Here is a 57,671-nt window from a genome sequence, read left to right as displayed (position 1 = left end):
AAGGCGATCGAGGCGTTCGGCGACGCACGGTGGACCGAGCCGGCCTGTGTGCTGCCGGCCGACCATCTTCTTGCGGTGGGCTTCAAGACGGTCCGCCCGCACCCCACCCATCCCCGGCTGAGACTGGAGCTGCGCACGACGCTCTCCTGGAAGGAAGATGTGGAGCTTGCCCTTGACCGGCTTCTGGGCGCGGTACAGAAGGAGCCCGCTCTCCGGCCGTTGTAAGGGTTCCGGAGCGTGGTGAGGCAGAGAAGCCGAATGGGGCCAACCCGCGAGGGTTGGCCCCATTCGTGTTTCACGTGAAACCTGGAGCGTCAGGACTTGGCGACCTCGTCGCTGAGGAAGGCGTCGAGCTCACGGACGAGCATGGCCTTCGGCTTGGCGCCGACGATGGTCTGGGCGACCTCGCCGTTCTGGTAGACGTTCAGCGTCGGGATGGACATGACGCCGTACTTCGCGGCCGTGGCCGGGTTCTCGTCGATGTTGAGCTTGACGACCTCGAGCTTCTCGCCGTGCTCGGCGGCGATGGCCTCCAGAGAAGGGGCGATCTGGCGGCACGGACCGCACCACTCGGCCCAGAAGTCGACCAGCACAGGCTTGTCGCTCTTGAGGACTTCCTCTTCGAAGGTCGCATCGGTCACGGTCTTGAGGGCCACGGTGGACTCCTTAACGTACGGGTTGGGGTGGAGAGGCGAGATGAGGTCAGACGGCCGCTGCTGCGGACTTCTCCTCATCCGCGAGGGCGGCGAGGAAGCGCTCGGCGTCCAGGGCGGCGGAGCATCCGGTGCCGGCAGCGGTGATGGCCTGCCGGTATGTGTGGTCGACGACATCACCGGCACCGAAGACGCCGGCGAGGCTGGTGCGCGTCGACGGAGCGTCCACCTTCAGGTAGCCCTCCTCGTCCAGCTCCAGCTGGCCCTTGAACAGCTCGGTGCGCGGGTCGTGGCCGACGGCGATGAACAGTCCGGTGACGGCCAGCTCGCTGCTCTCGCAGGTCTTGGTGTTTCGCAGGGTCAGGCCGGTGAGCTTCTGGTCCCCGTGGATCGCGGCGACCTCGCTGTCCCATGCGAACTTGATCTTCGGGTCGGCGAAGGCGCGCTCCTGCATGGCCTTGGAGGCACGGAGGCTGTCGCGGCGATGGACGACGGTGACGGACCTGGCGAAGCGGGAGAGGAAGGTGGCTTCCTCCATGGCGGTGTCACCGCCGCCGACGACCGCGATGTCCTGGTCCTTGAAGAAGAAGCCGTCACAGGTGGCGCACCACGAGACGCCGCGCCCCGAGAGGGTGTCCTCGTTCGGCAGACCGAGCTTCCGGTGCTGCGAGCCGGTGGCGACGATGATCGCCTTGGCGCGGTGCACTGTGCCCGCCGTGTCCGTGACCGTCTTGATCTCTCCGGCCAGATCGACGGCGACGACATCGTCCGGGACCAGTTCGGCGCCGAACCGCTCCGCCTGCGCCCGCATATTGTCCATGAGATCCGGGCCCATGATCCCGTCGCGGAAGCCGGGGAAGTTCTCCACGTCGGTGGTGTTCATCAGGGCGCCACCAGCGGTGACGGCGCCCTCGAACACCAGCGGGTTCAGCGACGCGCGCGCGGTGTACAGCGCGGCCGTGTAGCCGGCCGGCCCGGAGCCGATGATGATCACGTTACGGACGTCGCTCACGGGTTTCTTCCTCGTCTCTGCAGACTGCCTACTGCCTCATGGGGCCGGTCAACGACTCTCACCCCACCCAACGGATCCTACGGGGCATGCATTCCCGCAGTCGCGGAGCGGCACGGAGGCTGTTCTCAGGAGCGAGGGTAGGCATGGGTGAGCAGTAGCTCCCCCTTGCCCGCGGGTGCTGTGTCCACGCATGCCGCCGCTACGACGTAGGCCTGCACCCGGGAGTCGTCCTCGGCGTGCGGCAGCACCACCAGAAAGGCCTGGTTGCCCTCGAACGTGCCCTGATCGACGGCGATCGCCGCCTCGGTGCGGCCTGTGCTCCTCTGGATGCAGGCAGGCACCGTGACGGCCGCTGAGCGCAGGGGTGTGGCTTCCGCGCCGACGGAGCTGTTCTTCTCCACTCGAGGGCCGGTCACCGTCCAGCTCCCGGAGTCTTTCGGCGTCCTCTCGGAGGTCAGAAGCGAGTTCACCCGTGCCTGCAGCGTGGCCGCCGTGATCTCATGGCCGCCTGTCGGAGCGCTTGCGGCAGTGTCCGTCTTCATCTCGGATGTGTCGCCGCTTGTGCCCGCCGAGGTCTGCAGAAGCAGCACGGTGACGCCTGCGGCGGCAGCGCCGAACGCGGCTGTCACGACGGTGACGCGTCGCCGCCGACGGGCCGAAGAGAGGCGGCCCGGTCCGGTGGTCGCGGCAGCGTGCCCTGGGGGGCGACCGGAGGGGGAGGACTCCGCCCGCCGGGCGATGACCGATGTTTCACGTGAAACATCGGCCGGTGCGCTGTCGGGCGCGGTGGCGTCGAGCAGTGCCTCGGCAGCCAGAGCCGCATCGATGCGGCCGACGATGTCGGCGGGCATGCGCTGGGGGCCGGGCAGGGTGCCGAGCAGGCCGCGGATCTCATCCAGTGAGGCGCGAACGTCGGAGCACAGCTCGCAGCCCTCGAGATGCTTCCTCACGGCCGCCTGGCGGGTCGGTGGGAGGAGGCCTTCGGTGAGGTCGGCGATCTCGGACACGTCCGGGTGCTGAGCCGTGCCGGTCGTGGAGGTCACGTGCGTCCACCTCCGCCCTTCACAGCAGCAGGACCATTCGGCCCTGGGTCCCTTTCTCCGGTCGCCGGTGGGACGGATCCCCCAGGCGTCCGGTTCCTTCCCCCTGCGGGGTCGCGCTTATCCCTCGTTTCACGGCGGAGATGCGTCAGCAGAGGAACCAGGCGGGCCCGGCCGCGTGCGCACCTGCTCTTCACGGTTCCGGTCGGGATGTCCAGCACACGAGCCGCCTCAGCGACCGGGTAGCCCTGCATGTCGACGAGCACCAGAGCCGCTCTCTGGTCGACCGGCAGCGTCGCGAGCGCAGCCAGGAGCTCACGGTGGAGGTCCTGGCGCTCTGCGGGAGCCTCGGCGGACTCATGGGGCTCGAGGAGCTGCTCCAGCCGCTCGGTGTCGTCCACCGGCGAGGTCCTGCGGGACGCGGCCTTGCGGGCTCGGTCGAGACAGGCATTGACGGTGATGCGGTGGAGCCAGGTCGTCACGGCGGACTGCCCCCTGAACGTGTGGGCGGCACGGAAAGCGGAGACGAAGGCGTCCTGCACCGCGTCCGCGGCTTCCTCCCGGTCACCCAGCGTGCGCAGGGCCACTGCCCAGAGCCGGTCACGGTGGCGGCGCACCAGCTCACCGAAGGCGTCCGGATTCCCGGCGACGTGCCGATCCAGGAGTTCCTGGTCGCTCGCGTCGCCGAGCGTGGCGTTGTCCAACCGTGAGCCCCCTCCCCCTCGTGGCGCTGGTGTCAGCCGGTGAACTTCACATCGGTGATCGCCTGCTTGTAGCCGGCGCTGCTGAAGTTGTTGTCCGGCGCGTAGGGCATCGCGGTCATCCACAGGAGCACATAGCGGCTCCTGACCGGTTCCGTCGCCGTGAGCGTGAGCGAGGTGGCACTGGACTGACCATCCGCGATCTTCTTCATGGAGTCGACCGAGCCTGAGGGCGACAGGGAGTCCGTCGCATACAGGGCGATCTTGGTGTAGTCGCCCCCGTAGCGGAGCGCTATGGCCGCCGATGTCACGTCCTGCTCCGTGCCGAGGTCGTAGACGATTCCCACGCCCTTCTTGACCTTGGGATGCAGGTCGGGACCGTCTCGGAAGCTATTGGTGCGCCAGAAGGAGCCGGCGTCGTCGTCGTGGGTGTTGCCGGCGTCCTCTGCGTTCTGAGCGGTGCCGTCGGGCGCGAACTCCCTGGCGTTCTGGATGGCCAGCGGCACCGGCTTCTTCGGCTTGTCGTTCCGCTCCTCGTCCGTGGTCCGGCTGTTCCCGGGTTCGTCGGTCGGCCGGCCACGGTCCAGGAGCTTGTCGGCGATCTGCCAGCTGCCGAGTCCCAGAGCGGCGATGAGCAGGGCGGACACCGTCCACTTCAGAAGCTTGCCGGTGCGGCTCTCCAGGGGCGCCGGCGGCATCGTCACCGGCTGGGTGGGGCGGCCGGGGTGTGCCGACGCGCGGCCGTAGGTGCCCTGCTGATAGGTGGTGCGCTGGTACTCCGGAGGGGCGGTGAAGGCGGGTTCCGGGGGACGGACGCGGGGCATGGCCGCCACCGCTTTGGCGAGCTCGTCCGGGGTGGTGAGGGGAAGCTCCTGACGCGAGGCAGTGGCCCCGTCGTTGACCAGCGCCCGCATGGCGAGCTCGGACAGCCCCCGATGGACGCCGGCACGCACCTGGTCGGGGGCGAGCAGCCCGACGCCCTTGGGGAGTCCCGAGAGACCGTAGGCGTCGCTCTCGTAGGGCCAGCGCTGGGTCAGCGCCGCATACAGCAGGGCGCCGATGGCCTCCGTGTCCGTGCGCTGGGGGCGGTCGGCGCTGATGCCCCGCAGCGCGGCGTTCACGGCGAGGCCGCGGATCCGGTACTGCCCCGTGGAGCTGCGGAGTACGGCCCCGGGAGTGAGCCTCAGATGGGCGAGGCCCTCCCGATGGGCCGCGGCCATGGCCTGGGACAGCTGGCTGACCAACTGGTAGGCGTCATGGGCCTCCAGCGGCCCTTCGGCGAGCAGGGCGGTGAGCTCGGTGGCGTCGGGCAGCCACTCGTGGACGACGTACACGAGGTCGTCCTCCTCGACGGCGTCCAGCACCTGCACGAAACGCGGGTCGCCCAGCAGGGCCGCGGACCGGGCCGCGGCCAGCACGGATCGCGTCCGGGGATGGTCCGCGGGCAGGATGTGCACCCCGACGGCGCGGCGCAGCTTCTCGTCGACAGCACGCCAACTGCTGAATCCGTCCAGACGGGTGACGCACTCCTCAAGCCGGTAGCGTCTGGCGAGGGTGTGGCCGCTGTGCAGTTCGAGCGTGGTGCCTGTGGGCCGCTCACGGTTCTTCCGTTCGCCGCCCCTGTCGTGAGCGTCCTGCTCCGCCGCCTCGTCGGCGTGCGCCTCCCCGTCGGTCGCGGCCTTGTCCGCCTGGGCGGCCAGCGGGTCGTCACCGCTGTTGTCGGCCACGTCGACGGCAGCCGTGCTACGTTCCGCCACCGTCGTTCCCTGCCTCCCCATCCGTTGAGCCATATCCAACAGCCATGCCAATTGTGCCCACAGTCCGCTGCTATGCACGACACGCGGTGGCGGACGATGGTTGTGCTGGGGCCGCGGTCGCTATCGGCCGAGCCGGCCGCGGACCATCCCGACCAGGGTGTTGAGCTCCTGGATCCTCATTCTCCGTGCCGCGGTGAAGAAGACTCCGAGGAGCATGGCACCGCCCGCGACGAGTGCGACGAGCGATCCGAGCGCGTTCTCGCCCAGGGCCTTCAGCACGAAGTAGGCCACGGCACCGGCCGCTGCGGCCGCCGGCAGGGAGGCCAGGCACAGCCGCGCGTAGGTGCGCACCACGTTCGCACCGTCGAGGTCGCCGCCCAGCCTGTTCCGCAGCCGTCGCCATGCGACCCCGACACCGACGGCGTACGCGAGGCCGTAGGAGCCGGCCATCCCCACCACGGCCCATTCGGGCCGGAGGAGGAAGTAGCAGGCGGCCGAGGCGGCGGCGTTGACCGCGGCCACGATGACGGTGTTGTAGAAGGGCGTGCGGGTGTCCTCGTAGGCGTAGAAGCCGCGGAGGACGACGTACTGCACCGAGTAGGGGATCAGACCGAGACCGAAGGCCATCAGGATGAAGCCCATGGAGCGGGCCGCCTCGTTACCCGCGGACGCGTAGAGCAGGGTGCACATCGGGACGCCCAGCGCCAGGAAGGAGAAGGCGACGGGCACGATGGCGACCGCCGAGTTGCGAAGTCCCTGGGAGATGTCGTCGCGGACCGCGCCGGCGTCGTCGTCGTGAGCGGCCCGCGAGATCCTCGGCAGCAGAGCGGCCATCACCGACACCGTGATGATCGCCTGGGGCATTCCCCAGATCAGCTGGGCGTTCGAGTACGCGAGGAAACCCGCCCCGTCCTTGTCGGAGGCCGCACCTGCGGCGGTGGAGAGCTGGGTGACCACGAGTACACCCGCCTGGTTGGCGAGGACGAACAGCACGGTCCACTTGGCGAGCTTGAAGGTCTTCCCGAGGCCCTGGCCCTTCCAATCGAACCGTGGGCGGAAGCGGAAGCCCGTCTCGCGGAGGTACGGGATCATCGCGAGCGCCTGGACGACCAGGCCCAGCAGCGTGCCGACCGCAAGCAGTCGTACGCCCTCCGGGGGAATCGTCTGCACGCTCATTCGGGATTCGGAGAAGCTGCCGTAGACCCAGATGAAGAGCCCGAAGGTGAAGATGATGACGATGTTGTTGAGGACCGGTGTCCACATCATCGCGCCGAACCTGCCACGGGCGTTCAGGATCTGCCCCATGACCACGTGCACACCCATGAAGAAGATGGTGGGCAGGCAGAAGCGGGCGAAGGTGACGGCGACGCTGTTGGCGGGCGGCTCGCCGGCGATCGTCGGCGAGAGAGCCTGGATCAGCATCGGGGCCGCGAACACGGCGATCAGGACGATCACGCCGAGAGCCACCATGACGAGGGTCAGCAGCCGGTTGGCGTATGCCTCGCCGCCGTCCTCGTCGTTCTTCATCGCGCGGACGAGCTGCGGGACGAAGACCGAGTTCAGCCCCCCGCCCACCGTGAGGATGTAGATCATCGTCGGCAGGGTCAGGGCGATCGTGTAGGCGTCACCGAGCACCGCGGCGCCGAGTGCGGCAGTGATCACCAGGCTCCGGACGAAGCCGGTGAGGCGGGACACCATGGTTCCGGCGGCCATCACGGCGCTCGACTTCAGCAGCCCCGACGCTCGTCCGCCGCTTCCCTTGCCGGGAGCGGGAGTGGGAGCAGGGGCTGGCTCCGGTTCCGGTTCCGCCGCCGCCACGGGGCGCCCACCGGCCTGCTGGTCCCGGTAGAGGTGGGCGAACGCGTCGTGCTCCGTCTTGTCCTCGCCGGCCCTGGTCACCAGGTCGTCGACGCCGGTGAACTGCACGGACCGGGCATCGTCCCCGTAGGGCAGACGGCGCGACGGGCCATCCGGTTCGGGTGGCGGGGTCTGGGCCCAGATCCGGGGGTCCGGAGCGGGCTGCTGAGCTGGGGGCTGCTGGTACAGCGGCTGCTGCTGCTGGAAGCTGCCCGGAGGCGGTGGGGGATGCGCGGCGCGGTCGTAGAGCGCCTCCGACACGGGGTCCTGGGCCGAGAGGTCCCGGGAACGGTAAGGATCGTGGTCGTACGCATCCTGGATGTACGGGTCGTCGGCCGCTTCGCCCGCCTGCGGCGGTACCTGGGCCGCCGGTGGCTGCTCCGCCTGCTGCGGGCCGTGCGAGGGGTACGGAGCGCCCGAGGGGGGCGCGGTGCCGTCCGCGCCCTGCCCGCGGTCACCGTCGTACGGCGCGTTCATGGTTACCCCACCTCATCGTCCGGCCGCCGGCCATGACATCGCTCAACGGTCCACCTTCTCACCCGCACCCGACGGGTCGGCGCTTTCCGGGGCGGTGTCCGGTGTCGGGTCACTCGGCTGCTCCGAGGCGCCGGGCACCGCACGCTCGCGGCTCTCATCACCCGCCTCGCCCGCGGCGGCGGCATCGCGGGCCGCCGCCCGCTTGCGTTGGGTGTACATCCTGACGCCTGCCAGGACGAGCAGGAGCACACCCCCGGCGATGACGAGCATCACGGTCGGAGTGATCTCGGAAGCCTTGACCGTGAAGGTCATCGGCCCGCCGTAGAGCTTGCCGTCCTCCGTGTACAGCTGGGCTGTGACCTGCACCGGACCGTTGGCGTTGGCGTCCGCCGCGAATTTCACCGACTGGCTGTGCCCGCCGTCGATCTTGATGGGCTGTTCGGCGACCACGCTGCCGTCATCGAGTTTCAGCCGGGTCGGATTGGAGGACTTCAGCCGGAGGACCAGGTTGTCGACGCCCTGAACCAGCTTGTTCTGCACCGTCACGGGGATGGTGGCGCTGCGGCCGGACAGGGTCAGGGCCGACTTCTGGATCAGTCGCACCTCGGTGGTGAGGTCCTTCAGATAGCTCTGCACACCATTGCGGTACTGGGCGGCCACCCCCGCCTTGCCGCGCCAGGACGTGGACATCTCGCGGTTGATCGCGTTGCCGAACGGTGTCACGACCCGGTCGGGGGACGTGAGGATGACCTTGAAGTTGTCCAGGGTCTCCTGCGTGCTCTTGATGTCCTGGAAGGTCTGGACGGGCAGCTCGCGGGCCCTGAGGTTCTTCGGGTACTGGGATGCGGCCGGCACCCGGGTCGTGGCGTCCGGGTCGGGCCTGGCCTCCGAGGCCCCGATCAGGTCCAGCGGCTGGGTCCAGCGCTGGTCGGCCAGCCCCTGGATCGCTTTCGCCATGGTCTGTGCCTGGCCTGCCGTGGGCATCCGCTGAGGGGCGACCACGATGCTGCGCTGGGCGTTCGGCGCCTGATGAGTGAGAGCCAGCGACTGGGCCAGGAACTGCTGAATCGCGCGGGTGGAGGCACCGGCCTTGCTGAGGTCGCCGTAGAAGGCCTTGGAGAGCCGTGCGTCCGCGACCACGGCCGTCGTGCCGCCGCCGATGGGCCGGGCGGCCGACGGCGTGTAGGAGACCGATCCGGTCTCCTTGAGGCTGTCGCTGCGGGCGATGATGTTGTGGGCGCCGGCCGAGGTGGCGACATCGACGATCGACGGATCGATGGCGCCCTCAACGGGCCAGGCGAAGTCCGTCGACGGCTTCACATGGAGGATGGTCTCCACCGTCGTTTCGGCAACCGCTGTCGCCGGCTGCAGGTGGCTGAGCGAGCCGGAGACGTCCTTGCCGCGGTGGGCGAGGGACGCCAGGTCCGGGTCAGCGAACGGAAGGGCGACGACCGGGCGGTCTTGGACCGCCTTCTCGAGGGAGCTCAGCCATCGCTTGGCCACGGCCTGGTTGCGGCCCGGGACCGTGTCACCCGTCTCCGTTCTGACCTCGTAGCTCCGGGTCATCGCATCGACGGTGGCGAGCAGATCCGGGTCGATGACCCAGGTGATGGGGAGCCGGCTGCCGAGGGACACCAACTGCTCCAGGCGGCCCCCGGCCGCGAGCTCCGCCGCCAGTGCGTCGTTCTCGAAGACCGGGGTCTGCTGCTCGTCCGAGCCGGTCTCCGCCGACAGGTGGGTGGTGGAGATCAGTGGCCAGAGGAAGGTGAGCTGGGTCCTCTTGCCCGCGGGCTCGGGCTGCCAGGGGAGGAAGGTGCGCTCGATGCCGAGTACCTGGTCGTAGGTGTCGCCGGCAGTCCGGCCGGTGAGGGACACGCCGAGCTGGTAGACCCCTGCGCTGTCCAGATCGAGCTTGTCGACCGGGACGGTCAGGGTGAAGTCCTCGCTGATCCCGGTGGCCAGCCGGTCGATCGTGACGCGGTAGGGGCTGCCGAGCGCCTTGGCGTCGGAGCCCGGGGTGTAGCCGGTGGCTTTCGCTGCCTCGTCGATGCCCGGACGGCCCGGCAGGCGCGGTCCGACGCGCAGCTCGACCTCGGCGTCCGTGACGGCGTCCTTGCCCTTGTTGGTGACGGTGCCCGAGATGGTGAGCGTGTCGTCCTTCACAGGGGCGCTGGGAGAGAGGCTGTTCAGTGCGACATCGACGGTGTCGGCGCCGCTCGCGGCCGCCGCGACGGGGGCCGCCGGCAGAGACAGCAGACCCGCGAGCAAGGGGGTTCCCGCCAGGAGTGCGGCTGCGCGCCGCAACCGCCGGCGGGCAGGAGAAATACCCGTCCCCCGGAATTGTGCCGCCTTGGCCACGCGCTCGTCCGTCCCTCGTCGTCTCTTGCCGTTCGCTGGGTGCGTCCCCGCATGGTAACGAGGTGCGCTGTGACCGAGTGCTCGGGACTGCTCCACATGATCGGAAGGGTGCCGGCATGCGATGTCGGCATGCGGGAAACGGGGGAGCCGCGGGCCGCACGGTGCACGTACCCTTTTCTGTTGTGCCGAACGCCAACGAAGACAACCTCACCGAACTGAGCCAGGCGCAGCGCCGTGCCGTGAGCGAGCTGCTGCGCGTGTCCCCGGTTGCCGATGATCTCGCCCGTCGATTCCAGGATGCCGGATTCCGTCTGGCGCTGGTCGGCGGCTCCGTGCGGGACGCGTTGCTCGGGCGGCTCGGCAATGACCTCGACTTCACGACCGATGCCCGCCCAGAGGACGTTCTGAAGATCGTCCGCCCCTGGGCGGACTCCGTGTGGGAAGTGGGAATCGCGTTCGGTACGGTCGGCTGCCAGAAGGACGGCCGGGTCGGGGACGGCGTTCAGCGCTTCCAGATCGAAATCACGACCTACCGTTCCGAGGCATACGACCGGACCTCGCGGAAGCCGGAGGTCTCCTACGGTGACTCGATCGAGGAAGACCTGGTCCGTCGCGACTTCACCGTGAACGCGATGGCCGTCGCCCTCCCGGAGAAGGAGTTCATCGACCCTCACGGAGGGTTGCAGCACCTTGCCTCGCGGGTGCTGCGCACCCCGGGGGCCCCGGAGGATTCGTTCTCCGATGATCCCTTGCGCATGCTGCGGGCGGCGCGGTTCGCCGCGCAGCTCGACTTCGAGGTCGCACCCGAGGTCGTCACCGCGATGACGGAGATGGCCGATCGCATCGACATCGTTTCGGCCGAGCGGGTCCGTGACGAGTTCAGCAAGCTGATCCTCGCTCCGAACCCCCGCAAGGGCCTGGCGCTGCTCGTCGATACGGGGCTCGCCGGTCGCTTCCTCCCGGAACTTCCGGCGCTGCGGCTGGAGAGTGACGAGCACCACCGGCACAAGGACGTGTACGAGCATTCACTGATCGTGCTGGAGCAGGCCATCGCCCTGGAGGAGGAGGGGCCGGACCTCGTCCTGCGCCTCGCAGCGCTCCTCCATGACATCGGCAAGCCGAGGACCCGGCGCTTCGAGCTGGACGGCCGTGTATCTTTCCACCACCACGAAGTGGTGGGCGCCAAGATGACCAAGAAGCGGCTTACGGCGCTCAAGTACTCAAACGACACGGTCAAGGACGTCGCCCGGCTTGTAGAGCTGCATTTGCGCTTCCATGGGTACGGCAGCGGCGAGTGGACCGACTCGGCGGTGCGCCGCTATGTGAGGGACGCCGGGCCGCTACTCGGGCGCCTGCACAAGCTGACCCGCTCCGATTGCACCACGCGCAACAAGAAGAAGGCGAGCGCCCTGTCCCGTACCTACGACGAGCTGGAGCAGCGAATCGCCCAGCTCCAGGAGCGGGAGCAGCTGGACGCCATCCGGCCGGACCTGGACGGCAACCAGATCATGGAGATCCTGGGGGTCGGTCCGGGACCTGTGATCGGCAAGGCGTATGCGTTCCTGCTCGATCTGCGGCTCGAGAACGGGCCGATGGAGCACGCCGACGCGGTGGCGGCTCTGAAGGAGTGGTGGGCGGCTCAGGGCTGACCCTGAAGCGGAGCATGTTTCACGTGAAACATGCTCCGCTTCACGAGGTGACGGGTGATGTTTCACGTGAAACATCACCCGTGCCTTTCTCCTGGCTCTCCTTCGGTGCGGCGCCAGCGTAGAAGCGCCGCGGCGCTCAGGCCGTAGATCGCGGCCAGCATGGCGATCAAGGGGACGGATCGCCCGTCCGGCGGGAGCATCACGGCAGTCACCCCGGCGGCGCCCACGAAGGAGGCGTTGAAGAGCATGTCGTAGAGGGAGAAGACACGGCCGCGGAACCCGTCGTCGATGGCGGTCTGCACGACCGTATCTGTCACGATCTTGGACCCTTGGGTGACCAGCCCGAGGGTGAATGCGGCAATGAGGATCGGAACCGGAGCGAAGGTGAGCCCCAGGGCCGGTTCCAGGAGGCTCGCGGCGCCTGCGAGGATCGCCATCCATCCGTACGGGCCGACCTGGCCGACTCCCCAGGGCGTGACGGCCGCGGCCGCGAAGAACCCGGCACCGGAGAGGGCCACGGCCAGGGCGAGAAGCCTCAGGCCCTCGGACTCCGTCTCGGACCAGGTGTACCGGGAGAGCATGAGGACCATCACGGTCAATGCGCCGTAGCAGAAGCGCAGCATGGTCATCGCGGCCAGTGCGCGGGCAGCGGAGCGCCGCTCCGCCAGATGGCGCAGTCCACTGACGAGGCCGCGGGCGGTCGAGGCCAGGGCGGCGGCGAGGTGCGGCTGGAGCAGCTCACGATCAGGGCCGAGGAGTTCACGGCTCATACGAAGCGACGCCAGAGCCGCGCAGAGATAGAGGGCTGCGCCCAGCAGCACGACGACCACGTCCGAGTCGGAAGCGGTGATGCGTACGGCGAACGCAAGGCCACCACCGGCAGTGGCCGCGATGGTGCCCGCGGTCGGTGAGAGGGAGTTGGCCATGACGAGCCGCTGCTCGTCCACGACCCGCGGAAGCGCCGCTGAGAGTCCCGCCAGCACAAAGCGGTTGACCGCTGTGACACAGAGCGCGGAAGCGTAGAACAGCCAGTCGGGGACGGCTGCGAGCATCAGCACGGCCGTACAGCAGGCGAGTGCGGCTCGCAGGAGGTTTCCGTAGAGGAAGACCTGCCGGCGCGGCCATCGGTCCAGGAGCACGCCGGCGAACGGACCGATGAGGGAGTACGGCAGAAGCAGCACCGCCATCGCGGCCGCGATGGCGCCGGCAGTGGCCTGTCTCTCCGGGGAGAAGACGACGTACGTGGCGAGCGCCACCTGGTACACACCGTCGGCCGACTGCGACAGCAGCCGTACGGCGAGCAGACGGCGGAAGTTCGTCAGGCGCAGGAGTACGCGCAGATCACGTACGACGGGCATGTGGGCAAGCGTCACATACGGAGAGAGTCCCCGGGCAGCTGCCACGGGGACTCTCTCCGGAAGACGGGAACGCGGAAGGCGCGGCCCCGTGCCGAACTAGCGCTCGACCTCGCCCTTGATGAACTTCTCGACGTTCGCGCGGGCCTCGTCGTCGAAGTACTGGACCGGCGGGGACTTCATGAAGTAGGAGGACGCGGAGAGGATCGGACCACCGATGCCGCGGTCCTTGGCGATCTTCGCGGCGCGCAGGGCGTCGATGATGACTCCGGCGGAGTTCGGGGAGTCCCAGACCTCGAGCTTGTACTCGAGATTCAGCGGGACGTCACCGAAGGCGCGGCCCTCCAGACGCACATAGGCCCACTTGCGGTCGTCCAGCCAGGCGACGTAGTCGGACGGGCCGATGTGGACGTTCTTCTCGCCGAGCTCACGGTCGGGGATCTGCGAAGTGACGGCCTGCGTCTTGGAGATCTTCTTGGACTCCAGGCGCTCGCGCTCGAGCATGTTCTTGAAGTCCATGTTGCCGCCGACGTTCAGCTGCATCGTGCGGTCCAGGATGACGCCCCGGTCCTCGAAGAGCTTCGCCATCACCCGGTGGGTGATGGTGGCGCCCACCTGCGACTTGATGTCGTCACCGACGATCGGCACACCGGCGGCGGTGAACTTGTCGGCCCACTCCTTGGTGCCCGCGATGAACACCGGGAGGGCGTTGACGAACCCGACCTTGGCGTCGATGGCGCACTGGGCGTAGAACTTGGCGGCGTCCTCGGAGCCGACCGGCAGGTAGCAGACGAGCACGTCGACCTGCTTGTCCTTGAGGACCTGGACGACATCGACCGGGGCCTCGGCGGACTCCTCGATGGTCTCGCGGTAGTACTTGCCGAGGCCGTCGAGGGTGTGGCCGCGCTGGACGGTCACACCGGTGGACGGTACGTCGCAGATCTTGATGGTGTTGTTCTCGCTGGCACCGATGGCGTCCGCGAGGTCGAGCCCGACCTTCTTCGCGTCGACATCGAAGGCGGCGACGAACTCGACGTCACGGACGTGGTAGTCGCCGAACTGGACGTGCATCAGACCCGGCACCTTGGTGCCCGGGTCTGCGTCCTTGTAGTACTCGACGCCCTGCACCAGCGAGGCGGCGCAGTTGCCCACGCCGACGATGGCTACGCGAACCGAACCCATTCCGGCTGCTCCCTGTGTGTTCTCGTGCGAGACCCTGCTGCGGGGTCTCAGTTGGTGGTGTCTTCGGACGGATCCGGCGGGTCGGGGCGCCGCGGGGCGGCGCCCCGCGGGGACGCTTCGTCCCCGTGCCGGGGCAGGCCGCCCGACTCTCCAGATGTGTTGTCCTGCCGAGCGGCTTCCCCGGTGGCCATGGACCGTCGCTGGTCCCGCCCCGCCCGCTCGCTCTCGATGAGTTCGTTCAGCCAGCGCACCTCGCGCTCGACGGACTCCATGCCGTGCCGTTGCAGCTCCAGCGTGTAGTCGTCGAGACGCTCGCGCGTGCGGGCGAGGGAGGCGCGCATCTTCTCCAGGCGCTCCTCGAGCCGGCTGCGCCGGCCTTCCAGCACCCGCATCCGCACATCGCGCTCCGTCTGGCCGAAGAAGGCGAAGCGGGCCGCGAAGTGCTCGTCCTCCCAGGTGTCGGGGCCGGTGTGGGAGAGGAGCTCCTCGAAGTGCTCCTTGCCGTCCGCCGTCAACCGGTAAACGATCTTGGCTCGGCGCCCCGCGAGTGAGGCGGCGAGGGCGTCCTCGGGAGCGCTGCCCGGCTCCTCGATCAGCCAGCCGTTGGCGACCAGCGTCTTGAGGCAGGGGTAGAGGGTCCCGTAGCTGAAGGCCCGGAAGATGCCCAGCGAGGTGTTGAGCCGCTTGCGCAGCTCGTACCCGTGCATCGGGGCCTCACGGAGCAGGCCGAGGACGGCGAACTCGAGGATGCCGGAGCGCCGGCTCATCGATCGCCTCCTCTGCCTTCCGGGATGCTTATGCCGTGCTGATGTATCGAGTCGATACATCAAGACGATAGAGCGACGATTCTGCTGCGACAAGTGGGGGCTTTGTGACCGGCGTCACATCGTCAATTCGCAGCAAGTGACTTGCGTCATTTGGGGTGAAACAGACCTCTGAGGGGTTTTTGTTCGTGCGTAGTCTGTGCGCCATGCAGACCACCGGGAACCGTGTGACACCAGGAGGCGTCCTGGTCCTGGATGCATTGCGGATGAGCCCTCCGTCGGGCTGGTCCGTATTGATGTCGGGGGGACCGGATTTCCACTGCCGCTTCCAGGCGTTCGCGCCTGCTCGAGGAGTAGTCGTTCGATGAGCGAGCACCGTCGCAAGCCGCCGCAGCCCGAAGGCGGCGGACGTGCCGCGGCCCGGCGCGCCGCCCAGCAGTCTCCGACTGGCCGCCGCGCAGCCCGGGGCGCAAGCACCAGCTCTCCCTCCGCCGCACACGGAGAGGAGCGGCCCTACGAAGGCCGGGCCGCGGCCCGGCGCGCCGCCCAGCGTGCCGGGGGCGGCCGCAGAAGGGCCTCCGAGGCAGGCGGTGCCGGGATCGGAGGCCACGGCGGTGGCCGGCGAGGCACCGGAGGTCCGGGAGGACCGGGCCGCGGCCGGGGCGAGGGCCCCGGCCGGAAGCGGCTGATCGACTACCCGCGCCACGACAAGTACGGCTGGCGCCGCTGGGTGCCGTCGTGGAAGCTCGTGGCCGGTCTCTGCCTCGCCTTCCTCGGCAGCCTGATGACCGCCGGCACCATCGCGTACGCGGTGGTCGAGGTCCCCGACCAGAACAAGGCGGCCGCGGCTCAGAACAACGTCTACTACTACGCCGACGGGTCGCAGCTGGCCGCGACCGGGGGCGAGGTCAACCGGCAGATCGTCTCGATCGACAACATCCCCTCCCATATGCAGAACGCGGTGATCTCGGCCGAGAACAAGACGTTCCATACGGACAAGGGCATCGACCCGGCGGGCATCGCGCGAGCCGTGGTCAACATGGCCAAGGGCGGACAGACCCAGGGCGGCTCGACCATCACGCAGCAGTTCGTGAAGAACGCCATGCTGGGCGACCAGTCGCAGACCCTGAGCCGCAAGGTCAAGGAACTCTTCATCTCCATGAAGGTCGGCACCGAGCTGCAGAAGCCGAAGATCATGGAGGGCTACCTCAACACGTCGTACTACGGGCGCGGCGCCTACGGCATCCAGGCCGCCGCCCGCACCTACTACGGGGTGAACGCCAAGGAGCTCAACGCGAGCCAGTGCGCCTTCCTCGCCTCGCTCCTCAAGGGCGCGACGTACTACGACCCGGCCGGTGCGACGGAGATCGACTCCAGGGCCACCCCCAAGGCCAACACCGAGCGCGCCACCAAGCGCTGGACGTGGATCCTCGGCGAGATGCGCAAGGACGGGCACCTGACCGCCGAGGAGCACGCGAAGGCCGTCGCGAAGTTCCCGATGCCCGACAAGCCGAAGAAGAACGCTCAGCTCAGCGGGCAGACCGGATATCTGGTCGACCTCGCCAAGGCCTACTTCATCAACAACAACGACCAGGGCATCACCGCCGAGCACCTCGCCAAGGGCGGCTACGAGATCCACACGACCTTCGACCGGAAGAAGGTCGAGAAGCTGACCAAGGCCGTCGAGGACGTCCGCAAGAAGCACATCGACGCGAAGAAGCGCCCGGAGACGGACACCCACGTCCAGTTCGGCGGCGCCTCGGTGAACCCCAGGACCGGGGCGATCGTCGCCATCTACGGCGGCGAGGACGCCACGAAGCACTTCACCAACAACGCGGACAAGACCGGTGCCCAGGTCGGCTCGACCTTCAAGCCGTTCGTGCTCGCCGCGGCGATGCGGGACGGTGTGCGCGACCCGAACTCCGGACCCGTCCAGGGCCCGGAGGAGCGCAGGATCGTCGACCCGGACAAGAGCCGGTACAACGGCGTCAACAAGCTCAAGATCAAGAAGTACAACGGCAGCGTCTGGCAGAACGAGAAGGGCGAGGAGTGGCTGCAGCGCAACGACGGTGACGAGTCGTACAAGGACATCACCCTGCGCGAAGCAATGATCCACTCCGCCAACTCCCCCTTCGTCCAGCTGGGCATGGACGTCGGCATCGACAAGGTGCGCCAGGCGGCGCTGGACGCCGGTCTGCGCGAGGACTCTCTGATCGAGGCCGATGTCCCGTCCTTCTCGATCGGCATCTCCGACCCCAGTGCGATCCGGATGGCCGGCGCCTACGCCACCTTCGCCGCCAACGGGGAGCAGCGCGAGCCGTACTCGGTGACGAAGGTGGAGCACCGCGGCCAGGTGATCTTCAAGCACGAGGACAGCTCGGAGCGGAAGTTCTCCTCGGCGGTGTCCAGCAACATCACCGACGTGCTGAGGGACGTCGTCGAGGACCCCGAGGGCACGGGCCGCAACGCCCGCCTCCCGGGCCGTGACGTCGCCGGCAAGACCGGTACCACCGACGGCAACAAGTCGGCGTGGTTCGTCGGTTACACGCCCCAGCTGGCGACCGCCATCGACATGTACCGGATGGACGACAACGCGGAGAACAAGAACCGGAAGTTCCTGGAGATGTTCGGAACGGGCGGTCAGCAGAAGATCCACGGTTCGTCGTTCCCGTCCGAGATCTGGCACGACTACATGGAGCAGGCGCTCAAGGGCACCGAGGTCGAGCGCTTCCCCGAGCCCGAGCCCCTCGGGGCCGAAGCCGTCTACGGCGGCGGGCTCAGCAGCCCCGAGCCGACGCCGTCCCCGACGCCGTCCGAGACTCCTTCGGAGACGCCGTCGGAGACTCCCTCCGAGACGCCGTCGGAGAGCCCGAAGCCCTCGGAGTCCTGCAACCGGTTCGACTGGACCTGCGACCCGACCGCCGGTCAGGACGGTGATCCGACCAACGGCGGGGCCGACACGGGCACCACGGACGGCGGTGCCACGGACGGGGGTGTGACGACCAGTCCACCAGCGCCGACAGGCGGCAGCGGCAACGGCGGCGCCAACGGCTCACAGGGAACCGGAAACGGCGGCGGCTGGCTGGGCGGACCGGAAGGCTGACCGCCGGCCCGCCGGCACGTACATCGAGAGGGCCGCGGTGCCCGGAGGACGTCTCCGGTGCCGCGGCCCTCGCCGTTGTCCACAGGCCGTTGTCCACAGGCCGTACGGGGCGCGGCCCCGTACGGCAGGATGTGCTCCATGCCGAGCCCGGAGAAGACGATGCCTCAGCACGACGAGCCGCAGGTCAGTCCCACCCAGAGGGACGAGATCGCGGCTGCCGGCAGTGAGCTGATCGGGGGCCCGCTCGGCCGCTGGGCACGGGTCGGAGCCAGCCGGCTCACACCCGTGAGAGTCGTCGTCCTGGTGGCCATCGGGATGTTCGCACTCGGCATGGTGCAGAAGATCCCGTGCTACGACTGGGCGTGGTTCCGGGGCACCAGCTCGCAGTACACGCACGCCTGCTACTCCGACATCCCGCATCTGTTCCTGGGCCGCGGTTTCGCCGACGGCCTGGTGCCCTACTTCGACCGGCTGGACGGCGACATGGAGTACCTCGAGTACCCCGTGCTGACGGGACTGTTCATGCAGGTCGCCGCATGGCTCACGCCGTCCGGCGGCTCGGTCCAGCATCGCGAGCAGCTCTACTGGATGGTCAACGCGGGCATGCTGATGATCTGTGCCGCGATCATCGCCGTGTGCGTCGCGCGGACCCATCGGCGCAGGCCGTGGGACGGACTGCTGGTGGCCCTGGCACCCGCGTTCGCCCTCACCGCCACCATCAACTGGGACCTTCTGGCGGTCGCCCTCACCGCGGCGGCGATGCTCATGTGGTCACGGGGGCGCGCCCTGGCCTTCGGCATCCTCATCGGGCTCGCCACGGCGGCCAAGCTGTATCCGCTGCTCCTGCTGGGCCCCCTGCTGGTGCTGTGCTGGCGGGCCGGCAGATACCGGGAGTACGGGACGGCCTTTCTGGGCGCGGCGGGGGCCTGGCTCGCGGTGAATCTGCCGGTGATGCTGCTCGCGCCCGAGGGGTGGAAGAAGTTCTACACCTTCAGTCAGGAGCGGCAGGTCGACTTCGGATCCTTCTGGCTGATCATCACGCAGCGCACGGGCGAGTCGATCGAGGTCGGCACGGTCAACACCTATGCGACGGCTCTGATGCTGCTGGCCTGCGCGGGCATCGCGGGGCTGGCCCTCACCGCCCCGCGCAGGCCGCGGTTCGCGCAGCTCGCCTTCCTCGTCGTGGCGGCGTTCGTCCTCACCAACAAGGTCTACTCGCCGCAGTACGTGCTGTGGCTCATCCCCCTCGCCGCGCTGGCCAGACCGCGCTGGCGGGACTTCCTCATCTGGCAGGCCTGCGAGGTCGTGTACTTCCTGGGCATCTGGATGTACCTCGCCTACACGACGAGCGGGGACAAGCACCAGGGCCTTCCACCGGAGGGCTACCAGCTGGCGATCGCCCTGCACCTGCTGGGGACGCTCTATCTGTGCGCCGTGGTCGTGCGGGACGTTCTCATGCCCGAGCGTGACGTGGTGCGGCAGGACGGTTCGGACGACCCGTCCGGTGGCGTTCTGGACCGGGCACCGGACGTCTTCGTACTCGGTGGGGCAGCACACCCGCCGCGGCATGCGGCGCACGCCGTGGAGGGCCCGCGGGTGGAGTGGGGGACGACCGGCCCGGCGGCCGGCTGACCGGCCCCGCACCCGGTCCCGGTGTGCGGCCCTGCCATCCGTGCCCCGGGTCCCGAACGTCGCGGTACCGACGGGGTCAGCGGTCGACGAGGCGGTCGAACTGGGTGGTGGTGTGGCGCAGGTGCGCCACCAGCTCGTCGCCGACCTTCGGCTCGTGCGAGTCGGCGGGGACGAAGAGGATGGAGACCTGCATGTGCGGGGGCTCCGCGAACCACCGCTGCTTGCCCGCCCAGACGAACGGCGACAGGTTGCGGTTGACGGTCGCCAGGCCGGCCCGGGCGACACCCTTGGCCCGCGGCATGACGCCGTGCAGCGCCTTGGGGGCCTCCAGGCCCACACCGTGCGAGGTGCCGCCCGCGACGACCACCAGCCAGCCGTCCGAGGCCGCCTTCTGCTGGCGGTACCCGAAGCGTTCGCCTCTGGCGACGCGGGTCACGTCGAGGACGGCCCCCCGGTACTCGGTCGCCTCGTGGTCGCCGAGCCAGAGCCGGGTGCCGATCCGGGCGCGGAACCGGGTCTGCGGGAACTGCTGCTGGAGCCGGGCGAGTTCGTCGGCCCTCAGGTGGCTCACGAACATGGTGTGCAGCGGCAGCCGTGCGGTCCGCAGCCGGTCCATCCAGCCGATGACCTCCTCCACCGCGTCGGAGCCGTCGGTACGGTCCAGGGGCAGATGCAGGGCGAAGCCCTCCAGCCGCACGTCCTCGATCGCGGAGTGCAGCTGGTGGAGGTCGTGCTCCGAGACGCCGTGCCGTCTCATCGAGCTCATGCACTCGATGACGACCCGCGCCCCGACCAGGGCGTGCACCCCGTCGACGGACGAGACCGAGCGGATGACCCGGTCGGGAAGCGGTACCGGCTCCTCACCGCGGCGGAAGGGGGTGAGCACGAGGAGGTCGCCGCCGAACCAGTCCTTGATCCGCGCGGCCTCGTAGGTGGTGCCCACGGCGAGCATGTCCGCGCCGAAGCGGGTCACCTCCTCGGCGAGACGCTCGTGGCCGAACCCGTAGCCGTTGCCCTTGCAGACCGGAACGAGTCCCGGGAACTGGTCGATCACGGACTTCTGGTGCGCCCGCCAGCGGGTGGTGTCGACGTACAGGGAGAGCGCCATGGCCGGGTCCGGAACCTTTCTGGTGGCGGCGGTGTGTCAGAGCTGCGAAGAGGGGCTGAAGGGAGGCTACGGAAGGATCAGCGGCGCGACATGTAGATGTCGAGAGCCTTGTGCAGCACCTTGTTGAGCGGGAAGTCCCATTCGCCGACGTACTCGACGGCCTCTCCGCCGGTGCCCACCTTGAACTGGATCAGCCCGAAGAGGTGGTCGGACTCGTCGAGCGAGTCGCTGATGCCGCGCAGGTCGTAGACGGTGGCGCCCATGGCGTAGGCGTCCCGCAGCATCCGCCACTGCATCGCGTTGGAGGGCCGTACCTCGCGGCCGATGTTGTCGGAGGCCCCGTACGAGTACCAGACGTGGCCGCCGACGACGAGCATCGTCGCCGCCGAGAGGTTCACTCCGTTGTGCCGGGCGAAGTAGAGACGCATGCGGTTGGGGTCCTCCGAGTTCAGGACCGTCCACATGCGCTGGAAGTACGAGAGCGGGCGGGGCCGGAAGCGGTCGCGCTCGGCGGTGATCTCGTAGAGCCGCTGCCACTCGGCCAGGTCCTCGTAGCCGCCCTGGACGACCTCGACACCGGCCTTCTCGGCCTTCTTGATGTTGCGCCGCCACAACTGGTTGAAGCCCTTGAGCACATCGTCCAGCGACCGGTTGGCCAGGGGCACCTGGTAGACGTACCGCGGCTGCACGTCGCCGAAGCCGGCGCCGCCGTCCTCGCCCTGCTGCCAGCCCATCTTGCGGAGCCGGTCCGCGACCTCGAAGGCGCGGGGCTCGATGTGCGTCGCCTCCACGTCGCGCAGGCGCTTCACGTCCGGGTCCTGGATGCCCGCCTTGATCGCCGTGGCGTCCCAGCGCCGGATCACGACGGGCGGGCCCATCTTCACGGAGAAGGCGCCCTGGCTCTTGAGGTGCGCCAGCATCGGCTGGAGCCAGTCGTCCAGGTTGGGGGCGTTCCAGTTGATCACCGGGCCCTCGGGCAGATAGGCCAGGTACCGCTTGATCTTGGGGAGCTGGCGGTACAGCACGAGGCCGACGCCGACGAGCTGATCGTTCCTGTCGAACCAGCCGAGGTTCTCGGAACGCCATTCGGTCTTGACGTCCGCCCACGCCGGGACCTGGCAGTGACTCGCCGAAGGCAGGCTCTGGATGTACGCCAGATGCTGCTCTCGGCTGATGGTCCTCAGGGTCAGGCTCATGCGGGGCGCTCCTCGGCTGGTGTGTCCCCATGGGTCAGGGGCTCCGGCTCTCGCGCCGAAGCCTACTGGGCCGGGGAAGCGCCCCGCGTGGCTGCGGGGGGACGAGTACTAGAAGCCGATCAGGCCTCCGAAGAGCCCGCCCTGCGCCATTCCGAGGAAGAAGCCGATGGCAGCGGCCCCCAGTCCGATGACCAGCAGGAAGCGTTCCCGGGTGGTCGCCGAGATGAACTGGCCGTATGCGCCCGTGAGGATTCCGATGAGTCCGGTCCAGGAGCTGAGCAGATGCAGGTGGTGGAACTGCGCCGCCACGAACGCCACCGCACCCAGGACCAGGGTCGCGACCATCAGGGCGTCCTGGCGTGGATGGGGCTTGCCGTCCGTGGCGAGGAGAGAGCCGGTGGGGTTTGGTTGCGGTTGCGCCATGAAGCACCTCCTGGCATTCCCGGAGGGCGGCGCACTGTGACGCCGCCCACACCCGATGCGTACAGGGTGCGGTGGAGGGCCGCCGGATTTCAACCGGAAGCGGGTGTGCGGGTACTGTGTACCGTCTGCACCGGTGTCTGCCCAGGCCAGCACTCGGTACCCCGCTCTCCCAACCGATGGCGGGTCCGGTTGTCAGTGCCGCCTGGTTTACTGCGTAGGCATCGATGCTCAACGCATCACGACCCTCCTGCCACGGAACGACCGTGGCCGCTGAGTCCAAAGGAGGTGGGTTCCACATGCGTCACTACGAGGTGATGGTCATCCTCGACCCCGATCTCGAGGAGCGTGCTGTCTCCCCGCTGATCGAGAACTTCCTCTCCGTCGTCCGTGAGGCCAACGGAAAGGTCGAGAAGGTCGACACCTGGGGCCGTCGTCGTCTCGCTTACGAGATCAAGAAGAAGCCCGAGGGCATCTACTCGGTCATCGACCTGCAGGCCGAGCCTGCGGTCGTCAAGGAGCTCGACCGCCAGATGAGCCTGAACGAGTCGGTCCTCCGGACCAAGGTCCTCCGCCCCGAGACCCACTGAGCACCTGCTCAGAGGGCATAGGGCTCGAGTAGCAGCAAGCAGCCAGAAGCAATCCCGCCGAGAGGTTCACCCATGGCAGGCGAGACCGTCATCACGGTCGTCGGCAATCTCGTCGACGACCCCGAGCTGCGCTTCACCCCGTCCGGTGCGGCGGTCGCGAAGTTCCGCGTCGCGTCCACCCCCCGCACCTTCGACCGTCAGACCAACGAGTGGAAGGACGGCGAGAGCCTGTTCCTCACCTGCTCCGTCTGGCGTCAGGCGGCGGAGAACGTCGCCGAGTCGCTCCAGCGAGGCATGCGCGTCGTCGTGCAGGGCCGGCTGAAGCAGCGGTCCTACGAGGACCGCGAGGGAGTCAAGCGCACGGTCTTCGAGCTGGACGTCGAGGAAGTCGGCCCCAGCCTCAAGAACGCCACGGCCAAGGTCACCAAGACCACCGGCCGCGGTGGCCAGGGCGGCTACGGCGGTGGCCAGCAGGGCGGCGGCTGGGGCGGCGGTCCCGGCGGTGGTCAGCAGCAGGGTGGCGGCGGTGCTCCCGCCGACGATCCCTGGGCCACCAGCGCGCCGGCCGGCGGCCAGCAGCAGGGCGGCGGCGGTGGCGGCTGGGGCGGTGGCTCCGGCTCCGGCTCCGGCGGCGGCTACTCGGACGAGCCTCCCTTCTAGGGGCAGGTCCCCGGGGAGCTCGTACCCCCACTTCTTGATCACACAGGAGAAACACCATGGCGAAGCCGCCTGTGCGCAAGCCGAAGAAGAAGGTCTGCGCTTTCTGCAAGGACAAGGTCACGTACGTGGACTACAAGGACACGAACATGCTGCGGAAGTTCATTTCCGACCGCGGCAAGATCCGTGCCCGCCGCGTGACCGGCAACTGCACGCAGCACCAGCGTGACGTCGCCACGGCAGTCAAGAACAGCCGTGAGATGGCGCTGCTGCCCTACACGTCCACCGCGCGCTAAGGAAAGGGTGACCGAAGCATGAAGATCATCCTTACCCACGAGGTCTCCGGCCTCGGCGCTGCCGGCGACGTCGTCGACGTGAAGGACGGCTACGCTCGCAACTACCTGGTCCCGCGCGGTTTCGCGATCCGCTGGACCAAGGGTGGCGAGAAGGACGTCGAGCAGATCCGCCGCGCGCGCAAGATCCACGAGATCGCGACCATCGAGCAGGCCAACGAGATCAAGGCCCGTCTCGAGGGCGTGAAGGTGCGTCTGGCCGTTCGCTCCGGCGACGCCGGCCGCCTGTTCGGATCCGTCACCCCGGCCGACATCGCTTCGGCGATCAAGGCCGCAGGTGGCCCCGAGGTGGACAAGCGCCGCGTCGAGCTCGGTTCGCCGATCAAGACCCTGGGCTCGCACCAGATCTCTGTGCGTCTGCACCCCGAGGTCGCCGCGAAGCTCGGCGTCGAGGTCGTCGCCGCCTGAGCGACTGCCCGCAGAACGGCATGAGAGGGCCGCACCCGATGGGTGCGGCCCTCTTGCTGCTCCGGCACGTTGCCCGACCGCCGTGGAGCGTCTTCGGCATCGTTGGGCGGTGGCGACGGGCGCGCAGGGTGTTTCACGTGAAACCGGCTCGTCAGCGGGTTGCCCCCGTGACGACCCAGCGTCCGGAGCGGACTCGCAGCCCCAGAGTGGCCATGCGAACCGTCATCATCAGGGCCATGGCCCACCAGAGTGCGGTGAGGCCGCCGCCGAAAGGCGGCACCAGGAGCGCGGCCGGCGTGAAGACCATGAGGGTGACGAGCATGGCTCCGGCCAGATAGGGGCCGTCACCGGCGCCCATCAGCACACCGTCGAGGACGAACACCACGCCTGCGACGGGCTGAGTGAGGGCCACCACCAGCAGTGCCGGCAGCAGAGTGGCCTCGACGGCGGGATCGCTGGTGAAGAGGGGGATGAGGATTGGACGCGCCAGTACGATCAGCAGTCCGAGCCCTACGCCCGAGCCGATACCCCACTCGATCATGCGGCGGCACGCGGCACGGGCACCCGCGGGGTCGTCGGCGCCGAGATAGCGCCCGATGATGGCCTGGCCGGCGATGGCGATCGCGTCCAGGGCGAAGGCCGTGAAGCTCCAGAGGGCGAGGATGATCTGGTGCGCGGCGATGCTGGTGTCACCGAGACGGGCGGCTACGGCGGTGGCGATGAGCAGCACGGCTCGCAGGGAGAGCGTACGGACCAGCAGCGGCACACCTGCCTGGGCACTCGCCCGTATGCCTCCGGCGTTCGGCCTCAGGGAGGCGCCGTGACGACATGCGCCGCGAACCACCACGACCAGGTAGACAGCGGCCATTCCGCACTGGGCCATGACCGTGCCCCAGGCAGAGCCCGCTATGCCGAGCCCGGCCCCGTAGACGAGGCCCAGGTTGAGGGCTGCGTTCGCGGCGAAGCCACCGATCGCCACATAGAGGGGGGTACGGGTGTCCTGGAGTCCGCGCAGTACGCCGGTGGCGGCCATGACCATGAGCATGGCGGGGATGCCGATACTCGAGATGCGCAGATAGGTGACGGCATACGGGGCCGCGGTGCCGGAGGCTCCGAAGATCTCCACCAGCCATGGTGCCGCGGGGAGCATGACGGCGACGACCGCGATGCCGAGCAGCAGGGCCAGCCAGATGCCGTCCATGCCCTGGCGGATCGCAGAGCCCAGATCCCCGGCGCCCACTCGGCGCGCGACCGCGGCGGTGGTGGCGTAGGCGAGGAAGACGAAGACACTGACTGCCGTCATCAGCAGCGCGGCAGCGATCCCGAGTCCGGCGAGTTGCGGGGTGCCGAGATGCCCGACGATCGCGCTGTCGACCATCACGAACAGTGGCTCCGCGACGAGTGCTCCGAAGGCGGGGACGGCAAGCGTGATGATCTCGCGATCATGTCGACGGCGGCTGGATCTGGACGCCGCGGGGGCCTGTGTCATGAGCGCCAATCTAATCTTCCACAGGTAAGAGATGCAAGCTGCCTGTGATCCTTACCAAATGGTGGGACGAGGCTTCTCCTGTGCGCCGTTTGTTCTGATCTTGATCCAGCCGGGGAAATTTTTCTCCCCCACAGCCAGTGGATGGAAGACGTGCAGGTCAGAGTGGGTGTCGGCTGAGGTCTATGACGTTGTCCACAGTGCTGTCCCCCGCTCCGTGCACAGGATCCGGGGAGTTCTCCACAGCATCGGCTCCGTCGTCCACACGGCCTGTGGATAACCAGATTGGCTGACGGTGCCCACGGCCCTACGGTGGACCGGCGCCCGATGTGCCGCGAAGCGGAATCGGGCCGCTCGTGTTGTCAGTGCCGTGTCCTAAAAAGAGTGCCACGCAGAGGTCCGCGGAGCGGACGGGAGGAGGCGGCCGGTGAGTGTTCCCGAGCCCCTGGACGAGCCCTGGACCGACATCGGTCCGGGTGACCGTCTGCCCGTCTCCCGCCCCCGGCGAGGGGAGGGCCGGGGACGCGGCGCCCGCGAGGAGCAGCACGAGCGAGGCAGGGAGAGCGTTGCCTGGGACGACGGCTCCCCGGGCTTCGAGCGCGTTCCCCCGCAGGATCTCGATGCCGAGCAGTCCGTCCTCGGCGGCATGCTGCTGTCCAAGGACGCCATCGCCGATGTCGTCGAGATCATCAAGGGCCGCGACTTCTACCGGCCCGCGCACGAGACCGTCTATCAGGCGATCCTCGACCTCTATGCCAAGGGTGAGCCCGCCGACCCCATCACCGTCGCCGCCGAGCTGACCAAGCGGGGAGAGATCACCCGAGTCGGCGGCGCCTCCTATCTCCACACTCTCGTCCAGTCCGTCCCGACGGCCGCGAACGCCTCGTACTACGCGGAGATCGTGCACGAGCGCGCCGTCCTGCGGCGCCTGGTCGAGGCGGGCACGCGCATCACGCAGATGGGGTATGCGGCGGACGGCGACGTGGACGAGATCGTGAACTCGGCGCAGGCCGAGATCTACGCGGTCACCGAGCAGCGCACCAGCGAGGACTATCTGCCGCTGGGGGAGATCATGGAGGGAGCGCTCGACGAGATCGAGGCGATCGGCTCCCGCAGCGGCGAGATGACCGGGGTCCCGACCGGGTTCACCGACTTCGACTCACTCACCAACGGTCTGCACCCCGGCCAGATGATCGTCATCGCGGCTCGTCCCGCCATGGGTAAGTCGACGCTGGCGCTCGACTTCGCGAGAGCGGCATCGATCAAGAACAACCTGCCCAGCGTGATCTTCTCCCTCGAGATGGGGCGCAACGAGATCGCGATGCGCCTGCTGTCCGCAGAGGCACGCGTCGCCCTGCACCACATGCGCTCCGGCACGATGACGGACGAGGACTGGACCCGGCTCGCACGCCGGATGCCCGATGTCTCCCAGGCGCCGCTCTACATCGACGACTCCCCGAACCTGTCGATGATGGAGATTCGTGCGAAGTGCCGGCGCCTCAAGCAGCGCAACGATCTGAAGCTCGTCGTCATCGACTATCTGCAGCTGATGCAGTCCGGTGGCTCCAAGCGGGCCGAGAGCCGTCAGCAAGAGGTCTCGGACATGTCCCGAAACCTCAAGCTGCTCGCCAAGGAGCTGGAGGTCCCGGTGATCGCCCTCTCGCAGCTGAACCGTGGTCCCGAGCAGCGTACGGACAAGAAGCCGATGGTCTCCGACCTGCGTGAGTCGGGCTCCATCGAGCAGGACGCCGACATGGTGATCCTGCTGCACCGCGAGGACGCCTACGAGAAGGAATCGCCTCGCGCGGGCGAGGCGGACCTGATCGTGGCCAAGCACCGAAACGGCCCGACGGCCACCATCACGGTCGCGTTCCAGGGCCACTACTCGCGCTTTGTGGACATGGCGCAGACCTGAGGAACCGCTGTGGGATCCCAGATCGCGTGTCTTTTCGCACCGGTGATGTCCATCGAGTGACCAATAGGACAGGGGATAGGAAATGCCACCGCCGTGAGACGGAACCCTTCCGCCACGCCGTGAGACACAGCGGAAAGGAGCAGGTCCGTTGATCCGGCGGATCAACGTCCAGGGCACAGCGCCGGCGGCGCAGGATGCCCACCGCGAGACCCTGCACGAGCTCACCGAGGGGTGCGGTCGACCCTCGCCTGGAAGTCGGATAGATCTGGTTCATGATCTCACCGCATGAAACGCTGCTGCCCAGCACGGCACGGGCCCTGCTGCACCGTGTTGCCGTCGCCCAGTCCGAGGGCCGGGCCCCCTCGCTCGTCGGGGCGGTCGTGAGGGGCGGACGGCTGGTATGGAGCGGGGCGCGCAGCTGCACCGAGGACGACGTACCGGATGCGGACACCCAGTACCGCATCGGCTCCCTCACCAAGACGTTCACCGCCGTGCTGGTGCTGAGGCTGCGCGACGCAGGGCTGCTCGATCTGAGCGACCCCCTGGACAAGCACCTATCCGGCACTGGTGTGGGCGAGGTGACCATTGCCCAACTTCTGTGCCACAGTGCGGGACTTGCGGCCGAGAGCCCGGCTCCATGGTGGGAGCGCACGCCCGGATCGCTTCGCCCCGGGCTCGCCGATGTGCTCGGCGAGCGGCCCCTGCTCCATCCCGCCGGTCGCCGCCACCACTACTCCAACACCGGATACACCCTGCTGGGTTCGCTGATCGCGGCGGTGCGCGGAAGGCCATGGGAGGAGGTTCTGCGGAACGAACTCCTTGAGCCGCTCGGCATGCGCCGTACGAGCTGTGCACCCCAGGTCCCTCATGCGAGTGGATGGGCGGTACATCCATGGGCGGACGCGGTGATGCACGAACCGGCTGTGGATCTCGGGCTGATGGCCCCGGCCGGTCAACTCTGGTCGACGGCCGCCGACCTCGGCCGGTTCGCCGCATTCCTTCTCCAAGGTGATGAACGCGTGCTGGGCGCCGACTCCGTGCGCGAGATGCGGACGGCGTCCGCGCCTTCGGAGCCCGGGGAGTGGGACAGTACCTACGGCCTCGGCCTGCAGATCGTCCGGAGAAGCGGACGTACGCTCATCGGACACACCGGATCGCTCCCGGGATTCGTCGCCTGCCTCTGGGCGGACGCGGAGGAGGGGGTGGCCGCGGTGGTGCTCGCCAACGCGACGTCAGGGCCACTGCCGGCCGTCGTGGCGGCGGATCTCGTCCGCATCGTGGTGGACGCCGAGCCTCGGTTCCCGGAGCCGTGGCGTCCGATGCCGGAAGTGGACGAAGCCCTGTTGAACCTGACAGGCGCTTGGTACTGGGGCACCTCCGCCTTCCGGCTGAAGCTCGTGGCGGACCGGGGGCTGGAGCTGTACCCGTTGTCGGGCCACGGCCGAGGTTCACGGTTCCGGGCCCGCCCCGACGGGACATGGGCCGGGCTGGACGGCTACTTCGCAGGGGAAACCCTGCGCGCGGTGCACTGCCCGGAGGGCCGGCTGGTCCATCTCGACCTGGGCTCCTTCGTCTTCACCCGGGAGCCGTACGATCCGGCCGGTGGGGTACCCGGGGGCGTGGACGATCGAGGGTGGGGCGCTCTGCCTCTGTGAATCAGCTCCCGGCGCCGTGGTCCGGCGCTCCACTCGAGGCGCACACCGTGCTTCCGCGCACGGCGGCCGTTTCACGTGAAACGGCCGCCGTAGGCTCAGCTGGCCGACTCGTGTTCACCAGGCCTACCGGAGTGGGAGGGGTCCCCGCCCGCTCGGCGGCCTCCGGCGGTCGGGTGGCCTCACCTCGGCCGCGGCCCGAGCGTCCCGGCTGGATCGGGCAGTGGACTCCGGTGGCGGAGGCCGGCGGAGAGGGGTACGAGGGTGACAAGGGCCTGCGGGAACATTCAGAGGACGCGCTTGAAACCGACGTGTGACGCCTCGAAGCCCAGACGCTCGTAGAAGCGGTGCGCGTCGGTGCGGGAGACGTCGGACGTCAGCTGGACGAGCAGACAGCCCTGCCGGCGTGATTCCTCGACCGCCCATTCGATGAGCCGGGTGCCGAGCCCGCTGCCTCGCTCGTCGGCATGGATCCGCACCGCCTCGATGATCGAGCGGGTGGCGCCGCGGCGGGACAGCCCGGGAATCATGGTCAGTTGCAGGGTGCCGACGGTCCGGCTGCCCCGCTCCGCCACCACGAGGTGCTGATTCGGGTCTGCCGCAAGCCGCTCGAACGCAGCCAGGTAGGGAGTCGGGTCGTCGGGTGATTCGCGTTGCGCGCCCAGCGGATCGTCGGCGAGCATAGCCATGATCGCAGGGACATCGGAGCGGGATGCGGGCCGTATCAGCAGATCGTTCATGATCCGCAGCCTATGCGTCCCGAACGGCGGAGCAGCGGCCGAAACTTCACGCGGAGACGCTGGCCGGCGCCGGAACCGGGGACGCCGGAATCCTCAGCTGCTCGACGGCCCGGACCAGGGGAGCCAGATCGGGGTCCTTCGCTGCCTCGTCGAGCGCCTCGCGCAGCGCACGGTCGTTCGTCGGCCGAGCCGCTGCGAGCAGCGCAAGGCCGGCTTCCGTGACATCGGTGTAGATGCCGCGGCGGTCGGTGTCGCACAGATAGCGGCTGAGCAGCCCTCGATCCTCGAGCCTGGTGACGAGGCGTGTGGTAGCGCTCTGACTGAGCAGGACGGCATCGGCGACCTGCTTCATCTGGAGGTGGCCTCCGGGGCCGCTGTGCTGCCGGCTGAGCACGTCCAGCAGTGAGTACTCCCGCACGCTCAGATCGTGATGCGTCTGAAGGGTTCGCTCGATATGGCCCTCGATCCTGCCGTGCAGCAGGGAGAGGGCGCACCAGCTCTGGGCGAGCGCGGTGAGTGCCGGGTCCGTCGCTGTCATCGATCCGTCCTCCGTCCAGGAGCGTCTGTGCGGCCGGTGCCCTCGGCCTGCTGAGTGGCCCGACCCCCAGGATAGACGACCACTGCAATAGCCAGCGTTTGCAATCAAACGCGTCTGCAATTATTGTGGACGCTTGTAAAGCGCAAGTGCAACCGTCTGAAGGTAGACCCCATGCCGCTCGCCCTCCTCGCCCTCGCCATCGGGGCATTCGGTATCGGCACCACCGAATTCGTGATCATGGGCTTGCTGCCTGAGGTCGCGGACGACTTCCAGGTGTCGATCCCCACCGCCGGCCTCCTTGTGACCGGCTACGCCCTCGGTGTGGTCCTGGGTGCACCGCTGATGACCGTCCTCGGTACCAAGGTGCCCCGCAAACGGATGCTGATGGTGCTGATGGGGTTCTTCATCGTGGGTAACGTGCTCTCGGCGCTCGCCCCCGTCTTCGGTCTCATGCTGGCCGGCCGTGTAGTGGCCTCGCTCGCCCAAGGCGCCTTCTTCGGCATCGGCTCGGTCATCGCGGCCGACCTGGTGGCCCCGGGGAAGAAGGCGGGTGCGATCGCGATGATGTTCACCGGTCTGACCGTCGCCAACGTCGTCGGCGTCCCGCTGGGCACCTTGATCGGGCAGAGCATCGGCTGGAGGGCCACGTTCCTGGCCGTGGCCGGGCTCGGGGTGCTGGGGCTCGCCGGCATCGCCCTGCTGGTACCGGAGCAGCCCAGGCCCGAGGGGGTTCGGCTGCGCCACGAGGTGGCCGCATTCCGTAATGTGCAGGTACTGCTGGCCATGGCGATGACGGTGCTCGGGTTCGGTGGCGTGTTCGCTTCGATCACCTATATCGCGCCGATGATGACCGAGGTCGCCGGCTTCGCCGATGCCTCCGTGACCTGGCTGCTGGTGCTCTTCGGCCTGGGCATGGTCGGCGGCAACCTGATCGGCGGGAAGTACGCCGACCGGGCGCTGATGCCCCTTCTGTACGTCTCGCTCGGAGCCCTCGCGCTGATGCTGGCGCTGTTCACCTTCACCGCCCACCACAAGCTCGCGGCGGCCGTCACGATCGTGCTCGTCGGAGGGCTGGGCTCCGCCACGGTGCCGCCGCTTCAGAAGCGGGTTCTCGACCAGGCATCGGGTGCACCCACACTGGCCTCGGCGGTCAACATCGGCGCCTTCAACCTCGGTAACGCCCTCGCCGCCTGGCTCGGTGGCGTGGTCATCGCCGCCGGTCTCGGTTTCACGGCCCCGAACTGGGTGGGTGCGCTGCTCGCCGGGTCCGCGCTGGCGCTGGCGGTGCTCTCCGGTGCACTGGAGCGCCGGGGTGTCCGCAGGGGCAGCCGGGTGGTCGCCGGTTCAGCCATGTCCGTGCCCGCCCCGGTCGCCGCTGCCCGTCAGTGACGTCATCGGCGGGGCGCGTACCCGAGCAGGACCGTGCTCCGGCCGTGCCTCGTCGGAGACTCCTTCCCCGCTGGGCCGTCGGTCCGGCGGAACCGGCAGCGGGTCGGTGCGCGAACCGCCCCTACGGGCTCAGCCCGCCGCTACGGTCAGCGGGGCGAAGCGGCGAGTCCAGTCCCCCGGGAGCGCGGGCGTGCCGCGGAGCATCACCGCGTTGAAGGCGATCGGCTCGAGGCCGCTCGCCTTCACCCATGCGAGCAGTTCCTGGTGCCGCACGTCGATGTCCGTACGCAGGGGACGTTCCGTCCTCGCGGCGAGTGAGACGATCAGAGACTTGGCCGTCTCGGTGTCCCGTGCGATCAGCGGGCCGACGACCAGGGTCTCCATGTTCGGCCAGGCGGCCGCGTAGCCCGTGAGCGCACCGTCGGCCTCGGCGACCCTCAGCTGGTCGGCGAAGGCGGGGAGTCGGGCGAGCATATGCGTCCGGTCGACGCCGAACACGTCGGCGTCCAGGCGGAGGATCGCCGGGAGGTCCTCCGCCGTGGCCGGGCGGGTCGCGCCCCGGGGCGCCGGACCGGAGAGGTGGAAGCGGCCGCGGACCATCTCGGCGCGGCCGGCATGGGCGAAGCCCAGTTCCTCGTAGAGCGACTGCCCGTTCGGTGTGGCATGCAGCGTCAGGGGAGTACCACCGGCCTCGGTGAGTACATGCCGCATCAGCCGACGTCCGACTCCCTGCCGGGCGTACCGCTCGGCCACGAGCACCATGCCGACGGCGGACAGTTCCGGGCCGTACGAGGTGACCACGCATCCCGCGACGAGGCCCTTGGTGTCCGGGTCGTCGATGCCGTACCCCACGCCTGCCGCGAGCAGAAGACCCCACTTGTGCTCTTCGCGCGGCCAACCCCGGTCCTCCGACAGGTCGGCGCAGGAGTGCAGGTCCGCAGTGGTCAGACGCCGGATGGGGAGCTCGGTGAGCGGAGTTGGCATGAGGTCAGGCTCTCTGACGGGGTGATCTTCCGTCCAGTGCTTTCGCGGAAGTGGCCCGGCCCCCAAGGCCGCCGCGTTCCCGTGGTTTCACGTGAAACACCGTGCAGGGGTCGTCTTCAGGTGTATCGAGGGGAGCGGGCGCACCCATCGGCCCCGGTGCATGTCGGCGCACCGGCCGATGACTCTCCCTTCACCGGAAGCCGGTGAACCGGACGCGCCCGCTTCCGAAGTCCATGTCCCGGGAGCGTTCCGTTCTTGGGGCCGGTCCACCCGTCCTGCATTCTCGTCCTGCCCTATCGGTGAAGGTTGCGAAGGGGCTCTGTGCAGAGATCGGGACGACGGCTGAACGGTACTTCCGCACCTGACGACTCGGCGCCCGATACGCAGATCTTTGCCGTGGTGACCGTTGCGGAGGCGGCAAAAGCGGACCATCATCTGTCCGGGCTCGCTACACCACACAGGACGGGTATGCGATCTGCTGGAGGCCTGGGAACCGGTGCGATTCCACTACGGGTTTCGGGCACAGGGACATAACCGCCGAGACCCGAGTCCTGGTCGCGCAAGCGGACATGGGTGCGATGCAGCCTAACGGGAAAGCGGGTGGGGATACCCGGACTTTCCGCTCTTTGTCCGCCGTCGGGCAGGGGCTGGCATGCTGCCACGACGAGCGCTGCGGTCAACGTCACCATCCGGTCCCACTCGCCCGGGTCCCGCAATCGCGAAGGCTAATGTGGGCGGGCACGAGTCATTGAGAACAGAGCGGGGAAATCGAGGCACGTTCCGGACCAGCGGAAGTGCGCAGACCGACCGAGAGATGTTCGAGGCGAGGCAGACAATGGACGCTCCGACCACCACGTCGGCCGACAACGGGACCTCCGGCGAGAACGGCGCGAGGGGCGGGGGAGGCTGGTTCACTCCCCGGAAGCAGCCCGCCGACGGCCCTGCGGCTTCCGGCGTCGAGGTCACCGCCGGCGAGGGAGCCCGGCCGGCGGGCGACGGGCGAATAGCCACCCCCAGCCGACCGGTCGCCTCCATTCGCCCGGTCGGCACGGGAGCGGAGCGGGCGGCCGGTGCCCCGCCGCGCGAGGTCACCGGCCCCCGGGCGGTCTCCGCCCCCACGGCTCCGCCGCCACCGGCCGTGACGCCGCACGCGACGCCCGCGCAGCCGGCTCCGTACGGAGGCGGCGCGGCGACCCCGGCCTCTCCCCCTCACGGATTCGGCAACGGCACGTCCCCCCGCAACGCCTCCCGGCAGCACGACGCCACGCCGCACGGCAGGACCCTGCCCCACCGGAGCGCGGCGCCCCACCCCGCTCACCAGGCCGACCCGGCCCTGGGCGGCGCCGCACCGCACGACCGGCCCGCCACCGCTTCCGACCGGCCCGCCGCCGGTCTGTTCCCCGGAGTCTCCGACCACAACGCGTCCCCCGACGCGATCCTGATCCGACGGACCATGGAGGAGATCGCCCCGGTCGCCGACAAGGTCACCTCCTACTTCTACGCCCTGCTGTTCGTGCGCCACCCCGATCTGCGGGCCCTCTTCCCGGCCGCCATGGACACCCAGCGCGACCGGCTCCTCAAGGCCCTGCTCACGGCCGCCGAGCACATGGACAACACGCCCGTGCTGGTGGACTACCTCGAACACCTCGGCCGCGGCCACCGCAAGTACGGCACGCAGCCGGCGCACTATCCGGCCGTCGGCGAGGCGCTCATCGGAGCGCTGACCCGGTACGCGGCGACGACCTGGAACGAGGAGACCGAGGCCGCGTGGGTCCGCGCGTACACGACCATCTCCCAGATCATGATCGACTCGGCTGCGGAGGACGAGCGGCACGCGCCCGCCTGGTGGCACGCCGAGGTGGTGTCCCACGACCTCAGGACGCCGGACATCGCGGTCGTCACGGTGCGCCCCGACCAGCCGTACCCGTTCCTGGCCGGTCAGTACACGAGTCTGGAGACCCCGTGGTGGCCGAGGATCTGGCGGCACTACTCCTTCGCGGGGGCGCCCCGCTCGGACGGACTCCTGTCGTTCCATGTGAAGGCGGTCCCGGCGGGATGGGTCTCCAACGCCCTGGTCCACCATGCCCGGCCCGGCGATGTGCTCCGGCTCGGTCCGCCGGCGGGATCGATGGTCGTCGACCACACCACCGACAACGGCATGCTCTGCCTGGGCGGCGGTACCGGCATCGCGCCGATCAAGGCGCTGGTCGAGGATGTCGCCGAGCACGGTGAGCGCCGGCCGGTGGAGGTGTTCTACGGGGCGCGCAGTGATCACGACCTCTACGACATCGACACGATGCTGCGGCTCCAGCAGAGCCACCCCTGGCTTCAGGTCCGGCCCGTCGTGGACGGCAGGACGCAGCTGCCCGACGCGGTGCTCGAGTACGGGCCGTGGAACGAGTACGACGCCTTTCTCTCCGGTCCGATCGGGATGATCCGCAGTGGAGTGGACACCCTCAGGGGGGTCGGCATCCCCTCCGAGCGCATCCGTCACGACTCGCTCGAGGAGCTTGTGGCGGCCGCCGACTAGGTGTTGATCAAGGGCGGGCACACCGGGCCGGCGGGACACCGTGCCGGAGTGGCCCCGGGCCGGCACGACATCGGGGCGTCCGGGCCGCAGAGGGCGGCCCGGACCGCGGGAGGGCGCTCAGCCCAGGTCGGGTGCGTGCATCGCCCGGACCCCCTCGATGTTGCCGTCCAGGTAGTGCCGCAGGGAGATCGGGACGAGGTGCACGGCGGCGATGCCGACGCGGCTGAAGGGCACCCGGACGATCTCGTACTCGCCGCAGGGCTCCTCCACCTCGGGACCGTGCCGCCGGGACTCGTCCATGGACGCCAGACGGCAGACGAAGAAGTGCTGCACCTTCACCCCCGAGACACCACCGTCCACGATGTGCTCGACGGTGTCCACGAAGCAGGGCACCACATCGACGATCTTGGCGCCGAGTTCCTCGTCCACCTCACGATGGAGGGCTTCGACGACGGTCGCGTCCCCGGGCTCGACCCCGCCGCCGGGAGTCAACCAGTACGGATCCATGCCCGGCTTGGTGCGCTTGATCAGGACGAGGTCGTCGCCGTCGAGCAGGATGGCGCGTGCGGTGCGCTTGACCACTGGCCGTTCGGTCATGGTCAGAGAGTGGCCCACGACACCCGTTCTGAAACGCCGGTCTTTCCTGCCGTTTGCTGCTTCCCCTGCTGCTCCCCGCTGCTCCTGCCTTCCCCGCTGCTCCTGCCGTCCCCGCCTGCCCCCGTCTGTTCCTTGCCCTCCCCCTGCTGCCCGGTGCCGTCACCAGGCGGCGGAGGCGCGTAACAGTTCCTCGTGCGCACGGGCGAGGTGCGTCAGGGCGAGGGTGCCGGTCCGGACGACGAGGAAGTACGTGCGCAGCGGTGGAACGGGAGGATCCAGCAGTGCCACCAGCCGGCCGCTCTCCAGGGCGTCCAGGCAGAGATAGCGGGGCAGCACGGCGAGCCCGGCTCCGGCCGCCGCCGACTCCAGCGCGGCCCGCAGATCGGGTGCGATCACGGCGGCAACGGCGGGCGGGCGGCTGTCGAACACCGAGGACCAGTAGCGGGAGACGAACGGCAGGGACTCGTGGACCTCGACCACCGGCAGTTGCTCCAGCGCGACGGCGCCCTTGCACCGCAGCGCTCCGTCGCCCAGCCCAACCGCCCGGCCCGGCGAGGCGACCAGGACGTGCTCCTCGTCCCAGAGGGGGGTCGAGGCGAGCAGCCCGCCGCGGGGCCGCGCCGTGGTCACCGCGAGGTCGTGGTGCCCGGCCGCCAGGCCCTCGAGGGTCTCCTCGGCGTTCCCCGTGAACGACGTCCGCAGCGCCAGCCCTTGCGAGACCAGCGGGGCCAGCGCGGGCAGCACCCTCGCCGAGGTGAACTCGGGCGGTCCGGCGAGATGGAGGGTGCGTACACCGGATTCCTCGAGACCCTCCTCCACGATCTCCACCAGGGCGTCCAGGTGGGGAGCGGCTCGGTGGGCCAGTTCGTCCCCGACGGTCGTGGGGGTGACTCCGCGGGCCTGACGGAGGAAGAGCGGCCGTCCCAGCTGCCGTTCCAGGGTCCTTATCTGGCTGGTCACCGCGGGCTGGGAGAGGCCGAGGAGTGCGGCGGCGCGGGTGAACGAGCCGGCCCGGTGCACCGTGATGAATGTGCGCAGCAGGGCCAGATCCATCGTCCAACTATAAATAAGTCGATAGGCCTCTGTCTCTTCCGTGATTGGACACTGACGCAGAGTCAACTAGCCTTGGGCGGGCGGTTTCCGCGCCCGGCACCGCACGGGGCGCAGCGCGCGGGGGGTGCGTGGAGCCCCGTGCCGCCGGTCTGCGGAGCCGCCTGCGGAAGAGGGACGGTCCGAACCACGAGGGGGGAGGCTCGGACCGTCCTTCCCGCCCGGACACTCCGCAGGCGGGTCCGCAGCGGCCCCGCCGCCCTGTCTCACGTGTCCCGGCCCGCCGCCGCGTCCAGCGCCCGGAGCACGTCCGCGACGAGGTCGTCCGGGTCCTCCGCGCCCGCCGAGAAGCGGATGAATCCCTCCGCCACGGCGTCGCCGCCCCAGCGGCCCCTGCGCTCGGCGCTGGAACGGACGCTGCCGAAGCTCGTGGCGTCGTCGACGAGCCGTGTCTCCGCGAGGAAGCGCTCGGCGTGGTCACGGCCGGGCAGCTCGAAGGAGACCACCGAGCCGAACCGGCGCATCTGCCGCGAGGCGATGGTGTGCGAGGGGTCATCGGGCAGTCCGGGGTAGCGCAGTCCGGTGACCTCCGCCCGGTCGGCCAGTGCCCGCGCCAGGGTGAGGGCGTTCGCACACTGCCGGTCGGACCGCAGCTGGAGGGTGGCCAGCGACCGATGGGCCAGCCAGGCCTCCATCGGGCCCGGGATCGCGCCCACGACCTTGCGCCACTGCCGGACCCGTGCGGCGAGCGCGGTGTCCCGGCACACGACGTACCCGAGCAGCAGGTCGCCGTGGCCGGTCAGCCCCTTGGTGGCGCTGGCGACGGCGAAGTCCGCGCCGAGGGCCAGCGGGCGCTGGCCGAGCGGGGTCGCGAGGGTGTTGTCCACCGCCACCAGGGCGCCGCGGGCGTGCGCGGCGTCGGCGAGCCGCCGTACGTCGCACACGTCGAGACCCGGATTGGAGGGCGTCTCGATCCACAGCAGCTTCGCACCGTCCAGCACGGAGAGCTGGGATTCGCCGCGGGTGGGCGCGGTCCGCACCTCGACCCCGTACTCCTCCAGCCGCTCCCGCACCAGCGGCAGGGCCTGGTAGCCGTCGTCCGGGAGCACCACCGCGTCGCCCGCACCCACCTGGGAGAGCAGGACGGCCGAGACGGCGGCCATGCCCGAGGCGAAGACCACGGTCTCGGCGCCGGTCTCCCCCGGTGCCTCCAGCTCCCCGATGGCCTGCTCCAGCAGTGTCCAGGTGGGGTTGGAGTCGCGCCCGTAGGCGTACGGGCCCGTCGGTTCGCCGGGCAGGTGGTAGTGGGCGGCGAAGGCCGGCCCAGGCAGGGCCGGTTCGTGTTTCCGTGCCTCCGGCAGACCGGCCCGTACGGCCCTGGTTCCCTCACCCGTGCTCATGCCGCCTTCTCCTCCACCGCATCGCGCACCGCGGCGAGCAGTCCCCCGCTCGCGGCCTCCACCATGTCCAGGCACTCCTCGAAACCGTCCGCCCCGCCGTAGTACGGGTCGGGGACGTCGAGATCGTCGCCGGCGGCCGGGTCGTACGAGCGCAGCAGCCGCACCTTCGCGGCGTCCGCCGCGGTCGGCGCCACCCGGCGCAGCTCCCGCAGGTGGCCCTGGTCGAGAGCGATCACCAGGTCCAGCCGGGCGAACCAGGAGGGCTGGAACCGCCGGGCGGTATGGCCGGACGGGTAGCCGTTCTCCCGCAGGACGGTGACCGCGCGGGGGTCGGCGCCGTCGCCCTCGTGCCAGCCTCCGGTGCCGGCGCTGTGCACGGCGACGGCGCCGTCGAGTCCGGCGTCCTCCACACGGGCCCGGAACACGGACTCGGCCATCGGCGACCGGCAGATGTTGCCGGTGCAGACGAAACAGACGGAGAAGCGCATCGTGCGTTCAGTCCCTGCCGTCGGGGAGCACCACGTTCAGGGCCCACGACACGATCGAGACGATCAGCCCGCCGAGCACGGCCGTCCAGAAGCCCTCCACATGGAAGTCCAGGTCGAGGACGCCGGCGAACCACGAGGTCAGCAGCAACATCAGCGCATTGACCACCAGTGTGATCAGGCCGAGCGTGAGGATGAAGAGGGGAAGCGTCAGCAGCTTGACTATAGGCTTCACGAAGAAGTTCACCAGGCCGAAGAGCAGGGCCACGATGATCAGGGTGACGGTCTTCTTCGCGGTGCTGTCGCCGGTGAGCGTGATGTCCTGGACCAGCCAGATCGCCACGGCGAGTGCCCCGGCGTTCGCGATCGTCTTGACGAGAAAATTCATCATGTGTCTGATCGTGGCAGACGTGATCGGACCGATGGCAGGGGCGGACGGACGATGAAGGCATTCCGACTGGACGAGCTCGAGGCGGAGCGCGCCGCCAACAAGGGCGCGTATCTGCAGTTCCTGCGTGAGCGGAACATGTCGGTCGGGCTGTACGCGCTGGACGCGGGGGAGCTGGACCCGCAGCAGCCGCACGGGCAGGACGAGATCTACTTCGTGGTCAGCGGCCGGGCCGCGATCACCGTCGGCACGGAGACGACGCAGGTGGGGCGGGGGAGCGTCGTCTACGTCCCCGCGGGAGTGGCCCACAAGTTCCACCACATCAGCGAGGATCTCCGGGTGCTCGTCGTGTTCTCCCCGCCCGAGGGCTGACCGGCCGGCGCCGGTTTCCCTAGGGGACGGCTCAGGGGACTTCAGGGGATGCGGGCGCCCCGCGGACCACGGTCCCGCCTCTAGCATCGAGAGCGGGACAACTCACAGAAGCGAGGTAGGGACGATGGCGGTGCGGGAGATGTTGACGGGGATGCCGTGGTGGGTGAAGTGGATCGCCATCCCCCTGATCGCCCTGGTCGTCTTCGGCGGGATGATCGCGAGTGTCATCGGCTTTGTGATCTGGCTGCTCTTCAAGGTCCTGCTCTTCGTGGCGATCGTCGGCGGACTGATCTATGTGGTGCGGAAGTTCATGAGCTCGTCCACCTCGAAGGGCGACTGGTAGCCGTTACCGGCCCGGCCGTCGCCCCGTGCGCTTCGAGGGACGCGCGGGGCGGGAAAACGGCAGGTGCGTACGCCCGTTAGCCCGCGCGGGGGAATAGCGCAGGCGATCCCCGCGGCCCGTCGGGGCTGCCATTAGAGTGGCAGTCCTCCGCCGTACCCGGGAATCCCCGGTCGACGGTCACCGTGGAATGCGGTGCGTACGACTTCCTGGACGGTTCCCGATTTCGGTCTCAGGAGCAGCCCAGGCCCTCGGGGACGCGGCGGGCGTGCGGGGGCGGCCCTCGCACGCGGGCGGTCCGCCCGTCACCAGGCCCGGGGGTGACTCATTGGCCACGGCATTGGCTACCAGTTCTGCGCCCACCACCACCTCGACCGGCTCCCCGACCTTGATCGGCTCGGTGCAGCGGGCGCTGAGACTCATGGAGGCCGTGGCCTCCCACACCGACGGAGCCCCCGCCAAGCAGCTCGCGCGTGAGGCGGGCCTGCCCCTTCCCACCGCCTACCACCTGCTGCGGACCCTCGCGCACGAGGGCTATCTGCGGCGTGAGAAGGGCGTCTTCGTCTTCGGTGAGGCCGCGGTGCGGCTGGCGCTGGGCGGCGCGATGCAGAATCGTCGCACCAAGATCGAGGAATCGCTGGCGCACTGGCGCGATTCCATCGGCGTACCGGTGTATTTCGCCCTCTATCGGGAGGAGGAGATCGAACTCGTCGCCGTGGCCGACACTCCGTACGCTCCCGCGGTCGACGAATGGGCCGACTTCCGGGAGACCGGTCATGCGCACGCTCTCGGGCAGTGCCTGCTCGGCCAGCTCGACGAACGCACCCGCAAGGACCACCTCGACCGGCATCCGGTGGACCGGATCACGCCGTACACGGTGCGCGACCGGGGAAGTCTGCTGGAACGGCTCGGTGCGATGGGGCAGATGCAGCCCGTGATCGAGCGGCAGGAATATGCCCTGGGAACGGTCTGTGCTGCTATTCCCGTCACCGTGGGATCCACGGCCGGCGCCATGGCCATCTCCCTTCCGCTCCACCAGGAGGACCGTTTGATCCCGGCGGTCGAACAACTACGCAGTGGCGTGGGCAGCCTCCTCAGTTCATTCGCCTTCTCTATCAGTATCTGAAAAATTACTCCTTGTGATCTACTGGTCACTTACAGCACGATGGCGGGTGGGCTCGGGGGTCCATTCCCGGCCGTTCTCACGAGGTGCTTCATCCACTGCGGGGTTAACACGATGCGCGAGTCGGTTCAGGCAGAGGTCCTGATGAGCTTCCTGGTCTCCGAGGACCTCTCCTTCCGGATCCCGGTGGAGCTCACCTACGAGACGAGAGACCCCTATGCGGTGCGAATGACGTTCCACCTGCCCGGTGACGCCCCCGTGACCTGGGCGTTCGGCCGGGAGTTGCTGCTGGACGGGATCAACGGCCCCAGCGGCGACGGCGATGTGCACATCGCCCCGACCGACCCCGAGGGACTGTCCGACGTCCACATCCGGCTCCAGGTCGGCGTCGACCGGGCCCTGTTCCGGGCCGGCGTCGCGCCCCTGGTGGCCTTCCTCGACCGCACCGACAAGCTGGTGCCGCTGGGGCAGGAGCGTACCCTCGGCGACTTCGAGGACAGCCTGGAAGCCGCCCTGGGCCGCATCCTCGCCGAGGAGGCCGCCGGCTGACCGTCGCCCGGGGCTGACCGTCCCCCGCGAGCCGACCGACCACCGCCGGCTGTCCGTCCCCCGCGAGCCGACCGAGCGCCGCCGGCTGTCCGCTCACCGTGGTCGTGCCCGCCGCTACTTCGCCCGCCGCCGGCGCCCCCTGCTGCGCACCGCTCCGACGGCCACACCGGTCACGGTGCCGCCGGGCCGGTCGGCCGAGACGACGAGCGCGGCCAGCGCCGTCGTCACCGGCACCGAGGCCACCAGGCCGATCGAGCCGATGAGCGTCCGGACGATCTCCTCCGCCACCAGCTCGCTGGTCGCCACCATGCCCACCCCGGACTGCGCGATCGAGAACAGCAGGAGCAGCGGCAACGCGGCGCCCGCATAGGCCAGTACGAGCGTGTTGACCACCGAGGCGATATGGTCGCGGCCGATCCGGATGCCCGCCTTGTAGAGGCCGCGCGGCCCCATCGCCGGGTCCGCCTGGTGCAGCTCCCAGACCGCCGAGGTCTGGGTCACCGTGACGTCGTCGAGCACGCCGAGCGAGCCGATGATGACCCCCGCCAGCAGCAGGCCGGACATGTCGATGCTCGGGTACAGACCGTGGATCAGGCCGGTGTTGTCGTCGGTGTTGCCGGTCAGGGACGCCCAGCCGATGAACACCGAGCCGAGCAGCCCGATCAGCAGCAGCGAGATCAGCGTCCCGAGGACCGCGACCGACGTGCGGGCGTTCAGACCATGGCAGAGGTACAGCGCCATCAGCATGATCGCGCTGGCCCCGACCACGGCCACGATCAGCGGATTCGAGCCCTGCAGGATCGCCGGGAGGATGAACAGGGTCAGCACGGCGAAACTCAGGACCAGGGCGATCAGCGCCATCACCCCGCGCAACCGTCCGACCAGTACGACCACGAGGGCGAAGATCCCGGCGAGCAGCATCATCGGGAAGTCCCGGTCCACATCGCTCACCGAGTACTGGAGATCGGGCGGCGCGTCGGGCGCGTACGCCACCACCACGCCCTGGCCCTGCGCGAGCTGGCGGGAGGCGTCGGGCTGGACGATCTCGACGAACGTACGGCCCTTGTCCTTTCCGGACGTGATCTCCACGGTCGCCTTCTTGCACGTCCCCTGCCGGGAGTTGACCGCCTCGCGTCCCTCAGGGGTCGAGGTGTCCCCCGTCGGCGGCACCTGACCGGCGTTCACCTCGGAGCAGTCGACCTCCTGCACCCGGACCACCCGGGCCTGTTCGGTCTGCCGGTCGAAACCGACACCCGTGCGTTCGTGCTCCGGTGCACCGCCCGGCCAGAGGGCGACGAGGCCGACCACCACCGCGGCCGCGAACGGGATGAGCACCGCGGCGATGACCCGCCTCAGATGCCGTGAGACGGGGGCGGCCGGCCCGTGGGCATGAGCGTGGGCATGGGCATGGCTGTGGCCGCCGGAGTGCGGCGGACCGCCCGCGCGGGCGTCCGGTTCCGGCGTCTGCTGGGAGGAAGTCACACACAGATCATCGCAACAACGGATGGGGGCCCACTGTTCAGCACGCCCGAAGGGGCGCTAGCGTGGTGGCACCTTTGCACACGCGGGAGCTCGGAGCACCGGGCTGAGAGGGCGCTGACCCGCCGTACGACCGTACGGGACAGCTGCGCCGACCGCCGAACCTGTTACCGGGTAATGCCGGCGTAGGGAGTAGGTCTCATGACCACATCGGACACACGCACGCCTGCCTCCGGACCGTCCGGGGCGGGGAAGTCCACGGGCTGGCACAAGGGATACGTCGAGGGCTCACGCCCCGACATCCGGGTGCCGGTCCGCAGGGTGCACCTCACCAACGGCAAGGACGTGACGCTGTACGACACGTCCGGCCCGTACACCGATCCGCACGCCGAGACGGATGTGCGCCGCGGACTGCCGCCGCTGCGCGAGAACTGGATCATCGGACGGGCGGACACCGAGGAGTACGCCGGCCGTCCGGTGCGGCCCGAGGACGACGGGATCAGGCACACCTCCCCGCGCGGTGGCCTGCGCAACCTCGACGCGGTCTTCCCGGGCCGCCCGCGCCAGCCCCGCCGGGGACGCGGAGGGCAGGCGGTGACCCAGCTCGCCTACGCCCGGCGCGGCGAGATCACGCCGGAGATGGAGTTCGTGGCGATCAGGGAGAACGTCTCCCCCGAGGTCGTCCGCGAGGAGATCGCCGCGGGCCGGGCCGTCCTGCCCGCCAACGTGAACCACCCCGAGACCGAGCCGATGATCATCGGCAAGCGGTTCCTGGTGAAGGTCAACGCCAACATCGGCAACTCCGCGGTGACCTCATCGATCGAGGAGGAGGTGGAGAAGATGACCTGGGCGACCCGATGGGGTGCGGACACGGTCATGGACCTCTCCACCGGCCGCAACATCCACACCACGCGTGAGTGGGTGCTGCGCAACTCCCCCGTGCCGATCGGCACCGTTCCGCTCTACCAGGCACTCGAGAAGGTCGACGGCCGGGCCGAGGAGCTGACCTGGGAGATCTACAAGGACACCGTGATCGAGCAGGCGGAGCAGGGCGTCGACTACATGACGGTCCACGCCGGCGTGCTGCTCCGGTACGTGCCGCTCACCGCCCGCCGCAAGACCGGCATCGTCTCCCGCGGCGGATCGATCATGGCCGCCTGGTGCCTCGCGCACCACAAGGAGTCGTTCCTGTACGAGAACTTCGAGGAGCTCTGCGAGATCCTCGCCGCGTACGACGTCACCTACTCGCTCGGCGACGGACTGCGGCCGGGCTCCATCGCCGACGCCAACGACGAGGCGCAGTTCGCCGAGTTGAGGACGCTCGGGGAACTCAACTCGATCGCCAAGCGCCACAACGTGCAGACCATGATCGAGGGCCCGGGGCACGTCCCGATGCACAAGATCAAGGAGAACATCGACCTCCAGCAGGAGATCTGCGAGGAGGCCCCGTTCTACACGCTCGGCCCCCTGACGACCGATGTGGCGCCCGCCTACGACCACATCACCTCCGGCATCGGCGCCGCGATGATCGCCTGGTGGGGCACGGCCATGCTCTGCTACGTCACGCCCAAGGAGCACCTGGGCCTGCCGAACCGGGACGACGTCAAGACGGGCGTCATCACCTACAAGATCGCGGCACACGCCGCGGACCTCGCCAAGGGGCACCCGGGCGCGCAGGAGTGGGACGACGCGCTCTCGGACGCGCGCTTCGAGTTCCGTTGGGAGGACCAGTTCAACCTCGCCCTGGACCCCGACACGGCACGGGAGTTCCACGACGAGACGCTGCCGGCCGAGCCGGCGAAGACCGCGCACTTCTGCTCCATGTGCGGTCCGAAGTTCTGCTCCATGAAGATCAGCAGAAGCATCACGGAGCAGTTCGGCGGCGACGAGCCGGCGGCCTCGGACCAGGAGATCGCCGAGGGCATGCTCCAGAAGTCCAGGGAGTTCGCCGCCTCGGGCAGCCGGGTGTACCTCCCGCTGGCGGACTGAACCGGGTCACGGCACCGGCCGGCGACCCGGCCCCGGCGGACGCGCCGGGTGGGACGGGGATCCTCCGCCGGACAGCCCTTAGGGCCTGATCCGAACGGAAGGCCCTAGTCCGGCCGGTGCTCCGGCGGCCCGAAGTCGGGGCTGGTGAAGTCCGGGCTGGTGAACGTGGGGCGGGACCCGGTCGAGCCGCCGTCGCTCGGGCTCGAGAAGTCGGGTCCGCTGTAGCCGACCTTGGGGATGCGGCTCACCCGGCGGGGCGGGGCGGAGGAGGCGGGATCGGCGCTGGGGTCCGCCAGGGCGGCGCGCAGGAAGGGGAGGACCCCGCGTTCGAGGAGGGCATGCCGCCAGGCCTCCTTGGCGCGTGCCACCTCGTCGGGCAGCTCGCCGGTCGCGTCCTCGGCGGGCACCTGGGTCGCCTCGTTCCGGAGCGCGGTGACCAGCAGTCCGATCGCGGCGGCGAGGAGTCCGGCAGCCGTCAGCGCGCCGAAGAACCAGCCCGCCGTCAGCAGGGCTTCCGCGAAGGCGGTATCGAGGCTGACGGCCTTCAGGACGTAGCCGACGAACAGGAGGATGAGCGCGGCGGTGCCGGCGAGGATCGGTGCCAGGACGGCGAGCACGGCGGCGAATCCGGCACCCGTCTCCGAGGGGGTGCCGACCGCGGGACCGAGGACCTGGTCGCCCGCGGACGCTCCGGTCGATGTACGCGCCTCCTCGCGGGCCTTCACGTAGTGGTCGTACTCCGCCGCGGCGGCGCCCGTGATGAGCGCGGTCGCGTTCAGCGCCATCGTGCGCAGCTGTTCGGCGTTGAGCCGCGGGCCCACGCCGTCGAGACCCGGACGGTCGTGTGCTGTGCGCAGCGCGTCGTCGAGGACGCGTTCGTATTCGGCGCGGTCCTCGGCCAGCAGGTGCGGAGCGGTGTTCATCTGTGTCCCCCGATGCTCCGTAGGGCCGGTTTGCCCATGAGGATGGGGCGGTTGGGCGGAAACGGAGGAGAGCATGCCACGGATACGCCGATGGTAGAGCGGTTATGGCGCGGCGTGACAGGGGGTTTCCGGAAATCGGCCGCGAGGATGGCCTCAAGCCTGCAGTGGCAGTTGGGCGACCAGCAGCTTTCCGGCCATGGTCACTCCACCGTCCATGGCGACGGCGAGTCCGTCCGCGTACACGTGCGGGCCTTCCACCAGCGGCTCCGAGTTGCCGTCCCCGTCCACGTCCTCGGCTCCGACCTCGCCCAGCAGGTAGGGGATGGGGCTGTGGCCGTGGACCACCCGGCCGCCACCGTAGGTGGCGAGCAGTTCCCGCACGGCCTGGGGGCCGTTGTCGTCCCGGAAGGCGAAGCGCTTGGTGAACTTGCGGAAGAGGTCCCAGCACTCGTCCGCGTCGTTGCGGTTGATGATCTCGTGGACCTTGTCGTTGACGTCCTCGATCGTGGTGCCGTAGTCGAGGTAGGCGGTCGTGTCGGAGTGCATCAGCAGATGCCCGTCCTCCTCCACCACCGCGTCGAGCCGGGACATCCACTGCAGATGGACGTCCTGGAGGCGGTCCATGTCGCTCTTCTGGCCGCCGTTGAGGAGCCATGCCGCCTGGAAGGTGGCGGTGCCCGCGCCCGAGTTGACGGGCGTGTCCCCAAAACGCTTGGCGCCGATGAGCAGCAGTTCGTGATTGCCCATCAGGGCCTTGCAGTAGCCGCCGGCCGCCGCGGCCTCGGCCGAGAGCCGCATGACGAGGTCGATGACGCCGATGCCGTCCGGGCCGCGGTCGGTGAAGTCGCCCAGGAACCACAGCCGGGTGTTGCCCGCGGACCAGTGGCCTTCGGCGTCGACGAGCCCCTGGGCGGTGAGCGCGGCGACGAGTTCGTCCAGATAGCCGTGGACGTCCCCCACCACATAGAGCGGGCCGAGGCCCTCGGGGGCGGGCTGCCGGGCGGGGGCGACGGCCACCTGGACGGTGTCGCCGCGGTTGATCACCGGCAGGTCGCGCTCGGTGGGGGTGTAGCCCTCGGGTGGCTCGTCGTCCGGCACGCCGTCGCCGGGGTGGACCGCCGGCGCCTGCGGGACGGAGCCCTCGGCTCGGTCCGGGGCCGCCTGGTGGCCGCCGTCCGCCGTCTCGGCTGCCGGGTCCGCCCGGTCCGGTGCGTCCGGCCCGGAGGCGGGCACCGCTTGCGGGGCGGACTCTCCCGTCCGGGGGGGAATCGCCCGGGGGACTGAGTCCTCGGGGTGCGCGAGCGCGTACTCCTGGGCGGAGTTCTGCGACTGCACCGGAACCTGTGCGTACGGCGGGACACGGAAGTCGCGCAACGTCGCCGTACGCACCGTGGGTTCCTGACCGGCCCCCTGAGTCATCGACCCCTCCACCACCGTCGCGCCGCCCTCACCGCCGGACCGGCCTGGTCGGGGACGGTCCGCGGTGTCGTGCGCCCATCATAGGAATGCGGATCGTGCTCTGTGACGCACCAGGGGTGCTGAATCCGGGTACTCCACCGGTTCACCGGTCGTTTCGCCCTGATTGCGCTGGTCTAGTCCTGAGAGGGGGACCGTGGGGCGCTCACCGTCGTACGGGGAGAGCGCCGCTGTGACGACGTCCGGACGATGAGTTCGGTCGGTATCACCTGCTCGACCGGGCGGCCGCCGTCCACTCCCTCGATGGCGTCGATCAGCAGCTGGACCACGGCCGTGCCGATGCGACGCGGCTTGAGCGAGAGTGTGGTGATCGACGGGTCCGTGTTGGCGTACACGGTGGACTCGCTGCAGCAGACCAGCAGCAGATCGTCGGGAACGCGCAGTCCGTACCGGCGGGCCGCGGCCAGCAGGTCCGTGCCGTTGGGGTCGAAGAGCCCGTACACGGCGTCGGGCCGGTCCGGGCGCGCCAGCAGCCGGTCGGCGGCGACCGCGCCGGCGCACGGGTCGTGGGCGGGGTACGCCTCGTAGACCGGATCCTGGCCGACGCGTTCGCACCAGGCGAGATAGGCCGTGGTGGAGAGCCGGGTGTAGGTGTCCGTGGTGGTGCCGGTGAGCAGGCCGATCCGGCGTGCGCCGCCGGCCGCCAGATGGTCGAGCAGGTCGAGTACGGCGGCCTCGTGGTCGTTGTCGACCCAGGCGGTGACGGGGAGGGTGCCCGCGGGGCGGCCGTCGGAGACGACGGGCAGGCCCTGGCGGACGAGCTCCGTCACCACGGGGTCGTGGTCCGACGGGTCGATCACGACGGTTCCGTCGAGGGCGACATTGGACCAGACGTCGTGGCGTGAGGTGGCGGGGAGGATGACCAGCGCGTACCCGCGGGCGAGCGCGGCGGAGGTGGCGGCTCGCGCCATCTCCGCGAAGTACGCGAACTCCGTGAAGGTGAAGGGTTCGTCCCCGTACGTGGTGACCGTGAGGCCGATGAGGCCGGACTTGCCGGTACGGAGCGTGCGGGCCGCGGCCGAGGGGCGGTAGCCCAGCCGGTCGGCGACCTCGCGGACATGGCGGCGGGTGGCGTCCGGGAGCCGGCCCTTTCCGTTCAGTGCGTCCGAGACAGTCGTGATGGAGACACCGGCCGCGGCTGCTACGTCCCGGATGCCCGCCCGGCCTTGCCGGCTGCCCCGGCGTGATGTCTCCGTCCGGCTCACCTGGTGCTTCCCTGCTGCTGTCATGGCAGGCCGATAGTAGGGCGAGGCGGGCCGGTGGAGCGGGTCGCATATGCAGGTATTGACAGGCACGTTTCTGCATGGCCATTTGGGGTCAACTGCCATGGAAAGCAAGGCAGTTGACCTCCGTGGTGCTGGTCTCGGGGTTGTCGACCCGTGAGGACCTGCCAAATGGCCCAGGTATCGAAGCGGTCTCAACTCACTACTACGAGGGATGCGCGCCACGGAGTGAGCCACCGGCGCACGGTGATCCGGTGCGCGCCCCTCGATCGTCTCGCCACGGGCAGCCCGCCGTTCCCCCCTCCGTTCCCGCAGTGCCCGGTGTGCCCGGTGTGACCGGTGCGATTCCGGCTGCCTGCGATCCGCTCCCGGCCGCCTTCGGTCCGCCTGGGCGCCTCGCTCCGCTCCCGGCCCCCGGTCGCTCGCCCATTCGCAGGAGACAGGAATCCTCATAGGGTGAGCAGCATTGGTGAACCCGAATGCACGACGGTCGAGGAGGACCTGCGGTGAGCGAGACGAGCCCCAAGCTGCGCGCCGAGCTGGACGGCATCCCCACATACAAGCCGGGCAAGCCCGCCGCTGCCGGCGGGCCGGTCGCCTTCAAGCTGTCCTCCAACGAGAACCCCTATCCGCCGCTGCCCGGGGTGATGGAGACCGCCGTCGCCGCCGCGGGTGAGTTCAACCGGTACCCGGACATGGCCTGCACCGGGTTGATGAACGAACTCGCCGACCGCTTCGGGGTGCCGGTGTCGCACCTGGCGACGGGCACCGGCTCGGTGGGGGTCGCCCAGCAACTGCTGCAGATCACGTCGGGCCCCGGTGACGAGGTCGTCTACCCGTGGCGCTCCTTCGAGGCGTACCCGATCATCACCCGGATCAGCGGTGCGACCTCGGTTCCCGTGGCGCTGACCTCCGAGGACGTACACGACCTCGACGCGATGGCGGACGCCGTCACCGACCGCACCAGGCTGATCTTCGTCTGCAACCCGAACAACCCCACGGGCACGGTGGTGCACCGGGAGGAACTGGAGCGGTTCCTCGACCGGGTCCCCTCCGATGTGCTGGTGGTCCTGGACGAGGCGTACCGCGAGTTCATCCGGGACCCCGAGGTGCCGGACGGCCTGGAGATCTACCGCTCCCGCCCGAACGTCGCGGTGCTGCGCACCTTCTCCAAGGCCTACGGCCTGGCCGGGCTGCGGGTCGGCTTCGCCGTCGCCCACGAGCCCGTGGCGGCCGCGCTGCGCAAGACGGCCGTTCCGTTCGGCGTCAGCCAGGTCGCCCAGGACGCGGCGGTGGCGTCGCTGCGGGCGGAGGACGAACTGATCGGCAGGGTCGGCGCTCTGGTCGCGGAACGGACGCGGGTGTACGAGGGGCTGCGGAAGCAGGGCTGGACGGTGCCGCCGACCCAGGCGAACTTCGTCTGGCTGCGGCTGGGGGAGCGGTCGGCCGAGTTCGCGGCCGCCTGCGAGGCGGCCGGTGTGGTGGTGCGGCCGTTCCCGGGCGAGGGCGTGCGGGTCACCATCGGCGAGTCCGAGGCGAACGACATCTTCCTGCACGCGGCCGAGGCGTTCCGCAAGGGCATGTAGGGCGGGGGTAGTTCTTGTAGGGCGCATCGGAGCGGAGGCGGCGACCGTCCGTCCCGGACCCGGACCGGACACGGACACGGGGCGGGCGGTCGGCCCGCCGTGCCCTCCCCGCGGACGGGTCCGCGGGGCCGCACCGCGGACCGCGCGCGTGGGGAACCCGCGGTGCGGCCCGGGACGTCGCCCGGACCCGCCGGCGGGCGTTCACCGCCCGGGGCTGCGTGCTGGACCGTGGGGCAGGGGCAGGGGCAGGGGCAGGGGCAGGGGCAGGGGCAGGGGCAGGGGCAGGGGAGGGCGAGGGCGGCGCCCGCTGTCCGGAAGGCGACCGTGCCCGATTCCGGCCACCTGCCGGACGTCCGGCAGGGAGCCGGCTGACCCGATCCAAGGGGTCCCGGCACCGTGTCGGCGGGGGCGGTGAAGCCGCACCCCCCTCGCCCCGGATGTGCGCGGTACGGCGTCCGGAGGCCCGCCCCCGGACGCCGTACCGGTGAGGGTTCGGTCGAACGCCGAGGTGAGCCTCCCACGGGTCAAAGGATCCGGGTGCCGATGCCGTGGACGCCCCGGCATGCGGAAGCCTTCGGGAGGGCGAACACCCGGAGAAGAGGGCATGCCGACCGGTCGGTAACCCCCGGGGGTACCCCCGCTTGCATGTTCGGATTTCGTATGGCTCATAATTGCTTGTGAATGTGAACGCGTTCACAAGCGTGTCCGGAAGCTCGGTTATGTCGCGGTCTGGGAAGCCGCGCGGCCGTGACGCACACGACGAGAGCGCCGACGTGACCACGGCGATGTAAGGAGAGACGACGTGGACCTCGCCCTGGCGCCAGAGACACTGGCCCGCTGGCAGTTCGGCATCACCACCGTCTACCACTTCCTCTTCGTTCCTCTGACGATCTCCCTGGCGGCACTGACAGCGGGTCTGCAGACGGCGTGGGTGCGCACGGGCAAGGAGAAGTACCTCAGGGCGACCAAGTTCTGGGGGAAGCTCTTCCTGATCAACATCGCCATGGGTGTCGTCACCGGCATCGTGCAGGAGTTCCAGTTCGGCATGAACTGGTCGGACTACTCGCGCTTCGTCGGCGATGTCTTCGGGGCCCCGCTCGCCTTCGAGGCGCTGATCGCGTTCTTCTTCGAGTCCACCTTCATCGGGTTGTGGATCTTCGGCTGGGACAAGCTCCCCCAGAAGATCCACCTCGCCTGCATATGGATGGTCTCCATCGGCACGATCCTCTCCTCGTACTTCATCCTGGCGGCCAACTCCTGGATGCAGCACCCGGTGGGGTACCGGATCAACCCGGAGAACGGACGGGCGGAACTCACCGACTTCTGGCTCGTGCTGACCCAGAACACCACCCTCACCCAGGTCTTCCACACGCTCTCCGGCGCCTTCCTCACCGGCGGCGCCTTCATGGTCGGCATCGCCGCGTTCCACCTGCTGCGCAAGAAGCACGTCCAGGTCATGAAGAGCTCACTGCGGCTCGGCCTGGTGACGGTCGCCGTCGCGGGCCTGCTGACGGCGGTCAGCGGCGACCTGCTCGGCAAGGTCATGTTCAAGCAGCAGCCGATGAAGATGGCCGCGGCCGAGGCGCTCTGGGACGGCGAGAGCCCGGCGCCCTTCTCCGTCTTCGCCTACGGCGACGTGGACAAGGGCCACAACAAGGTCGCCATCGAGATCCCCGGGCTGCTGTCCTTCCTCGCGAACGACGACTTCACGTCCTATGTGCCCGGCATCAACGACACCAACAAGGCGGAGCAGGAGAAGTACGGCCCCGGCGACTACCGGCCCAACATCCCGGTCACCTACTGGGGCTTCCGCTGGATGATCGGCTTCGGTATGACGTCGTTCGCCGTCGGTCTGGCCGGGCTCTGGCTGACCCGGAAGAAGTTCCTGCTGCCGGCGGCGTCGAGGGCCGGTGAGGACGACGTGCCCCATGTGGTGCTGTTCCGTAAGCCGCTCGGGCCGAGGCTCACCCGGCTGTACTGGCTCGCCGCCCTCTGGACGCTCGGCTTCCCCCTGATCGCCAACTCCTGGGGCTGGATCTTCACGGAGATGGGGCGGCAGCCCTGGGTCGTCTACGGCGTGCTGCGCACCCGGGACGCCGTCTCCCCCGGCGTCTCCCAGGGCGAGGTGCTGACGTCGATGATCGTCTTCACGCTCGTCTACGCGATCCTCGCCGTCATCGAGGTCAAGCTGCTGGTCAAGTACGTCAAGGCCGGGCCGCCCGAGCTCACCGAAGCCGACCTCAATCCGCCCACCAAGATCGGCGGCGACGACCGTGACGCCGACCGGCCGATGGCCTTCTCGTACTGAGACCGAGGACTGGGATCTGAGGCATGGAACTCCACGACGTCTGGTTCGTACTCATCGCCGTCCTGTGGACCGGCTACTTCTTCCTGGAGGGCTTCGACTTCGGAGTCGGCGTCCTGACGAAGCTGCTCGCTCGCGACCGAGCCGAGAAGCGCGTCCTCATCAACACGATCGGCCCGGTCTGGGACGGCAACGAGGTGTGGCTGCTCTCGGCCGGCGGTGCGACGTTCGCCGCCTTCCCGGAGTGGTACGCCACGCTCTTCTCGGGCTTCTACCTGCCGCTGCTGCTCATCCTGGTATGCCTGATCCTGCGAGGAGTCGCGTTCGAGTACCGGGCCAAGCGCCCCGAGGAGCACTGGCAGCGCAACTGGGAGCAGGCCATCTTCTGGACCTCGCTCATCCCGGCGTTCCTGTGGGGCGTGGCCTTCGGAAACATCGTGCGCGGTGTGAAGATCGACCAGGAGATGGAGTACGTCGGCACCCTCGGGGACCTGCTGAACCCGTACGCGATCCTGGGCGGCCTGGTGACCCTGGCCCTCTTCACCTTCCACGGCACGGTGTTCACGGCGCTGAAGACCGTCGGGGACATCAGGGAGCGGGCCAGGAAGCTCGCCCGGAACCTCGGAGTGGTCACGGCCGTGCTGGCACTCGGCTTCCTGGGCTGGACGCAGGTGGAGAAGGGCGACGGCGCCAGCCTGGCCGCCGCGATCATCGCGGTGGTGGCGCTGGCCGCTGCGCTCGGGGCGAACCAGGCCGGGCGTGAGGGCTGGGCGTTCGCCCTGTCGGGCGTCACGATCGTGGCCGCGGTGGCGATGCTGTTCCTGACCCTCTTCCCGAACGTGATGCCGTCGTCGCTCAACGAGGCGTGGAGCCTGACGGTGACCAACGCGTCCTCGAGCCCCTACACCCTGAAGATCATGACCTGGTGCGCGGGGATCGCCACACCCATGGTGCTGCTGTACCAGGGCTGGACCTACTGGGTGTTCCGGAAGCGGATCGGTACACAGCACATCGCCGACCCGCACTGACGCCGGAGTTCCACCGGGACCACCCGGTCCCTCGACCAAGGGATGTTTCACGTGAAACCCGTCGACCCGCGGCTGCTGCGGTACGCCCGGGCCACCCGCCTCTTCCTGGCGGCCGTGGTGGCACTCGGCCTCGCCGGGGCGGCGCTGGTCGTCGCCCAGGCGATGCTCATCGCCGACGTGGTGGTCGGCGCCTTCCAGCGCGGGCTGGACACCGACGGGCTGTTGACGCCGCTGGTGCTGCTGGCCGCCGTCGCGGTCGGCCGCGGACTGGTGACCTGGCTCACCGAACTGGCCGCCCACCGGGCCAGTGCGGCGGTCAAGTCGGAGCTGCGGCAGCGCTTGCTGGAGCAGGCCGCGGGGCTGGGGCCGGGGTGGCTGAGCGGGCAGCGGAGCGGTTCGCTGGCCGCTCTCGCCACCCGGGGAGTGGACGCCCTCGACGACTACTTCGCCCGCTATCTGCCGCAGCTGGGGCTGGCGGTGGTCGTCCCGGTCGCGGTGCTGGCCCGGATCGTCACCGAGGACTGGGTCTCGGCGGCGGTCATCGTGGTCACCCTGCCGCTGATCCCGATCTTCATGGTGCTGATCGGCTGGGCCACGGAAGCCCGGATGAACCGTCAGTGGACCCTGCTGTCGCGGCTGTCCGGGCATTTCCTGGATGTGGTCGCGGGGCTGCCGACACTGAAGGTGTTCGGGCGGGCGAAGGCCCAGGCCGAGGCGATCCGGAAGATCACCTCGGAGTACCGCCGGGCGACGCTGAAGACCCTGAGGATCGCCTTCCTGTCCTCCTTCGCCCTGGAGCTGCTGTCGACGCTCTCCGTGGCGCTGGTGGCGGTCGGCATCGGCATGCGGCTCGTCCACGGCGACCTGGATCTCCACACCGGGCTCGTCGTGCTGATCCTCGCTCCCGAGGCCTATCTGCCGCTGCGGCAGGTCGGGGCGCAGTACCACGCCGCTGCGGAGGGACTGGCGGCGGCGGAGGAGATCTTCCGGGTGCTGGAGACCCCGGTCCGGGCCGCCGGCACGGCGCCGGTGCCCGCCGCCCGGGGGGTGCGGCTGGAACTCGACTCCGTGACGGTCCGGCACGAGGGACGGGCCGTACCCTCGCTGGACGCCGCGTCGCTGACGGTGGAGCACGGCGAGACCGTCGCACTGGTCGGTCCGAGCGGCGCCGGCAAGTCGACGCTGCTCGATGTGGTACTCGGCTTCGTGGCACCGGACGAGGGCACGGTCCGGGTGGGCGCCCCGGGTGCGGGGCTTGTGGACCTGGACTCCGTGGACCGGGCGGCCTGGCACCGGCAGATCGCCTGGGTGCCGCAGCGGCCGTACCTCTTCGCCGGGACGATCGCGGAGAACGTGCGGCTCGCACGCCGGGACGCGGATGACGCGGAGGTCCTGGCGGCGCTCCGGGAGGCCGGCGCCGAGGACTTCATCACAGCGCTGCCGCAAGGCGTGGACACGGTCCTCGGCGAGGACGGAGCCGGGCTGTCCGCGGGCCAGCGCCAGCGGATCGCGCTCGCCCGGGCCTTCCTCGCCGACCGGCCGCTGCTGCTGCTCGACGAGCCCACCGCGGCGCTGGACGGGGAGACCGAGGCGGGCATCGTGGACGCGGTGCGCAGGCTGGCACGCGGCAGGACGGTGCTGCTCGTCGTCCACCGGCCCGCACTGTTGTCCGTCGCCGACCGCGTGGTCGAACTGGGCTCGGCCCGGCAGGTTGCCGCAGGCGAGGAGACCCCGGGGCTCCTCGCCCCCTCCGTGATCCCCCGGCCCTCGCCTTCGCCCGACGGCGCCGTCCAGGCTCCCGGCGCCATCGCAGCCGTCGGGCCCTCGCACGGGCCGGCGTCCCCCGCGATCGATCCCGTGCACCGGACCGGCCGAGTGGCGTCCGGACGGGAAGGCGGCAGGGTGCTCGCACGGGTGCGCGGGGCGGCCGGGGGGCTCCGCGGTCGCCTGGTGACGGCGCTGCTGCTCGGGAGTCTGGCCATGGGGTCCGCCGTGGGACTCATGGCGGTGTCGGGATGGCTGATCTCCCGGGCGTCGGAGCAGCCGCCCGTGCTCCATCTGATGGTGGCCGTCACGGCGACGCGGGCGTTCGGGATCGGGCGGGCGGTCTTCCGCTACGCGGAGCGGCTCGTCTCGCATGACGCCGTGCTGAGGATGCTGGCCGAGCTGCGAGTCGGCGTGTACCGCCGGCTGGAGCGGATCGCGCCCGCCGGGCTGCGCCGCACCCGCCGGGGGGATCTGCTGTCCCGGCTCGTCGCGGACGTGGACGCCCTCCAGGACTACTGGCTGCGCTGGCTGCTGCCGGCCGGCGCGGCGCTCGTCGTCGGGGTCGCTTCCGTCGGGTTCACCGCGTGGCTGCTGCCCGCGGCCGGCGCCGTGCTGGCGGTGGGACTGCTCACGGCCGGGGTGGCCGTACCCGTGCTGAGCGGGGCGGTCGCACGGCGGTCCGAGCGGCGGCTCGCCCCGGCCCGCGGCGCGCTCGCCACCCAGGTCGTCGACCTGCTCAGGGGCACCGCCGAACTGACCGTCACCGGGGCACTCGCCCGCCGCACGGCGAGCGTGAGTGAGGCCGACCGCACCCTGACGCGGATCGCCGCGCGCGCCGCGTCCGCCACCGCCCTCGGCGGCGGGCTGTCGGCCGTGGTCTGCGGTCTCACCGTCGCCTTCGCGGCGTACACAGGGGTCGCCGCCGTCCACTCCGGCCGGATCGAAGGAGTCGCACTCGCCGTCGTCGTCCTCACACCGCTCGCCGCCTTCGAGGCCGTCCTGGGACTGCCGTCGGCGGTGCGGTACCGGCAGCGGGTGAGGCGCAGCGCCCAGCGGGTCTTCGAGGTGCTCGACACCCCGGCACCCGTGAGCGAACCCCCGCACCCCGCCCCCGCGCCGGCCTCCGCCTTCCCCCTGGAGGTCCGGGGGCTCACGGTCCGCCACGCCGGCGGGCGTGAGGACGCCCTGTCCGGCTTCGACCTGACGCTCACGGCCGGCCGGCGCGTCGCCGTCGTCGGCGCCTCGGGCTCCGGCAAGACCACGCTCGCGCAGGCACTGCTGCGCTTCCTGGACGCACGGGCCGGTACGTACACGATCGGCGGGACGGACGCGACCGCGCTCGACGGGGACACCGTCCGCCGCCGCGTCGGACTCTGCGCCCAGGACGCACATCTCTTCGACAGCTCGATCAGGGAGAACCTGCGGCTGGCCCGGGCCGGTGCCTCCGACGAGGAACTGCGCGCGGTTCTGGCCGCGGTCCGGCTGCTGGAGTGGGCCGACGGTCTCCCGCACGGGCTCGACACCCTCGTCGGTGAGCACGGGGCCCGGCTCTCCGGCGGGCAGCGCCAGCGTCTGGCCCTGGCCCGTGCCCTGCTCGCCGACTTCCCCGTGCTGCTGCTCGACGAGCCGGCCGAGCATCTGGATCTCGCCACGGCGGACGCGCTGACCGCGGATCTGCTGGCCGCGACCGAGGGCCGTACCACGGTTCTGATCACCCATCGGCTCCGGGGCCTCGACGCGGTCGACGAGGTGCTGGTGCTGGACGGGGGCCGCACCGTGCAGCGCGGGCCCTATGCGGAGCTCGCGGCGGCGGAGGGGCCGCTGCGCCGGATGCTGGAGCGGGAGCGCGCCGGTGATCTCCTCGGTGAGCGGCCCAGGGAGGCCGCCTTCCACGTCGCATAGGACCAGCCGCTCTCAGCAGCACCAGGTGCCCGGACACTCGGCTTCCGCGCGAGGCGGGTGGCCGGGCGGTCCGACGTCCCGTCAGGAGCGCTCGGCGGCACCGGCCGAGGAACGCCGGCGCGGTGGCCCCGGCACGTCGTGCGAGGCCGTCGGGGGACCGTGCGGACTGGGCCGGATGGCCGT

Annotated in this window: 47 protein-coding genes (1 of these 47 only partly in view); 21 read left to right on the top strand and 26 right to left on the bottom strand. The window is 69.7% G+C overall.

The window, feature by feature from the left end:
• On the top strand, positions 1–225 hold the 3' end of the coding sequence (locus DDW44_RS15030; protein ID WP_017946333.1) for a GNAT family N-acetyltransferase. The gene continues 393 nt to the left of window position 1, outside the view; only the last 225 of its 618 coding nucleotides appear in the window; its start codon lies off the left edge, out of view; it ends in the stop codon at positions 223–225.
• An 89-nt stretch (positions 226–314) separates the two neighbouring features.
• Here the strand turns inward: DDW44_RS15030 and trxA are convergent, their stop codons facing one another.
• The 7 genes from trxA to DDW44_RS14995 all read right to left on the bottom strand — a co-directional run bounded on the left by trxA (position 315) and on the right by DDW44_RS14995 (position 9,855).
• The gene (gene trxA, locus DDW44_RS15025; protein ID WP_108906761.1) at positions 315–656 is read right to left on the bottom strand and encodes a thioredoxin; all 342 of its coding nucleotides are present in this window, start codon (positions 654–656) and stop codon (positions 315–317) included.
• Between the two features lie 46 nt (positions 657–702).
• A complete protein-coding gene (gene trxB / locus DDW44_RS15020) occupies positions 703–1,665 on the bottom strand; it encodes a thioredoxin-disulfide reductase (protein WP_108906760.1) in 963 nt (320 codons plus the stop codon).
• A gap of 125 nt (positions 1,666–1,790) precedes the next feature.
• The gene (locus DDW44_RS15015; RefSeq protein WP_108906759.1) at positions 1,791–2,708 is read right to left on the bottom strand and encodes a hypothetical protein; all 918 of its coding nucleotides are present in this window, start codon (positions 2,706–2,708) and stop codon (positions 1,791–1,793) included.
• A complete protein-coding gene (sigM, locus tag DDW44_RS15010; RefSeq protein ID WP_108906758.1) occupies positions 2,705–3,409 on the bottom strand; it encodes an RNA polymerase sigma factor SigM in 705 nt (234 codons plus the stop codon). Before sigM ends, DDW44_RS15015 begins: the two co-directional genes overlap by 4 nt.
• 32 nt (positions 3,410–3,441) lie before the next feature.
• Positions 3,442–5,163, bottom strand: a complete 1,722-nt coding sequence (locus DDW44_RS15005) for a protein kinase family protein (RefSeq protein WP_206307204.1) — start codon at positions 5,161–5,163, stop codon at positions 3,442–3,444.
• A 120-nt stretch (positions 5,164–5,283) separates the two neighbouring features.
• Positions 5,284–7,497, bottom strand: coding sequence for a murein biosynthesis integral membrane protein MurJ (gene murJ, locus DDW44_RS15000; protein ID WP_108906757.1), 2,214 nt, complete (start codon positions 7,495–7,497; stop codon positions 5,284–5,286).
• 42 nt (positions 7,498–7,539) lie between these two features.
• On the bottom strand, positions 7,540–9,855 hold the full coding sequence (locus DDW44_RS14995) for a DUF6049 family protein (RefSeq protein ID WP_026281785.1): 2,316 nt from the start codon (positions 9,853–9,855) through the stop codon (positions 7,540–7,542).
• Between the two features lie 182 nt (positions 9,856–10,037).
• On the opposite strand from DDW44_RS14995, the gene DDW44_RS14990 reads away from it, so the two are divergent.
• Positions 10,038–11,504: a CCA tRNA nucleotidyltransferase gene (locus DDW44_RS14990; RefSeq protein ID WP_108906756.1), complete on the top strand. Its 1,467-nt coding sequence runs from the start codon at positions 10,038–10,040 to the stop codon at positions 11,502–11,504.
• 74 nt (positions 11,505–11,578) lie between these two features.
• Here the strand turns inward: DDW44_RS14990 and DDW44_RS14985 are convergent, their stop codons facing one another.
• The 3 genes from DDW44_RS14985 to DDW44_RS14975 all read right to left on the bottom strand — a co-directional run bounded on the left by DDW44_RS14985 (position 11,579) and on the right by DDW44_RS14975 (position 14,808).
• Complete coding sequence (locus DDW44_RS14985; protein ID WP_108906755.1) at positions 11,579–12,862, bottom strand: MFS transporter; 1,284 nt, start codon at positions 12,860–12,862, stop codon at positions 11,579–11,581.
• Positions 12,863–12,958: 96 nt separating this feature from the next.
• Entirely contained in the window at positions 12,959–14,041 is a 1,083-nt protein-coding gene (locus DDW44_RS14980; RefSeq protein ID WP_027734076.1) for an inositol-3-phosphate synthase, read from the bottom strand.
• 47 nt (positions 14,042–14,088) lie between these two features.
• Positions 14,089–14,808, bottom strand: a complete 720-nt coding sequence (locus tag DDW44_RS14975) for a PadR family transcriptional regulator (protein ID WP_017946322.1) — start codon at positions 14,806–14,808, stop codon at positions 14,089–14,091.
• A 361-nt stretch (positions 14,809–15,169) separates the two neighbouring features.
• Between DDW44_RS14975 and DDW44_RS14970 the strand changes: the two genes are divergently transcribed.
• Positions 15,170–17,908, top strand: coding sequence for a transglycosylase domain-containing protein (locus DDW44_RS14970; RefSeq protein WP_108906754.1), 2,739 nt, complete (start codon positions 15,170–15,172; stop codon positions 17,906–17,908).
• Between the two features lie 138 nt (positions 17,909–18,046).
• Positions 18,047–19,540, top strand: a complete 1,494-nt coding sequence (locus DDW44_RS14965; RefSeq protein WP_108906753.1) for a glycosyltransferase family 87 protein — start codon at positions 18,047–18,049, stop codon at positions 19,538–19,540.
• A gap of 76 nt (positions 19,541–19,616) precedes the next feature.
• Here DDW44_RS14965 and DDW44_RS14960 read toward each other — a convergent pair whose 3' ends face one another.
• The 3 genes from DDW44_RS14960 to DDW44_RS14950 all read right to left on the bottom strand — a co-directional run bounded on the left by DDW44_RS14960 (position 19,617) and on the right by DDW44_RS14950 (position 22,267).
• The gene (locus tag DDW44_RS14960) at positions 19,617–20,648 is read right to left on the bottom strand and encodes an alanine racemase (protein WP_017946319.1); all 1,032 of its coding nucleotides are present in this window, start codon (positions 20,646–20,648) and stop codon (positions 19,617–19,619) included.
• Positions 20,649–20,725: 77 nt separating this feature from the next.
• Positions 20,726–21,844: a lipid II:glycine glycyltransferase FemX gene (locus DDW44_RS14955; protein ID WP_027734080.1), complete on the bottom strand. Its 1,119-nt coding sequence runs from the start codon at positions 21,842–21,844 to the stop codon at positions 20,726–20,728.
• Between the two features lie 108 nt (positions 21,845–21,952).
• Positions 21,953–22,267, bottom strand: a complete 315-nt coding sequence (locus DDW44_RS14950) for a hypothetical protein (RefSeq protein ID WP_026165036.1) — start codon at positions 22,265–22,267, stop codon at positions 21,953–21,955.
• Positions 22,268–22,563: 296 nt separating this feature from the next.
• Here DDW44_RS14950 and rpsF point away from each other — a divergent pair, with 296 nt between their 5' ends.
• From rpsF to rplI, 4 genes are all read left to right on the top strand, one after another.
• Complete coding sequence (rpsF, locus tag DDW44_RS14945) at positions 22,564–22,854, top strand: 30S ribosomal protein S6 (protein ID WP_017946316.1); 291 nt, start codon at positions 22,564–22,566, stop codon at positions 22,852–22,854.
• 72 nt (positions 22,855–22,926) lie between these two features.
• Positions 22,927–23,514, top strand: coding sequence for a single-stranded DNA-binding protein (locus tag DDW44_RS14940; protein WP_018890662.1), 588 nt, complete (start codon positions 22,927–22,929; stop codon positions 23,512–23,514).
• 56 nt (positions 23,515–23,570) lie between these two features.
• Complete coding sequence (rpsR, locus tag DDW44_RS14935; RefSeq protein WP_003949403.1) at positions 23,571–23,807, top strand: 30S ribosomal protein S18; 237 nt, start codon at positions 23,571–23,573, stop codon at positions 23,805–23,807.
• A gap of 18 nt (positions 23,808–23,825) precedes the next feature.
• Positions 23,826–24,272: a 50S ribosomal protein L9 gene (gene rplI / locus DDW44_RS14930; protein ID WP_018890661.1), complete on the top strand. Its 447-nt coding sequence runs from the start codon at positions 23,826–23,828 to the stop codon at positions 24,270–24,272.
• 151 nt (positions 24,273–24,423) lie between these two features.
• Here the strand turns inward: rplI and DDW44_RS14925 are convergent, their stop codons facing one another.
• Entirely contained in the window at positions 24,424–25,761 is a 1,338-nt protein-coding gene (locus DDW44_RS14925) for an MATE family efflux transporter (RefSeq protein ID WP_108906752.1), read from the bottom strand.
• Positions 25,762–26,185: 424 nt separating this feature from the next.
• Here DDW44_RS14925 and dnaB point away from each other — a divergent pair, with 424 nt between their 5' ends.
• Positions 26,186–27,673, top strand: a complete 1,488-nt coding sequence (dnaB, locus tag DDW44_RS14920; protein WP_108906751.1) for a replicative DNA helicase — start codon at positions 26,186–26,188, stop codon at positions 27,671–27,673.
• A gap of 272 nt (positions 27,674–27,945) precedes the next feature.
• Complete coding sequence (locus DDW44_RS14915) at positions 27,946–29,328, top strand: serine hydrolase domain-containing protein (RefSeq protein ID WP_108906750.1); 1,383 nt, start codon at positions 27,946–27,948, stop codon at positions 29,326–29,328.
• Between the two features lie 284 nt (positions 29,329–29,612).
• Here the strand turns inward: DDW44_RS14915 and DDW44_RS14910 are convergent, their stop codons facing one another.
• Together DDW44_RS14910 and DDW44_RS14905 are read right to left on the bottom strand one after the other, a co-directional pair.
• Positions 29,613–30,065, bottom strand: coding sequence for a GNAT family N-acetyltransferase (locus tag DDW44_RS14910; RefSeq protein WP_108906749.1), 453 nt, complete (start codon positions 30,063–30,065; stop codon positions 29,613–29,615).
• A 46-nt stretch (positions 30,066–30,111) separates the two neighbouring features.
• On the bottom strand, positions 30,112–30,603 hold the full coding sequence (locus DDW44_RS14905; protein WP_017946307.1) for a MarR family winged helix-turn-helix transcriptional regulator: 492 nt from the start codon (positions 30,601–30,603) through the stop codon (positions 30,112–30,114).
• 171 nt (positions 30,604–30,774) lie between these two features.
• Between DDW44_RS14905 and DDW44_RS14900 the strand changes: the two genes are divergently transcribed.
• A complete protein-coding gene (locus DDW44_RS14900; RefSeq protein WP_108906748.1) occupies positions 30,775–31,992 on the top strand; it encodes an MFS transporter in 1,218 nt (405 codons plus the stop codon).
• Between the two features lie 129 nt (positions 31,993–32,121).
• Here the strand turns inward: DDW44_RS14900 and DDW44_RS14895 are convergent, their stop codons facing one another.
• On the bottom strand, positions 32,122–32,976 hold the full coding sequence (locus DDW44_RS14895; protein WP_108906747.1) for a GNAT family N-acetyltransferase: 855 nt from the start codon (positions 32,974–32,976) through the stop codon (positions 32,122–32,124).
• Positions 32,977–33,811: 835 nt separating this feature from the next.
• Between DDW44_RS14895 and DDW44_RS14890 the strand changes: the two genes are divergently transcribed.
• Positions 33,812–35,506 carry a globin domain-containing protein gene (locus DDW44_RS14890; protein ID WP_108906746.1) on the top strand — a complete coding sequence of 565 codons (1,695 nt, stop codon included), beginning with the start codon at positions 33,812–33,814 and terminating at the stop codon, positions 35,504–35,506.
• A 117-nt stretch (positions 35,507–35,623) separates the two neighbouring features.
• Here the strand turns inward: DDW44_RS14890 and DDW44_RS14885 are convergent, their stop codons facing one another.
• The 5 genes from DDW44_RS14885 to DDW44_RS14865 form a co-directional block, all read right to left on the bottom strand.
• Positions 35,624–36,103 carry an NUDIX domain-containing protein gene (locus DDW44_RS14885; RefSeq protein ID WP_026281783.1) on the bottom strand — a complete coding sequence of 160 codons (480 nt, stop codon included), beginning with the start codon at positions 36,101–36,103 and terminating at the stop codon, positions 35,624–35,626.
• A gap of 159 nt (positions 36,104–36,262) precedes the next feature.
• Positions 36,263–37,156, bottom strand: coding sequence for a LysR family transcriptional regulator (locus tag DDW44_RS14880; protein WP_108906745.1), 894 nt, complete (start codon positions 37,154–37,156; stop codon positions 36,263–36,265).
• A 263-nt stretch (positions 37,157–37,419) separates the two neighbouring features.
• Positions 37,420–38,553 (bottom strand): cystathionine gamma-lyase, encoded by a 1,134-nt coding sequence (locus DDW44_RS14875; protein WP_108906744.1) that lies wholly within the window; start codon positions 38,551–38,553, stop codon positions 37,420–37,422.
• Complete coding sequence (locus DDW44_RS14870) at positions 38,550–39,041, bottom strand: low molecular weight protein-tyrosine-phosphatase (RefSeq protein WP_108906743.1); 492 nt, start codon at positions 39,039–39,041, stop codon at positions 38,550–38,552. Before DDW44_RS14870 ends, DDW44_RS14875 begins: the two co-directional genes overlap by 4 nt.
• Positions 39,042–39,048: 7 nt before the next feature.
• Complete coding sequence (locus tag DDW44_RS14865) at positions 39,049–39,429, bottom strand: phage holin family protein (RefSeq protein WP_017946299.1); 381 nt, start codon at positions 39,427–39,429, stop codon at positions 39,049–39,051.
• Between the two features lie 51 nt (positions 39,430–39,480).
• Here DDW44_RS14865 and DDW44_RS14860 point away from each other — a divergent pair, with 51 nt between their 5' ends.
• The 4 genes from DDW44_RS14860 (at position 39,481) to DDW44_RS14845 (ending at position 41,810) form a co-directional block, all read left to right on the top strand.
• Positions 39,481–39,798 (top strand): cupin domain-containing protein, encoded by a 318-nt coding sequence (locus DDW44_RS14860; protein WP_017946298.1) that lies wholly within the window; start codon positions 39,481–39,483, stop codon positions 39,796–39,798.
• Between the two features lie 130 nt (positions 39,799–39,928).
• On the top strand, positions 39,929–40,141 hold the full coding sequence (locus DDW44_RS14855) for a DUF5326 family protein (RefSeq protein ID WP_108908842.1): 213 nt from the start codon (positions 39,929–39,931) through the stop codon (positions 40,139–40,141).
• Positions 40,142–40,466: 325 nt separating this feature from the next.
• Positions 40,467–41,264 carry an IclR family transcriptional regulator gene (locus tag DDW44_RS14850; RefSeq protein WP_279634807.1) on the top strand — a complete coding sequence of 266 codons (798 nt, stop codon included), beginning with the start codon at positions 40,467–40,469 and terminating at the stop codon, positions 41,262–41,264.
• A gap of 111 nt (positions 41,265–41,375) precedes the next feature.
• On the top strand, positions 41,376–41,810 hold the full coding sequence (locus tag DDW44_RS14845) for an SsgA family sporulation/cell division regulator (RefSeq protein WP_017946295.1): 435 nt from the start codon (positions 41,376–41,378) through the stop codon (positions 41,808–41,810).
• A 114-nt stretch (positions 41,811–41,924) separates the two neighbouring features.
• Here the strand turns inward: DDW44_RS14845 and DDW44_RS14840 are convergent, their stop codons facing one another.
• The gene (locus DDW44_RS14840; protein WP_108906741.1) at positions 41,925–43,292 is read right to left on the bottom strand and encodes a YibE/F family protein; all 1,368 of its coding nucleotides are present in this window, start codon (positions 43,290–43,292) and stop codon (positions 41,925–41,927) included.
• A 198-nt stretch (positions 43,293–43,490) separates the two neighbouring features.
• On the opposite strand from DDW44_RS14840, the gene thiC reads away from it, so the two are divergent.
• Positions 43,491–45,278 carry a phosphomethylpyrimidine synthase ThiC gene (gene thiC / locus DDW44_RS14835; protein ID WP_108906740.1) on the top strand — a complete coding sequence of 596 codons (1,788 nt, stop codon included), beginning with the start codon at positions 43,491–43,493 and terminating at the stop codon, positions 45,276–45,278.
• A gap of 104 nt (positions 45,279–45,382) precedes the next feature.
• Here the strand turns inward: thiC and DDW44_RS14830 are convergent, their stop codons facing one another.
• From DDW44_RS14830 to DDW44_RS14820, 3 genes are all read right to left on the bottom strand, one after another.
• Positions 45,383–46,201 (bottom strand): hypothetical protein, encoded by an 819-nt coding sequence (locus DDW44_RS14830; RefSeq protein WP_108906739.1) that lies wholly within the window; start codon positions 46,199–46,201, stop codon positions 45,383–45,385.
• Between the two features lie 153 nt (positions 46,202–46,354).
• The gene (locus DDW44_RS14825) at positions 46,355–47,635 is read right to left on the bottom strand and encodes a metallophosphoesterase (protein WP_244224041.1); all 1,281 of its coding nucleotides are present in this window, start codon (positions 47,633–47,635) and stop codon (positions 46,355–46,357) included.
• Between the two features lie 158 nt (positions 47,636–47,793).
• The gene (locus DDW44_RS14820; RefSeq protein WP_037734088.1) at positions 47,794–48,906 is read right to left on the bottom strand and encodes a LacI family DNA-binding transcriptional regulator; all 1,113 of its coding nucleotides are present in this window, start codon (positions 48,904–48,906) and stop codon (positions 47,794–47,796) included.
• 500 nt (positions 48,907–49,406) lie between these two features.
• On the opposite strand from DDW44_RS14820, the gene hisC reads away from it, so the two are divergent.
• From hisC to cydD, 4 genes are all read left to right on the top strand, one after another.
• Positions 49,407–50,486 (top strand): histidinol-phosphate transaminase, encoded by a 1,080-nt coding sequence (gene hisC / locus DDW44_RS14815; RefSeq protein ID WP_108906737.1) that lies wholly within the window; start codon positions 49,407–49,409, stop codon positions 50,484–50,486.
• A gap of 802 nt (positions 50,487–51,288) precedes the next feature.
• Positions 51,289–52,794: a cytochrome ubiquinol oxidase subunit I gene (locus DDW44_RS14810; protein WP_018892585.1), complete on the top strand. Its 1,506-nt coding sequence runs from the start codon at positions 51,289–51,291 to the stop codon at positions 52,792–52,794.
• Between the two features lie 23 nt (positions 52,795–52,817).
• Positions 52,818–53,819, top strand: coding sequence for a cytochrome d ubiquinol oxidase subunit II (cydB, locus tag DDW44_RS14805; RefSeq protein WP_018892584.1), 1,002 nt, complete (start codon positions 52,818–52,820; stop codon positions 53,817–53,819).
• 51 nt (positions 53,820–53,870) lie between these two features.
• Positions 53,871–57,488, top strand: coding sequence for a thiol reductant ABC exporter subunit CydD (gene cydD, locus DDW44_RS14800; protein ID WP_108906736.1), 3,618 nt, complete (start codon positions 53,871–53,873; stop codon positions 57,486–57,488).
• Positions 57,489–57,671 lie beyond the last annotated feature (183 nt).

It is taken from the genome of Streptomyces tirandamycinicus (assembly GCF_003097515.1).
GTDB classification, from domain to species: domain Bacteria; phylum Actinomycetota; class Actinomycetes; order Streptomycetales; family Streptomycetaceae; genus Streptomyces; species Streptomyces tirandamycinicus.
The sequence above is the reverse complement of the archived record's forward strand: the minus strand, read 5'-3'. Positions and strand labels throughout refer to the sequence as shown.

Bases quoted from the DNA above. Each gene is read 5' to 3' on its own strand.
- murJ (WP_108906757.1), bottom strand. From the start codon at position 7,497: ATGAACGCGCCGTACGACGGTGACCGCGGGCAGGGCGCGGACGGCACC.
- DDW44_RS14985 (WP_108906755.1), bottom strand. From the start codon at position 12,862: ATGCCCGTCGTACGTGATCTGCGCGTACTCCTGCGCCTGACGAACTTC.
- DDW44_RS14980 (WP_027734076.1), bottom strand. From the start codon at position 14,041: ATGGGTTCGGTTCGCGTAGCCATCGTCGGCGTGGGCAACTGCGCCGCC.
- DDW44_RS14975 (WP_017946322.1), bottom strand. From the start codon at position 14,808: ATGAGCCGGCGCTCCGGCATCCTCGAGTTCGCCGTCCTCGGCCTGCTC.
- DDW44_RS14970 (WP_108906754.1), top strand. From the start codon at position 15,170: ATGAGCGAGCACCGTCGCAAGCCGCCGCAGCCCGAAGGCGGCGGACGT.
- DDW44_RS14965 (WP_108906753.1), top strand. From the start codon at position 18,047: ATGCCGAGCCCGGAGAAGACGATGCCTCAGCACGACGAGCCGCAGGTC.
- DDW44_RS14960 (WP_017946319.1), bottom strand. From the start codon at position 20,648: ATGGCGCTCTCCCTGTACGTCGACACCACCCGCTGGCGGGCGCACCAG.
- DDW44_RS14955 (WP_027734080.1), bottom strand. From the start codon at position 21,844: ATGAGCCTGACCCTGAGGACCATCAGCCGAGAGCAGCATCTGGCGTAC.
- DDW44_RS14950 (WP_026165036.1), bottom strand. From the start codon at position 22,267: ATGGCGCAACCGCAACCAAACCCCACCGGCTCTCTCCTCGCCACGGAC.
- rpsF (WP_017946316.1), top strand. From the start codon at position 22,564: ATGCGTCACTACGAGGTGATGGTCATCCTCGACCCCGATCTCGAGGAG.
- DDW44_RS14940 (WP_018890662.1), top strand. From the start codon at position 22,927: ATGGCAGGCGAGACCGTCATCACGGTCGTCGGCAATCTCGTCGACGAC.
- rpsR (WP_003949403.1), top strand. From the start codon at position 23,571: ATGGCGAAGCCGCCTGTGCGCAAGCCGAAGAAGAAGGTCTGCGCTTTC.
- rplI (WP_018890661.1), top strand. From the start codon at position 23,826: ATGAAGATCATCCTTACCCACGAGGTCTCCGGCCTCGGCGCTGCCGGC.
- DDW44_RS14925 (WP_108906752.1), bottom strand. From the start codon at position 25,761: ATGACACAGGCCCCCGCGGCGTCCAGATCCAGCCGCCGTCGACATGAT.
- DDW44_RS14915 (WP_108906750.1), top strand. From the start codon at position 27,946: ATGATCTCACCGCATGAAACGCTGCTGCCCAGCACGGCACGGGCCCTG.
- DDW44_RS14910 (WP_108906749.1), bottom strand. From the start codon at position 30,065: ATGAACGATCTGCTGATACGGCCCGCATCCCGCTCCGATGTCCCTGCG.
- DDW44_RS14905 (WP_017946307.1), bottom strand. From the start codon at position 30,603: ATGACAGCGACGGACCCGGCACTCACCGCGCTCGCCCAGAGCTGGTGC.
- DDW44_RS14900 (WP_108906748.1), top strand. From the start codon at position 30,775: ATGCCGCTCGCCCTCCTCGCCCTCGCCATCGGGGCATTCGGTATCGGC.
- DDW44_RS14895 (WP_108906747.1), bottom strand. From the start codon at position 32,976: ATGCCAACTCCGCTCACCGAGCTCCCCATCCGGCGTCTGACCACTGCG.
- DDW44_RS14890 (WP_108906746.1), top strand. From the start codon at position 33,812: ATGGACGCTCCGACCACCACGTCGGCCGACAACGGGACCTCCGGCGAG.
- DDW44_RS14885 (WP_026281783.1), bottom strand. From the start codon at position 36,103: ATGACCGAACGGCCAGTGGTCAAGCGCACCGCACGCGCCATCCTGCTC.
- DDW44_RS14880 (WP_108906745.1), bottom strand. From the start codon at position 37,156: ATGGATCTGGCCCTGCTGCGCACATTCATCACGGTGCACCGGGCCGGC.
- DDW44_RS14875 (WP_108906744.1), bottom strand. From the start codon at position 38,553: ATGAGCACGGGTGAGGGAACCAGGGCCGTACGGGCCGGTCTGCCGGAG.
- DDW44_RS14870 (WP_108906743.1), bottom strand. From the start codon at position 39,041: ATGCGCTTCTCCGTCTGTTTCGTCTGCACCGGCAACATCTGCCGGTCG.
- DDW44_RS14865 (WP_017946299.1), bottom strand. From the start codon at position 39,429: ATGATGAATTTTCTCGTCAAGACGATCGCGAACGCCGGGGCACTCGCC.
- DDW44_RS14860 (WP_017946298.1), top strand. From the start codon at position 39,481: ATGAAGGCATTCCGACTGGACGAGCTCGAGGCGGAGCGCGCCGCCAAC.
- DDW44_RS14845 (WP_017946295.1), top strand. From the start codon at position 41,376: ATGCGCGAGTCGGTTCAGGCAGAGGTCCTGATGAGCTTCCTGGTCTCC.
- thiC (WP_108906740.1), top strand. From the start codon at position 43,491: ATGACCACATCGGACACACGCACGCCTGCCTCCGGACCGTCCGGGGCG.
- DDW44_RS14830 (WP_108906739.1), bottom strand. From the start codon at position 46,201: ATGAACACCGCTCCGCACCTGCTGGCCGAGGACCGCGCCGAATACGAA.
- DDW44_RS14820 (WP_037734088.1), bottom strand. From the start codon at position 48,906: ATGACAGCAGCAGGGAAGCACCAGGTGAGCCGGACGGAGACATCACGC.
- cydB (WP_018892584.1), top strand. From the start codon at position 52,818: ATGGAACTCCACGACGTCTGGTTCGTACTCATCGCCGTCCTGTGGACC.